The organism is Microcoleus sp. Pol11C2 (genome assembly GCF_036701505.1).
GTDB lineage: Bacteria > Cyanobacteriota > Cyanobacteriia > Cyanobacteriales > Microcoleaceae > Microcoleus.
The window spans coordinates 1-41,339 of sequence record NZ_JAUBQX010000042.1 but is presented as its reverse complement, the minus strand read 5'-3'; the positions used below and the strand labels follow the sequence as shown (position 1 = coordinate 41,339).

The following is a 41,339-nucleotide window of genomic DNA, read 5'->3' as shown; positions in this document are numbered from 1 at the left end:
GTGTAGACGGTTAATGCAGCAGTGAAATATGCGATCGCAACTTCGATATTATCAGCTTTCTCTCCCCTGATTCTGTTGTTACTGTAGGCAACTCCCAGATTATTTTGCGTCATAGCCCATTTTTCGGGAAAGGCATCGCGGGTGTAGACGGTTAATGCAGCAGTGAAATATGCGATCGCAACTTCGATATTATCAGCTTTCTCTCCCCTGATTCTGTTACGGTAGGCTTCTCCCAGATTATTTTGCGTGCCGGCCCATTTTTCGAGAAAGGCATTAGGGGTGTAGACGGTTAATGCAGCAGTGAAATATGCGATCGCCAGTTCGATATTCTCTGCTTTCTCTCCCCTGATTCTCTCAGCGTAGGCAATTGCCAGATTATTTTGCGTCGTTGCCCAATTTTCGCTTCCCGGTTCCCAATTATTTAAAAGTATTTGATAACCAGTAATGGCAATTTCAAGATTATTCGCTCTTTTCCCCAGCGGAAAGTCACGAATATGAATACTCAAGTTTCCGATGTCGCCGAGAATAGATTCAATTGCTTTGGGATGTTCGGCAATAAAATTCGGGATCACTAGCTGTAAAATCTCGGCAAAACGGTCATTGAGGAGATGTTGCCGCTCGACCAGCATGGGGTTAATTACTTGAATATCGGCCTTGCTATCTTTTTCTGCTTGCAATAATTCTCCGATAAACTCTAAATACTCTTGGCGATTTTCACCTTCAGAGTTATCGCTATCTCCCTCATCATTTCTCCACAAGAATTGCCCTAGTTGACTGGCAAGATTTCGTAAAAAATTAATTACTCCCATTTTTCTATCCTTCCCCTGCCAATTTTTCTGCTACTACCTCGCAAACTTGCAGAAACCCCGAATCTAGCAATTCTAAGTTAGCCTGTAAAATCTGCAGTTCCTCACCTTTGGCGCCATTCAGGAGTGTCTCAATCAATTGCAGATAAGCTTGGGCGCGGGTTTCTTCCATTGTGGGGAGTTGTCAGTAACACCGATGTTTATTTTACCATGATTCGATGGGTGGCCAGAAACCTTTCTAAAGTTTGTGAACCGCAGATGTCGGCGGATATACGCTGATGGACGCAGATGAATTTAGTCGATAGGGGCGGGTTTATGAGTTTGTTGGTTTGCGGCAATTATTGTGAGTAAAACCCGCCCGTACAGGATAAATGGTAAAAAACCTGGTTTCTTCTAATTTTGCGCTAATTCTGGTGGCCGGCCCATCAAGCCTGTCATCAGCCGCAAGGCTAAAAACCTCACTGGGGGAATTGTCCGCAAACACCACAATCCAAAGCGGCGAAATGCTACAATTGGCAGCCAAGTATTGGAAAATAATCTGTCTAGAAAATCGGTAAATCCTAACACGATTAAATTCTCTTTTTTGCGCCAGTTATGATACCGTTTCAATACTCGCAAGTCACCGATGTCTTCGCCTTTTTGGTGCGCTTGCTGCAAGATTTGGGCGATCGCCCCAGCGTCTCGAATGCCCATATTCAATCCCTGGCCGCCGACGGGATGGCAGCAGTGGGCGGCGTCGCCAATTAGTGCTAATCTGGGCAAAACGTAGCGATCGCTCTGCATTAACTGCACCGGAAACAAAAAGCGATCGCTCTCCAATTCCAAACGCCCCAAAAGCCCGCCAGTGCGCTGTTCCAACAAAGCTAAAAACTCTGTTTCATCCATTTGTTGCAAAGCTTTTGCTTCCGCGTGGGGTGCTGTCCAAACTACTTGACAGCGGTTCCCAGGTAAGGGTAAAACTCCCATCGGGCCGCTCGGCCAAAAGCGCTCAAAAGCGATATCATTGTGCGGTTTTTCTGCTTTAATGGTGATAGCAACGCAGGATTGCCAGTATTTCCAGCCGCGAGTGCTGATGTTGGCTTCGGTGCGGATGCGCGATCGCGAACCGTCGGCGGCGACTAATAATTTGGTGCGAATAGTCCGAGTTTCGCCGTTTTGTTTGACTTCTATTTCCGCGCAATCGGTTAAATATTTTACCTCCACTACTTCCGCCGGACAAACCCAACTAAAATTCGGGTTTTTTGCCAAAGATTCTTGCAAAGCTGACAGCATGACTCGGTGCTCGCCAACGTAACCTAAAGCTGCTTTTGGTACGGGCAATTTGCCAGTATTTCCCAAATCCGGGCGGTGGAATTCGACGACACCGGGATAGTCGCCGTCGCAGAGGCTAATTTGCTCGAAGGTGGTGATTTGCGGCAAGATTTGCTGCCACACGCCGATACCTTCTAAGATCATTCCTGATAGCAGGGTGATTGCATAGGCTTGTTTTTTGGCTGCGGCGGCTGCGGGGAGTTGGGTTTCAATTATTGCTATTTTTAAGCCGGAATCTTTTAAGGCGCTGGCTAAGGTGGCCCCGACTATGCCGCCTCCGACGATGGCTATGTCAAAGTCGAGTGTCGGTGTTTGCGTGGAGGCTGTGGTTGGAGAAAGTTGGTTTACAGGCATTTTCAAGGGATTTTGTCAAAGTTAATTGGATTGTTACTTTGTTATTGTAAAGAATTATTTCGATTTAGGGCGATCGAGCGACGGAGACGGGAGATGGGGAGACGGGGAGACGTTGAAAAATTTATGATTAATGGCAACCATCAACGATCAACTGCCAACTGTCAACTGTCAACTGTCAACTGTCTAATGACTAATGACCATTTCCTTTGTGTTTTCGGTAGCCAGCGCTGATACTTCCTGGCAAATGGGAATCTCGATGACAAACTCTGCACCTTCGCCAGGGGCAGAAATACACTGCAATTTGCCTCGGTGTTTTTCAACTATAATCTGATAGCTGATTGAGAGTCCCAAACCTGTGCCTTTGCCGACGGGTTTAGTAGTAAAAAAGGGGTCGAACAACTTGCCAATAACTTCTTGATTGATTCCCATCCCGTTATCTGCAATGCGAATTGTTACTGTGTCTGAATTGGCACTGGTGCTAATCCGAATTTGGTTGTGGCGAGAATATATTTCTTGTGAAGAATGAGTGCTGTTGTAGTCTTCGAGGGCGTCTAGCGCATTTCCTAAAAGATTCATAAATACTTGATTGAGCTGACCTACATAGCACTCGACTTTTGGAAAATTGCCGTATTCTTTGATAATCTCAATAGCGGGACGAAGTACATTAGCTTTGATCCGGTGCTGCAAAATTAGCAAAGTGCTTTCGATTCCTTCATGAATGTCTACTCGCTTCATCTGCGATTCGTCGAGTCTGGAAAAGTTGCGTAAGGATACAACTAAGTCGCGGATGCGATCGGCTCCTACTTTCATTGATTCCAAAATCTTCGTAAAGTCTTCCATTAAGTAATCAACTTCAATATCTTCGGCTGCTTCTACAATTTCCGGGACCGGATTGGGGTATTTTTCCTGGTAAAGATTGAGCAAACCGAGCAAGTCTGTGGCGTATTGGCTGGCGTGGGTGATGTTGCCGTAAATGAAGTTAATGGGATTGTTAATTTCGTGGGCGACGCCGGCGACTAGCTGCCCGAGAGAAGAGATTTTTTCGGTTTGAATTAGTTGAGTTTGTGCTTGGTGCAACTCGTGGACAGCTTTTTCGAGCTGGGCTGCTTGCACTCGATACTGTCCCTCGGACTGCTTGAGTGCTTCCAAAACTTCCACCCGCTCGCTAATATCGGTGTGAGTTCCCACCCACTCGCGAACGCTGCCGTCGGCGGCCAAAATGGGGACGGCCCGCACCCAGAAGTGTCTGTAGCTGCCGTCTGCGGCTCGCAAGCGGTGCTCGACTTCGTAGAGACTTTTTGTTTCTATGGCCCGCATCCAAGCTTGTATTGTGCGATCGCGATCTTCTGGGTGCACTGATTTTATCCAGTAGTCCTTGTCTTCAGAACTCAAGCCCGTATAAGCTATCCAATCAGGCTCAGGTTTCTCGGCGATTCCGTTAGCGTCTGTCATCCAAACCATCTGTGCGGTTGCCATTGCCAGCGATCGATATCTTTCCTCACTCAGGCGCACAAATTCTTCGGCTTGCCGGCTGGCTGTCACGTCGCGCAAAATAGCTGTGAATATGATTTCGCCTGCCACTTCGAGTTTGGAAATAGAAGCTTCGGCGGGAAATGCCATACCGTCTCGGCGACGGGCGAAAATTTCTTTGCGTTTGCCCATTGTTCGGGCTTGTTTAAGGCCACAGCCGAAATTGCTGACGAGGTGACTATGAGCCGTGGCAAAAGCTTCGGGCAACAGGAGGCTCAGGGATTGCCCGATCGCCTCAGCCGCCGTCCACCCAAAAATCCTTTCTGCACCTTGGTTGAACAAGATAATTTTTTGGTCAGCATCCACGGAAATAATCGCGTCGTCGGCAATTTCTACAATGCCGGCGAAACGAGCTTGAGACAGTTGCAGGGCTTTTTCAGCGTGTTTGCGATCGCTGATGTCACGGGCGATCGTCGAAATGTATGTGAGTTTGTCGTCCGGTGCGGAGTGGGAGATGAGGACTTGGCTGACGGGAATTTCGAGTCCCGATGTTGACAGGAAGGTGGTTTCTCCGCTCCAAAAGCCTTCGGAAACAGCGGTGGCGATCGCTTGTTTCAAAGTGCTGTAGTCTGACGCTGCCGTGAATTCTAGAACTTGTCGCTTGGATATATCTTCGTTTTCGCCTATACCCACCATTTTTCTGCCGGCTTTGTTAATGTAAATGGCGCGTCCTTCGATGTTGTAAGTACCTACAAAATCGGGGGTTGCTTCCAGAATAGCTGCCAGACTTCTGTTGGCGATTTCGGCTTTTTTGCTTTCAGTAATATCCCGCGCGATGGTAACTATACCGCTAATATTTCCTAGTCCGTCCCGGTAAGCACTTTTTGTAGAAAGAAATATCCTCAAATTTCCTTTGACTGGCAGCTCTTCTTCAATTGCTTGCGTTGTTCCCGCTGCCATAATTGGGCGATCGGTTTTTCTAATTTTGCCTGCAATTTCCGGGTGAAACAACTCGCTGTCATCTCTGCCGATAATGTCGTCTACAGACTTGCCAATTATACTGGCTCCCGCAGCATTGAGCATCAGGTAACGGCCCTGAATATCTTTGACAAATAGGGCTGCTGGCGTACTATTGATGACGGCAAGCAACAGGTTGTAGTTTTTTTGAAGTTCCTGCTTAGTTGTTTTAGTGTCGAAAATTTGCTCCTGCAAGTGCTCATTAGTGAGTTGCAGTTGGAGAGTCCGTTTCTCAACTTGAGTTTCTAAGTCTGATTTAGCTTTCCTCAGTCCCAGTTCCGCTCGATAGCGCTTCCGGTCCGCGCTGCAAAGAGTTTTGGCATTCTGCCAAATCAGAACTGTAAAAATAATCACGTTCAATACGCTTAACAGCGATATCCCTACCTCCGGTGTATAGGCTTGTAACCGCTCTCCCGATATGATGAAATAACCGACTAAAGGCGGGATAATGATTGCCCGTGGTAATAAGCGCCGCGCCATGATACCGCCCGCGCGATCACTCGTCATTACTGCTATCAATCCTCGCTCTGGACTGGCAAATAAAATGCCGAAGCTCAGCAACATAAATCCTGCGGAAGTGTGCAAAGCCATTCCTGTATTATTGCCAATTTGGTAAAATAAAGCTTTGTCGTAGAGGTAGCCTATCAAACCCATATATGCAATTAAAAATACAGAACAGCTTAAGATTTGAATCCGCAGGTATTTAGGCCGACGTTCTGACCGCAGCAGCAGCGCTGTTCCCAGCAATAAAAAAGCACCAGCAGTATTCGGTGCCATGCGTCCTGGTGTTCCGGTGATTGTCAAGGTGTAACTTTCTTTAAATAACAGTTGGTCGATGCCTAAATCTAAATTAAAGCTATATTGTACTAGGGTTAGTAGGCTAATTAATATAATTAAAGATGAGAAAATAAAAATTAATTTTTTGTATTTATTTTGACCCTTTCTTGCTGTTAATTTGGGGCGCCGGATCTGTTGGATGAATAGAGAAAAGCCACCCAAAATAAAGCAGACAGCAGTATTGGCTTTCATGGTAACGAGTCCGGGCAGAATGCTTTTTAAGATTTGCAGATCGAATATCCAACCCAAAAGGACTGTACAGCCGATCGCCATTACTGCAATACTCGCTTTTTTGGAAAAAGACTGGACAGCAGCCATTCGGGTTGAGGGCGTTTCCAGTTGTTGTGCTCGTTCAAAAACTTCCAATTTCTCGCTCCCTCAAATTATTTGGGTTTCTACGTATCTAAGGTAACAATAAACACTCTAGTGAGATTGTTGCCCGCTATACAAAGCTGCTTAAAATTTTCTCAAAGCTCTTAAGCATAAAATATTAATTATTTTATCTAACTTTAGATAGATAGTCAACAGGAGCTTGAAGGCTCTTACGTAGAAGGCATTAGGCAGAATTGAATAATTTTTCTTGCTTGTAAGTTAAAACAAAAAATTGCTTGTTGCTTGTTGCTTGTTGCTTGTTGCTTAAGCCTTCAGCCTTGTTGCTTAAAGCTTCAGCCTTTTTCCTTGGAAATTAGGGCCCGATCGCGCGGCAAGACCGAGTGTTTTTACTCAGTACATGGAGGCGTAATAGTAGCGGATTAGTCGATCGGCAACAATATCGCTCGCATTGTAAACCGATTGCTGTGGCTGTGGGAAATGCGATCGGCAGAACAGATAAGACTCGGCGGTTGAAACCGCTATTACACAAATAAAGTCCCACCAGAGAGGGACTAAAGAGGGGATATTAAAGTCGGATTTGGTAACTGTCAACTGTTAACAGTCAACAGTCAACTGACTCCCAACTTTTGAAGTGCTTCCAAAGCTTCGGTTGCTGATGGGTAACGCTGGGGGAAAGCGTACAACACCATCTGGTCTAAAACGCGAGCCAACTTCGGGGTGACAGTTGCATTTTTCTGCCAGATGAGATTGCCTAAATTATCAACTCTGAGTTGTTTTGGGCGCATCCCTGTCAAGGCCTGAATCCCGATGAGCCCGACAGCATAGATGTCGCTGCACAGTTTCGGGGAACCGATGGCTTGTTCGGGGGGAATGTAGTCTTGCTGAGTACCGCCGCGCGATTTCGTTTGACCGATGCTGTTTTGTGAAGTGTTGATTTCTTTAACTGCCCCAAAGTCGATTAATACAATCTTGCCATCTGATGTCCGCCTGATTAAGTTTTGAGGATGAACGTCGCGGTGAATTACATCTTGTTTGTGAACGAATACAAGCACTTCCAAGATATCTTTCAGCAAAGCAATAACCTGATGTTCTTCCCAGGGTTGACCTTCGATTAGTTCTTGATACAAGGGTTGCCCTTCGATGAATTGATAGACTAAATAAAAATATCCATCTTCTTCAAAGCGAGCTAACAATTCTGGTATCCGATCGTGTTGGCCCAATCGATATAAAAGCCGCGTTTCTCGATCGAATAGGTGGCAGGTTCTCTCACACTGGCTTTTCAGGCGCTTGACGAGGCACAAAGGTCGATCGGGCAAATTTTCATCTTCAGCCAGATAGGTATCGCTGTACTCGGTGCTGACCAAATGTTCTCTGATTCGGTAACGCATCCGCAGCAGCTTTTGCAACATGGGATCGACAGAATTAGCTGGTTGTGTGCCTTTTTGTACAGCTCTCATGATGCAGTCCCAAAGATTTGCTCCGACGACTCTTTCTTCTTGTCCAATAATTTCTGCTTGCTTCAATACCTTGGTGAGATCTTTCCACAAGTTGTAGCCGACATACCGCCCCAGGTAGCCCACTGTGTACCCGCGGGCGATCGGATCGTTTTGCTGAATTTCTTTGTACGTCAAACCCCCTACAACGCCTCGAATTATCGATTGTTGCAAGCGACTCAGGTGTTTTTCCGCTTGTTCGTATACCAGATTGTCCAAAAAAATTATTGCTTCTTCTACCGTCATAGTTTCATATTTTAAGTGATTTGTACAGGAGCCACGCATTTTTATATCCCTAGATTTCTGTTATATATGATTTCTCTTAAATTTGCTAGATTGTCTACTTATTGAAATATATTTTTACGAATATGACTTTTATGACTTTATGTTATGAATTTTATGAATTGACGTTTTAAGTAGTTACTGCTACTATCTCAACTACAACTTTTAACGAGAGATTACATTGCCAAATTAGGGTCTCGTAGATTCGACTTTACAACTCCAAAAATCAGAAACCACTGTTGTCAATTAATAGGTAAATTAATCATGTCTATCTTCAGTACCGCAACCAGCTTCCCTGTCGGCGAAGGGCCGAGTGACGTTGTTGTAGCAGATTTTAACAAAGACGGTAAGCCAGATATCGCCACAGCGAATCAAGTAACTAACAACATCTCCATTCTGTTGGCGACAGGCACTGGCAGCTTTGGCACTGCCAACAACTTTAAGATCGGCTTTATGCCCATAAATCTGGCATTAGGGGACTTTAACAGCGACGGCAACCTCGACATAGCTTCTGTAAAGAGGGACAGCGCAGATGTAGGTGAAGTAGCCATCCTGTTGGGAAATGGCACAGGTAGCTTTGGCACTCCCACGAGCTTTGATACGGGGGAAGCTGATGGGAAGTCAAATTTTGGCCTTGGTGTTGGTGCGGGTGACTTTAACAGCGACGGCAAGCTAGATTTAGTTACGATAGGCAATAACAATCTATCGATCCTGTTAGGAACTGGTACAGGCAGCTTTGGGGTTCCTACTAACCTTAATGTTAATGGGTCGAATTCGCGGTTTTTCGCCGTGGAAGACTTTAATGCTGACGGCAAGCTCGACTTAGCCTTCATAGACTCTTCTGATAATCTATCGCTCCTGTTGGGGACAGGGACAGGCAGCTTTGGGACTCCTACTAAATTTAAGGCGGGGAACGATCCGAAAGGGCTCGCCACAGGGGACTTCAATGGGGATAACAAGCCAGATTTAGCTGTAACAAACATCGACGAATCTAACAGCGTATCAATCCTGTTGGGGACAGGGACAGGCAGCTTTGGGGCTCCCACTAACTTTAATGCGGGGGACTTTCCCAATAGTGTTGCTGTTGGGGACTTTAACAGCGATAACAAATCAGACTTAGCTGTGACGAGCGATGGTGGTATCTCCATTTTGTTGGGAAATGGTACGGGCAGTTTTGGTGCGCCCGCCAACTTTTCGGCTGGGGAAGATCCCTTTATCATTGCTGTTGGGGACTTTAATGCTGACAGCAAGACAGACTTAACTACGACAAACAATAATGAAGAATTTTACAGCGTCTCGGTTTTACTCAACAACGATGATGTAGCGGAGGGTAGCGGAAATGAGGACAATGATACGGTTGGTGTTTCTGTTAGTCTTACCGAAACGGAAGTTACAGAAGGTGGCGCGAATGGCAGTTACCAGCTCAAATTAAAGTCGAAGCCAACAGCCCCCGTTACCATCACTCTCACAACCAATAATCAGATTCAGCCGATCGCCCCTGTGACTTTCACTCCAAATAATTGGAATGTTGCTCAAACCGTTACGGTAAAAGCTGTTGACGATACAGTGGCCCAAGGTACAGACAGCGCTAATATTACTCACACTGCAACCAGCACTGATGCTAAGTATAACGAAATTTCGGTGCCAGGGGTGATAGTGGCGATCGACGATAACGACACTACGCCGACACCGACGCCGACACCGACGCCAACGCCAACGCCAACGCCGACACCAGTCACGCCGACGCCAACGCCAACGCCAACGCCAACGCCGACACCAGTCACGCCGACGCCAACGCCGACGCCAACGCCAGTGACGCCGACACCAGTTACGCCGACACCAACGCCGACGCCAGTTACGCCGACACCAACGCCGACGCCAACGCCGACGCCAGTGACGCCGACGCCAACGCCAGTGACGCCGACACCAGTCACGCCGACACCAGAGACGCCAGAGACGCCGACACCAGTGACGCCAGTGACGCCGACACCAGTGACACCAGTGACGCCAGTGACGCCGACACCAGTGACGCCAGTGACGCCGACACCAGTGACGCCAGTGACGCCAGAGACGCCGACACTAGGGACGCCCCCACTGATACTTGAAAGTCCAGACATTATTATTAATGCACCAGCGGGATTCTTAGTCACTTCAGAAACAGGTGGCACAGACATATTCTTTGTCAAACTCAACAGCCCACCTACTGCTGATGTGAGTATTACTTTTAGTACCAATAGTGTGGGAGAAGGAGTAATTTCCAGGCCAACTGTTACCTTCAATTCTACTAATTGGAATCAAAACCAGATGGTGACGGTAGGAGGCGTTGATGATTTTGTAGTTGATGGAGAGCAAAATTACATGATTATTGCCGACCCTGCTGTTAGCGCCGATCCCAATTACTCCGGGTTAACTACATCAATTGTTTACGCTTACAATAATGACGATGACGATCCTCTTCTTGAGACGAGCGTTAGTATAGGCTGCGTTATTGATGGTTACATCTCCGGTGCAACCATCTTCCTAGATGCTAACAAAAATGGCATTAAAGATAGTAACGAACCATCAACTACTACTGACTTTAACGGTGAATATCAGCTCGATATTCCCTTGGAGACTTTCGACAAAAATAAAAATGGGAAAATCGATGCAGATGAAGGCAATTTAGTAGCTTTTGGAGGGACGGATACGGGCACGGGTTTGCCGCTGGAAACGCCTGTTGCAGCGCCTGCGGATGCCACTGTTGTTACTCTGTTAACCAGTTTGGTAACTGATTTGATGGCTGGGGGAATGACGCAGAGTGAAGCCGAGTCAAAAGTTAAATCTACTCTGTCTATTCCTGCGGGAGTTGACTTATTAGACTTAGATCCGATCGCCTCTACAGCCAAAAAGGAAGCGGGCGGCGTTGAAACTCTAGTCGCCATGACAAAAGTCCAAAACGTCATCACCCAAACCAGCAGCCTCATAGACGGGGCATCTACGGCTGATAATGGTGCGATCGTCAAAGCTGTTGTCGGGGCAATTAACAGTAAAATTCAATCCGGTGGTTCCCTGGATTTGAGCGATGCGGCGCAGGTAGAAAGCATTATCCAGCAATCAGTTGCCAAGGTAAAAGAAAGTGACACCAATCTCAACACTGAAAAACTTTCCCAAATTGCCCCGGAAGCGGCGAAGGTAATGGCTGAGGCAAATCAAAGCACGGATAAAGTTAAATCTAACTTTTTGCCTGAGTTTATTCCCTCAGAAATTGCCAAAGTCCAAAAGGTGGCATTAGGTGAAAGTTCGATCGCCCTCGAAGAAGCAGCCGCTGGCACAAAACCAATCGCACAGGTAGTTTCCGAAAATACTGGCGAATTTTTAACTGCCAAAATTCAAGGAACTCCAGCACCTTCTCAACCCGCTGTTCCAGTTGTGCAAGGTGATGTGGAACTTGTCAATACTTCTCCTGAAATTCTGGGCGCTGAGGGCAAAAATCTTGTCGGTACTGATGATAGCGATACTTTAATCGGCGACAGCGGTAACGATTTTATCAGTGGCAGAAAAGCTAGCGATTCCCTCGATGGTGGCGGCAGCAATGACACGATTTACGGTGGGCGGGGACTCGATACGCTGACAGGTGGCAGTGGCGATGATATCCTATTTGGAGGCCGCGGTGCTGACAGTTTGGACGGCGGTATCGGCAATGACAGTTTGTACGGTGGCAAGGGAGAGGATACTTTGCTTGGCGGTTTGGGAGATGATTTCCTTAGCGGCGAAAATGGCAACGATTATCTGATAGGAGGTAGCGGGAGCGATCGCTTTTTGTTAACTCCAAGTATCGGCTCGGATACGGTGGTTGATTTTGAGCTGGGTATCGATAAATTTGCCCTCGATAACGGTTTGACTTTCCAGCAGTTAGAAATTAGTCAAACTGCGGCAGGAACAGTGCTGAAAGTTATATCCACCGATCAAGTTTTGGCAACTGTGACTGGGTTGAATAGTTCGATTACTGCATCGGATTTTGTGTTGCTTTAGATTTACCTCCAGCGTAGGGGCAATCCTGTGGTTGCCCTTCTAAATGAGGTAGGCACTAAAAACGAATCATTTGTTAAATCACTTTTACCGGGAGGAGCATCATGTTTAAATTGGGAAAAATGACCCTAGTATTCATCACCGCATCTGTTGCTGTTTTGCAGCCAGCTTTTCGGGTTAGCGCACAAGAAACCGGCAGCGAATTCAGGCAGCTACAAACCTTATTAGAAGCTAAGAAATGGGACGACGCCGATCGCGAAACTGTCTCTCTACTCCGCAACAACCCCACGTCTTGTCCGAACCTCCGCGCGATCGACCAATTGTGGATGCAACACAGCAATAATAAATACGGCTTCACTCCGCAGTTAGAGATTTGGCAACAGACGGGGAAGGGTTTAAATTGTCAAACTTGCGAAGAAGAAATTAAAGAATTTAGCAAAAAGGTAGGATGGAAACTTGACTCGCGAGACACTGCTCTGCTAGGGGATTTTCCCGCTCAGTACCCAACTGTTGCTGCATTAGGTTGGCAAAGCTACGTTGGTAGAGATACAAGTTTTTTTGGCGATCGGCGTAATACATGGCAAGCGTCGAAAGTTCAAGGTTATAACTTGTTCTCTACTTTTGCTAATTGTGGCAAGTAAGTAGACAAACCTAAAAAAACAGAATACTCAGATACCCGACTTCTTTAAGAAGTCGGGTATCTAAAGCGCGAGGTCGTTTTACGTTCTTTTGCTTTCATACTTCTGCTTCTTTTAAAAAGCTGGTTTTGCTAAATACAGGTATGAATTAAAAATTCCCCAATTGCTATGGGCCAAGTATGGTGAGTTTTGTAACGTTGGAGAAAAGTTTATTCATACCGTAAATCAGCAAGGCCATTTATAGAACACAGGCAAGATGTCTGTTCCACAAATATAGAATAAGAAATAACAATCAACAGTCAACAGTCAACAGTCAACTACTTAATCTTATTTACATACCCCCACAAACTGTAATCGCGACTGAGCCAACCCCGGAAAAAAGCCATCTGAGTCGGATCTTCTTGCACCCTTTTGTAGCGGTAAATAATTCGTTCGTTAATCATTTGCAGCGCGGTATTTCTATTATTGGCCCCTTTCAGCGCTTCCTTGGTGCGCGAGTCAAAAACTCCCGTTTGCGGCAATCCTAAGGCTTGCTGAAGAAAGGTAATTGAGTTATTAATACCGAAATTAACGGCGGTGTCAAACATGACGATCGCCAAAGCCGGCTGCATCGTGCCCGAGAGGCTCGAATCCCAGTAATGTTTATAAATTTCTAGGAGCTCTGCTTCCGACATCTGCGTCACGTCGAGGGGCGGAAGCCCACGACTGTAGCGGTAGGCGTTGTATTCCGTTTGCAAAACGCCCCGATAAGTTCTGCCGCCCTTATCGGCTGGGTGATTACTGAATCCACCCTCAAAATAGAGAGTGAAATAAAGAGCAGTTTGAAATAATTTCTGCCGAAAGCTGGCTGTCTGCTGCTGCTGTGCGAAAGTCTTTTGGGCAAAGGGTAAGGGGATTGCTAAGGTTAACAAGAGTATCCCCAGCAGGAGGTTTGGTTTCCACTTGATGTTATGTTGGCGCTGTGTCGCTTGCTTCTCGCTCATAAATTCTGTGTGACGATCGCCCGTAATTCCGCTAAAACTGCTACTCTTCAAAATAATATAGATTCAACCTTTAACTTGATAGCACAGATAGGCCGCCAAATGAAGTCCGATTTTCCCAACCAATCCGAAACACCCCAATTAGAAGATGCTGCGTCGCTGACAGTCGTTGCAGAAACCTATTACTCTCAAGGCAATTTAGCAGCAGCCGTCGCTGCTTGTCGCCGAGCTCTGGAATTGCAACCGGATTGGGCGGCGGCTTACGTGACAATGGGCAATGTGCAGCAAGCAAGCGGCCAAATTGAGGAAGCGATGCGGTTTTATTCGGAGGCGATCGCTCTGAATCCCGATTTTGCGGAGGCTTATGCTAATTTGGGCAGTATGCTCTACAAACAAGGGCATGTGGTGGAGGCGATTGTCAATTACGAAAAAGCGATCGAACTTAAACCAAATTTGGCTGCTGCTTACTGGAATTTGGCAGGGGCACTGAAGCAGCAGGGGCAGCCGGATGCAGCGGTAGCATACGAGCAAAAAGCTCTCGAACTCAATCCCCAGCTTGCTGAGGTAGATTTTCACTTAAATTTAGGAGATAAATTAGCGCGGCAAGGGAAGTTAGATGAGGCGGTGGCTGCATGGCAGCAGGCGATCGCATTCAAACCCGATTTAGCCGAAGCATACTGTCAAATTGGCCGAGTTTTGCGCCACCAGGGTCAATTTAAAGACGCAATACCGAACCTTCAAAAAGCCCTAGAAATTAAACCAGATTTTATTTCTGCCCACCAACATTTGTGCGGCATCCTCAGAGATACTAGCAATTTAGCTGCCGCGCGGCAAGCCGTGCACCAATACAGCCAAATGTGTGCCGAAACAGATCCAATTATGACCGCGATTTACTTCATCAGCACCTATCAAGTGTCGGGATTAAATCAAATTGCGGGCGATCGATTTTTAGAGCTAGAGTCGTACTTGCAGCAAAACTTAGAATCCGCTAGCCCGGTGGAAATTAAATCGCTTTATGCAAACTTGTTATTCAGCACACCGTATGTGCGAGATGACTTGGCAGCCAACTCAAAACTTTACAGATTAATTGCCCAAAAGTATATCGACCAATGTATTAAACCTAATTTTTCTCAACCCGCAAATTACAGTTTCAAACCAAGTGCCCCATCCAGCAAGTTAAAAATCGGCTTTTTGTCCAATCACTTCAGCCGCCATTCTGTAGGTTGGTGCAGCGCTGACATCATTCGCGAATTGTCCGACATCACACCCAATGTGTATTTGTACGCTTCCGAAAGAATTATTCCTGACGATCGCACTCAGCAATTTGAAACTTGGGGCAAACTGACTTTTCCGACAACCTACCCGAACGGACTTGCCAATCCCGCAGAAATTATCGACAAAATTCAGCAAGATGAATTGGACGTTTTAGTTGATTTAGATTCTCTCAGCGTACCAGTTAACGCTGACATTCTCTACCAAAAACCCGCACCAGTTTGTGTTTCTTGGCTGGGATTTGACGCCCCTTACCTATCGCCGGAAAATTACTTCCTTACAGACTGGCATTCGCACCCAGCCGGGCGGGAAAAATATTATGACGAGCAGCTAATTAGGATGCCGGATTCCTTTGTAGCGGTGTCCGGTTTTCAGAGATATGGAGTCGATCCCGTTGCTTTGAGAAGGTCGAATCGGATCGGTTTGGATCAGATAGTTTACCTGTGCGTTGCACCCGGCAGAAAATTCAATCACGAGTTGGTACAAGCCCAAGTTGCGATTCTCAAACAAGTGCCCAACAGTATTTTAATTCACAAAGCTTTAGGCGATGCTGCGGTGTTTGAGGCTGCATATCACCAAGCTTGCGAAGCTGAGAAAGTGAGCAAGCACCGAATTAAGTTTTTGCCCAGGTTTGCTACTGAGGAAGAACACAGAACTATCTATTTGCTGGCCGATGTTTTGTTAGATTGTTATCCTTACAACGGAGGAACTCACACTTTAGAGGCTTTGTGGTTTAATTTGCCAGTGGTGACTCGCACAGGAGAGCAATTTTTGTCGAGAATGGGTTATTCGTTTTTGCAGGCTTTGGGAATTGAAACTGGTGTAGCTTGGTCTTGGTCGGAATATGTGGAAGTTGGTGTAAAATTGGGTAAAGAACGTGAATTGAGAAATGCAATTAAAGCACTGTTGGTGAAATCTAAAGATCCAGCCAATTTGTCCCCGCTGTGGAATCCGAAAAAGTTTGCTGGTGATATGTATGTGGTGTTTGAAAAATTAGGTAAAATAGGATAAATGCTGACTAATGACTAATGACTTCAACACAGCAAACTATTAAGTTTTTAAAACAGCCGACTTCGGAAGCTTGGGTAGAACAGGCGATCGCCCATTTGGATACAATCTTATTAGACCATTCTCATTGCGAACGGAAAGCGGCGGGAGTAGCGTTAAATTTAATGTTTCGCTACCCAGCAAGGGAAAAATTGGTGAGGATGCTAACGGCGATCGCCCGCGAAGAATTAGAGCATTTCGAGCAAGTCAACCAGCGGTTAGAAAAGCGCAGCATTGCTTTAGGCCCTTTAGCTGCACCTCCCTACGGTGCCGGTTTGTCCGCCCAAATTCGCAAGCAGGAACCCGAAAGGCTTTTGGATTCTTTGTTGGTTTCTGGTTTGATAGAAGCGCGCAGTCACGAACGGTTGGGGCTGCTGGGCGATCGCTGTCCCGACGCGGAATTAGCTAAATTTTATCGCAGTTTGATGGCTTCGGAGGCGCGCCATTACGGGGTATATTGGATTTTGGCAACAACTTATTTCGATCGGGATATTGTGATGCAGAGGTTGGAGGAATTATCATTAGTAGAGAGCGAGTTGCTGGCAAGCCTTCATCCAGAACCGAGAATTCACAGTTAAAATGTAGGTGCATTTAAAGACTGTAAGATACAAAAAATCACGAATTTTACAGGTGTTCAAGTTAAAAATTAAATACACGTTGCAACAACCAATGAAAAGCCAACATCTGGATTTTTTAATTCGTTCCTGGGAAACGCGCGATCGCGCTGAGGCGTTCTATTTAATTAGGGATGTTTTAGCAGAATACGGTTTAAAATGCGAACCTCACGGGGCAGATCGAGATGTCTATGATGTAGAACTACATTATCACAATCAAGGCGGCGAATTTTGGGTAGTTGAACGGCAGGATAAAATAGTCGGTACGGCGGCTTACTATCCAATTGAGCGCGGAAATAATGCTGTGGAAATTCGCAAAATGTATATTTTGCCCGCAGCAAGGGGACAGGGTTTGGGGAAATTTTTACTGCAAGAATTGGAAAGTAAAATTATCGCTCGCGGCTTTGATGAAATCTGGATTGAAACTGCTAGCCTTCTCAAGGAAGCTGTGAGAATGTACGAAAATAGCGGATATCTACCGACAACTGGTGTGGAGACGCCAAGGTGCGATCGGGTTTACGTAAAATCTCTAGGTAGAAAAAACCTACAATAAGGTTTGTGTAAACAATGATTAATTTACTCAGTTTCAATCAACTTTTGGCAACTTTGTTTGTTTTCGGAAGAATAGCGTTTTGGATAGGCTATCTCAAAGATCCGCTCGATCGAGCTTTTGGCCAGGGAGTTACTCTGTATCTTAACTATTGCCGTACTAATTTATGATGTTTACCGCGTACTATTTTTCAATAGCTGAGGGATTTGAGAGTTTTTTGAAATAAGACTTATGCTTTGATTAGTCCTGTGAAACCCTAAAACTCTGAGAAAAACAAATGACTATCCCCATAGAAAACTCTCCCTCTCAAAATCATGCTACCAACAAATTGCTAGACGGCCCTAAAGACGCTAGATTGGTTCAGACAGTGCGAGGACTTTTAAATCCTGTGTATTATTTAGAGAGTAATTATCAGCGCTACGGCGATTTTTTTACCAGCAAATTTAGCAACTTTCCGCCCCAAGTAATTATTAGTAATCCTCAAGCTATTCAAGAAATTTTTACATCCGATTCCAAACTCTTTGAATCCGGCACGGGAAACCAGATAACGCTACCTTTAGTAGGCTCCAATTCGTTATTGTTGTTAGATGGCGATCGACATTTGCAGCAGCGCAAACTTTTAATGCCACCTTTTCACGGTGAACGTATGAAAGCTTACGGACAAATCATTTGCAATACCACCGAAAAAGTAATTAATAATTGGACTCCTGGTAGCTCGGTAATCGCGCAACCAACTATGCAGGAAGTTTCATTAGGAGTAATTTTGCACGCGGTTTTCGGGCTGAGCGAAGGAGAACGCTACCAGCAAATTCAGCAACTAATGATTAATATGTTCAGCCTGTTTAGCAATCCATTAAGCGCTACCTTTTTGTTTATCAAGTCTTTGCAAAAAGATTTAGGTGCTTGGAGTCCTTGGGGACGATTTCTGCGACAAAGACAGCGTTTAGATGAACTGCTTTATCAAGAAATTCGCGAACGCAAAACTCAGTCTGAACCATTGGGAGAAGACATTCTGAGCTTGTTAATTTCAGCTCGTGACGAAGCTGGACAGGCGATGAGCGACGTTGAATTGCGGGATGAATTAATGACAATGTTATTCGCAGGACACGAAACTACAGCCACAGCTTTAGCCTGGGCTTTGTATTGGATTCACTACATCCCAGAAGTTCGTGAAAAACTGTTGCAAGAGCTCAATTCTATGGATGTCGAAAATTGCGAGCCGGCGGAACTAAGTAAACTCCCGTATTTGAATGCTGTTTGTTGCGAAACGCTGCGGATTTATCCGATCCTATTTTTTACATTGCCGCGCCTTCTGCAAGCTCCGATGCAGTTAATGGGTTATAATATTCCAAAAGGAATGATACTTTCTCTCTGTATTTATTTGGTTCATCACCGTCCTGATATTTACCCTGAACCTAAGCGCTTTAAACCAGAACGTTTTCTAGAACGTCAATTTTCGCCTTACGAATATTTGCCGTTTGGAGGAGGGAACCGCCGCTGTATTGGGGCGGCATTTGCAATGTTTGAAATGAAGTTAGTATTGGCGAAAGTGCTGTCACGATACTCCTTAGAACTTGCAGAAAATCGTCCGGTTTTGCCAGTACGCCGGGGTTTGACAATGGCACCCGCTGGTGGTGTCCGTTTGGTGGTAAAGGGTCGGATTTGAATCGTATCAAATCTGCTCTATCGCTCGGGCATTAGATGATACTAATGCAACGGGTTTTAATTTATTTTTTGTCGCATAGGAATTTCGATCACAAATTCGGAACCTTCTCCCACTACAGAATTGCAAGAAAGCTTGCCGCCGTGTTTTTCTACTATAATAGAGTGCGAAATTGCCAATCCTAAGCCAGTTCCTTTGCCAATGGGTTTAGTAGTGAAAAACGGGTCAAACAAGCGCTTTTGCACGTCTTCGCTCATGCCGGGGCCGCTGTCAGCTATCCATATGGCAACGCTGTTATTGTCGGTTACTTGGGTGCGAATCGTAATTGCGAGATTTTTGGCGGTGCGATCGGATTTCTTCATTTCCATTTCCAAGGCGTCTAGCGCATTGCTCAACAAATTCATAAATACTTGATTTAACTGACCGGGATAACATTCCACTAAAGGCAAATTACCGTATTCTTTAATCACATTAATTGTCGGGTGATCCGTTTTATGTTTCAGGCGGTTTTGCAAAATCAGCAACGTGCTTTCGATGCCTTCGTGAATGTCAACTTGTTTCTTTTCGGCTTCGTCAAGTCTTGAGAAAGTTCGCAGGCTCAAAACTATGTCGCGGATGCGATCGGCTCCAACTTTCATAGATGCTAAAATTTTCGGTAAATCTTCAATAAGATAATCAATTTCAAAGTCTTCCCTTGCATCTACAATTCTTGCGCTAGGCTGCGGGTATTCCTTCTGGTAAAGTCGCAGCATTTTTAGCAAGTTTTGAGTGTATTCGCTGGTGTAGCTGAGATTGCCATAAATAAAATTAACCGGGTTGTTAATTTCGTGGGCGACACCTGCTACTAACTGGCCCAAACTAGACATTTTTTCACTTTGAATTAATTGAGTTTGGGTGCGCTGGAGTTCGTGCAAAGTTTGTTCTAGCTGTTGAGTTTGAGCTTGAGCTAATCGGGCTGCTGTGCGGGTTTGGGTGTAGAGTTCGGCGTGGTCGATCGCGATCGCAATTTGAGCGACCACCGCTTGCATCAGTTCGACTTCAGAGTCGCTCCAATTTCGCACGGACATAGCCTGATAGCAGGTAATCACCCCAATATCTCCGGCAGCAGTATGAATTGGCAGCGACAGCACTGAGTTAAATTTTGAAGCCTGGAAAAGTTCGCGCAATTCTACATCTTCAAAAGTGCTGACATCATCAATTCGCAGAATTTCTCGTCGCAAAATCTGTCGCACAGCAAAAGAAGATTTGTCGTCTATAAGATAAGTGCCGAGAATACTCGGCAAATCTGCATTCTTGGCTTCAAAAGTTACGTCCCAAACCGGAGGATTGTTGTTGGGGCGATACCAAGTGAAAATGCACCAATCTAGGTACATCAGATTGCGAATTTCTTGAACTGCGGTTGCTAAAATTGTATCTAAATCTAAAGAAGTGCGGATTTGGTTGGCAATTTGATTGAGCAGTTGTTCTCGCTGAGCTTGCTGTCTGAGGGCTTGTTCCGATCGCACTAAAGTTTCTTCTGCAAGTTTGCGATCCGTTAAATCTTGGATAACTGCTTGGATGATTTTTTCATTTCCAACCTCGATGATTGTCAGCACGACTTCTGCGGGAAAATCAGTAGCGTCTAAGCGCTGATGAACCCAATCAAAACGGTGGTTTCCCCGCTCAAAGGCGAGATCCATCATTTCGTTAACCAAGCTCACAGAATCTCTGCCGTTGGGTTGAAAAGGAGGCGACATTTGGCCGGGGTTTTTACCGTACAACTGTTGCGCGGTAGTACAGCCAAATAGTTTTAGGGTGGCTGTATTGGCATCGGTGATGCCATTCTCATATAACATCAAAACAGGCAAACTGGTTAATTCGTAGAGCGATCGAAATTTGGCTTCCGACTGCTGCAATGCGGCTTCTGTTTGCTTGCGATCGGTAATGTCGGCAACCATTGCCAAAGCGCCCATATAGCGTCCCTGTTTGTCTGCCAAGGAATTAGTAGAAACCATCGCCCACAAGTCGCTGCCGTCTCGGCGAAGGAACTTAAAATCGAGCTGTTCGCGAATTCCTTCACGGCGGCGTTCGAGACTTACTTGTGCGAGCGCCATGCCTTCTGCATCCATGAAAGCAAATAGCGACTCCCCGATCATTTCCTCTGGAGTGCAGCCGAGCATATCGGCCATTTTTTGGTTGACAAAAGTAGTTTTACCCTCCGTATCTACGATCCAAATTCCTTCGTCTGCTGTCTCGACGATGCACCTGTATTTTTCCTCGCTTTCCCTGAGCGCTTCTTCTGCTAATTGGCGAGCGGTAATGTTTTGAGTCATTAGCAATCCGCCGATGATTTCTTGCCGTTCGTTTCTGACGGGCAAAGCATAACCGAGGTAAACGCGATCGCTGTAAAAAAATTCTGTAACAACTGTTTCTCCTGCCAGTGCTGCCCGATAAGTTGGTTCGAGATCAGCGCAAACATCTGGCTCGAATACTTCCCAGATTGTCTTGCCTTCCATCAATTCTTTGGAAAGCCCCACTGCTGCTAATTCTGTACCTTCTACCAGCGTGTAGCGCAGTTCTGGATCGAACAACATTACCGCACCGTTAGGAAAGTTGCTTGCCATAGTGCGGTAAAGCTGTTCGCTTTTTTGCAGCGCAGCTTCTGCTTGTTTGCGATCGCTAATGTCAACTACAACTGCACCGATGCCGAGAGCCTCGCCCTCTTTGTCGAGCAAGGGAAAATAAGAGCCTGTCAGGTGTCGGACAAACCCAGGCTTTCTGGGATTGTCACCACTCATCTCGATATTAATTAAGGGTTGTTTTGTCCTCAAAATTTGTTCGTACAAAGGCTCTATTCTGGAAGCCATATTCGGCAATATTTCACGGACCTTTTTGCCGATGTGTGCTGCTGGAGTCAGGCAATTTATTTCTGCTAAAAAATGATTAATTTGCACGTACCGCAATTGGGAATCCCAAATGCAAATTCCTGCAGGTGCCTCCTTCAAAAAGGTATCAAATAGTGCTTGTCTCTGTGCTAATTCTTGTTCTAAAGCTTTGCAAATGCTGAGATCGGTTAAAGAGCCAATCATGCCCACAACTTCTCCCGTTTGGTCTTTCAATAGCGACAGCATCAGGTGCGAGGAAAATTTTTCTCCAGATTTATGGCGTGTGATAACTTCTATTTCATGCTCGCCTTTTTTTTGTAGCGGTTTTATAATTTTCTCTAACAAAAACTCGTGCTGTTCAGGCGGGTAAAGTAGAGAAATGTGCTGTCCGATAGCCTCAGTTTTTTCATAGCCGTATAACTTTTGGCAGGCTTGATTCCAAATGGTTATCGAGCCGTCGATATCTGTAGAAATTACCGCCTCGGGAATTTGGTCGATAATTTGACTTTGGAGACGCAATTTTTCTTGAGTCTGTTCCAGTTCGGCGATTTTTTCTTCGAGTAGTTTCTGAGTTTTTTCCAGTTCGGCAGTCTGCTTTGTCAGCAATTTTTCTAGATGTGAATTGCTGTGCGGGGGCGCTAATCTCAGCGGATCGCTATTTTCGGGCCCAGGATTAAAAATTTCTTCAGCGCTCAGCCAAATCGCGCACTCTCCCCCTGTTTCAATAGCCCGCTCAGAAACTCGCACGGGTACGAGATGGTTATTTTTATGTTTGTATGCTGCTTCGCACAGGTGCGTATGGCTATTTTTTACTTGACATTCTAGATATTTTTCTGGGGGCACGCACTGTGTTTGCTGAATTTCCCAGTAGTTGAGGTGAAGAGTTTCTGCCACTGTGCGGCCGATAATACTTGCAAAAGCTGGATTTACGTCGAGAAAAGTCCCGTCCGTTCGGCACAATGCCAGCCCTATCGGGCTGAGTTCTAACAATTGGCGGCGGGAGCGATCGCGCTTGGCTTTTCCTAACTGGCTTTGCATCTGACCTAGCTGGACTTGGTTTATTTATTTATTTAATTATATCTTTTTACGTTGTTTATTGCTGTGACTTTTATCCTTCATTAAGCAAGAGAGAAGAAGGAAGTTCGGCAACGGATTGTATAACGGATTTAAGGAATGTAACGGATGGATGCTGAGGTTCGAGGGAAGAAGGAAGAGGTTGGATGTTGGAGGTTCGAGGGAAGTTCGGCAACGCTCCCTGTACTGGATTTAACGGATGGATGTTGAGGAAAAAGACAGGATGGGGAAACAAAAATGAGTAAGAATCAACGGGGAGGAGGAAAGAGGGAATGAGAAGAAACCAGAAAAATCACAAAAGAAGAAGTACAAAACTGGTACAAAGACCATTAATTTATACATGGTATCTTCCCTCCAACCTTCTTCCTTCTTCCTTCTTCCTTCTTCCTTCTTCCTTCTTCCTTCGATTAATCGCGGGCAATACCTTCGGATCTGGCGGCCAACTGCACTGCACCGGCGACAGCAATGGCAACTCTTTCATCAAAAACAGACGGTATAATGTGCTCTTTGTCAAGCTGGGAAGGACTGACTAAAGAGGCGATCGCATACGCTGCTTCCAAATACATAGTGGTCGTAATTGTGGCAGCTTTGCAGTCCAAAGCACCTCGAAATATCCCCGGAAATGCCAAAACATTGTTAATTTGATTTGGGTAATCGCTGCGTCCGGTTGCGATAATCGCCGCATCCTCCATAATTAATTCTGGCTGAATTTCGGGAATGGGATTTGCCATTGCAAAAACAATGGGATTCTCGGCCATCGAACGCACCATCGATCGGGTAACGACGCCGGGGGCGCTGACGCCTAAAAATACATCGGCACCGGCGATCGCATCTTCCAAAGTACCGCTCGAAGCGACGGCAAATTCTAGTTTTTCTGGGTTCATATCCGTGCGGTCTTCGGAGAGAACGCCTTTAGAGTCGCACATGATGATGTTTTGGGCACCTGCTTTACGCAGCAACCGGGCGATCGCGACTCCGGCCGCACCGGCTCCGTTAATCACGATACACACTTCTTCTATTGTTTTTTTCACGAGTTTCAAGGCATTAATTAATGCTGCCAAACTCACAATTGCAGTGCCGTGCTGGTCGTCGTGAAAAATTGGAATATCTAAGGTTTCCCGCAATCTTGCTTCGATTTCAAAGCAGCGAGGAGAAGAAATATCTTCAAGGTTAACGCCACCAAAAACTGGGGCGATATTCTGCACTGTGCGAATAATTTCCTCGGTATCTTGGGTGTTCAAACAGATAGGAAAGGCGTCAATACCTGCAAATTCTTTAAATAGCATGGCTTTGCCTTCCATGACTGGCAGTGCGGCGGCAGCGCCAAGGTTTCCCAGTCCCAACACTGCGCTACCGTCGGTAACAATGGCAACAGTATTGTTTTTGATTGTGAGGTTGTAAACTTGTTGGGGGTCATTGGCGATCGCAGTGCAGATGCGGCCCACTCCTGGAGTGTATGCCATTGCCAAATCTGACTGGCGTTTGAGGGAAATTTTGCTAACTACGCTGATTTTTCCGCCGCGGTGCAAGTTGAAAGTGCGATCGTACACGTCGATCACTCTGATATCTGGCAGCGCTTTCACTGCTTGCACTATTTCTTCATTGTGCTCGGTGCTGGAGGCATCGACGGTGATATCGCGAACTGTAGTGGCGCGGGTTTGCTCGATCAAATCGATTTGGCCGAAGTTGCCGCCAACAGATGCGATCGCACTGGTGATTCTTGCCAGCATTCCCGGTCGGTTCGGCAGAGCAACCCGAATTGTTAAACTAAAGCTGGGGTTTGGTGTCAGTTTTACCATGATGCCTTGATTTCAGATTTGAGAATTTCAATCTTAGATTTTATCGCCAATGTTAGGCATAAAATTTAATAATTCAAATTTTCAACTGAAATTTTTAACAAATTCTATGAGCCTGCGATCCGATCGCTCTGCCAAGGGTGGCGCTGGGAAACTCATCTTTTTTTGAGTAGACCTTTGCTTTGTGTATAGCTTGTGACGCGCCCACAAACAACTTATTTTCTGTCAATTTACCGGCCAACCGCGAATATGAAGCACGGGGATAGAAACCCGGTTTTTGAGGTAAATCTGGGCAAGTGTTATCTATTTTTGAGAATATTTCTGCTTGTTCTGAACATGAGCCAATATTTCGCAAAAATGTATTTTCCAGCAATAACGCCTAATTCCTGCTGCTGTCTTTTGAAACGCGACACCCCGAAGGGTTAATGCGGCTTTTTGGTGGCCGACTTTGGGGGAACAAGAGTAGATGCACGGCTGTTTAAGCCGACAGGTAAAAATCAGTTCGAGTGACAAGCGGCCATTGGATATATATATTGGCTGCTTGTTTAACACTTGCCAACGATTGCGAGTGCAACCTTGCAAACGATCTAATTACCTGCACCTTTTGCCCGAGAATTCCAGGGAATGTAACTAACAGACAATCTACCCCGCGCCGACACAGGGACAAATTCAGCCCAGCCGTGCACAGTTGCTGGTTGCTAACTGTCACTTTTATCGATCGCTCGCAGCATCGGCACATATAATAGTAAAGAATTTGCAAGCCAGACAATCTGGGGGAACTTTTTCTAAGTCTTGCAGATCTACCGGTTGCTCTGCCTCGTTGCCGGGGGGAACTATGCACAGGGCAACCTGTCCGACTCCTGCCATGAGTTCGGCAACTCGCTCCAAAATACTGTCCATTTTGTCAATTAGTTGCTCTGCTGCATCCAGACTCGGCGCGATGATGAAAAAGGTTTTGACTCCATCGGGACAAGGGGCGAAGCCGAGGGTAGACTCTCGCAATAGTGCTTGGGTGGAGAGACTGAAACCGTCGTAGAAGCGATCGATTACTGCTTGATAAAAGGCTTGGGTCAGAGAGCGATCGCCAAAAATAGGTTGAGATAACATAACTACTTCCTTTCGTAGGATTTTTGGGTGCATTGAAAAAATTTTAACATACCTTAATGTAAGCGATTTAACTAAATGATCTAGCGATCGAGATCATTGGCTAGATGTGATAATTTTTAATTTGTGTAGCGATCGCAACTGTGATAAAATGTACTCTGTGCTATTACGGTCAGCAATTTTGATCGCATCACCAGCTCAAAGCTAAGTACCAAATTTCCTAGTAGGTGAGGAGAGGGGCAGAGGGGCAGAGGGAGAGAACCAGAGGGAAATTACGTAAGTAGTAAGAGTATTATTGGTAAAAAGTGCTTAATCTAGAGTTTAAAATAAACATCCAATCAAAATATTCAAGATGAACTCGATCGCCCAACAGTTAAAAGCAAAATTTGAAAAAGCATTCACCGCTGCATTCGGCGAAAGTTATGCAGGTGCAGATCCGATGCTAGCGGCCGCCAGCAATCCCAACTTTGGGGACTTTCAGTGCAACGCGGCGATGAGTTTGGGGAAAAAGTTAGGAAAGCCGCCGCGGGCGATCGCCTCGACAATCATCGAAAATCTAGATATTAGCGACATCTGCGAAACCCCAGAAATCGCCGGACCCGGTTTTATCAATCTGAAGCTGAAACCGGCTTATTTGGAAGCGCAAATTAGTGCGATCGCCGGCGACTCGCGTTTGGGGATTGAACCGGCGAAAACGCCTCAGACAATCGCGATCGACTTTTCGAGTCCGAATATAGCCAAAGAAATGCACGTCGGACACTTGCGATCGACAATCATCGGAGATGCGATCGCCCGCATCCTCGAATTTCAAGGCCACGACGTACTCAGAATCAACCACATCGGCGACTGGGGCACCCAATTCGGAATGCTGATCGCATACTTGCGCGAAGTTCACCCCGAAGCCCTCACAACCGCTGACGCCCTAGACTTAGGAGATTTAGTCGCATTTTACCGTCAAGCAAAACAGCGCTTTGACACAGACGAAACCTTCAAAGAAACCGCCCGCCAAGAAGTAGTAAAACTGCAAGCCGGCGCCGAAGACACCCGCCGCGCTTGGAAATTGCTGTGCGATCAATCGCGCCGCGAATTTCAAGTAATATACGACTTGCTCGATATCAAATTAACCGAACGCGGCGAATCGTTTTACAATCCATTATTGCCCGCAGTAGTCGAAGATTTAAGCAACTTAGGTTTGCTAGTAGAAAGTGACGGCGCCAAATGCGTTTTTGTAGAGGGTTTTACCAACAAAGAAGGCGAACCATTACCGCTAATCGTCCAGAAAACCGATGGCGGCTATAACTATGCGACAACAGATTTAGCAGCAGTGCGCTACCGCATCCACAAAGACAATGCAAAGCGCATAATTTATGTCACCGATTCAGGGCAAGCAAACCACTTTGCCCAAGTATTTGCAGTAGCGAGAAAAGCCGGTTGGATTCCTGAAGATGTCGAAATTGTCCACATTCCCTTCGGTTTGGTACTGGGAGAAGATGGCAAAAAATTAAAAACTCGTTCTGGGGAAACGGTCCGGTTGCAGGATTTGTTAGATGAGGCGATCGTCCGAGCCACCAAAGATTTGGAAGACAGATTAGTCACAGAAGAAAGACAGGAAACTAAAGAGTTTATAGCTAACGTAGGTCGCGTAGTGGGTTTGAGTGCGGTTAAGTATGCCGATTTAAGTCAAAATCGCGCCAGCAACTATGTATTTAGTTACGACAAGATGCTCGCATTGCAAGGAAATACCGCTCCTTATATGCTGTATGCTTACGCGCGCGTGCAGGGAATTCGCCGCAAAGGTGAGATTGATTTCGAGAATTTAGATGCGGGTGCGAAAGTAATCTTGCAGTCTGATGCAGAGTTGGTTTTAGCCAAACATTTATTGCAGTTGAGTGAAGCGATCAATGCGGTTGAGGGCGATTTATTGCCGAATCGAATTTGTCAGTATTTGTTTGAATTGAGTCAAAAATACAATCAATTTTTTGAGCAGTGTCAGGTGTTAAAATCTGAGGAACCGTTGCGGACTTCGCGGTTAATTTTGTGCGATTTGACGGCGAGGACTTTGAAACTGGGGTTAGGACTGTTGGGGATTAAAGTCTTGGAGAGGATGTGATATAAAGTTTGTAGCTGTAGGGTGCGTGAGAGCAATCAATATTTGAATCTAGATGATGAGACTGTTTGCACCCACGTACCGCCCCAAGTCTTGAACAATACCGATGCAACCGGAAATAAGATAATTTTAACCGCTGATAAACGCTGATAAACGCTAATGAAAGAGGATGGAATAGGGCGAGAATTTATTCCCAAGTTTCCTCTACTTCTAACATTTCTGATGTCATGGCTTTTACTTTTTGTGAGATTGGGATTTAGTTAATTGTAGCGCCTCTCTAAAATCCAGCACTTACGCCTTTTTGTTGACAATCAAGCTCTCCAGAATGTCTTTAAACATTGTTACGACAATTTGGCGATCGTTATCTCTCACAAATATATCGTAGTTGGGACTTGAGTTAATTTCAATTAACCAATATGCTCCGTTTTTATCTAACGCGATGTCAAGCCCAGCATAATTAATCGCAATTTCTGCAAAAACAGGTTTAACAAAATATTCAATCTCAGACATGAGATTGGGGTTAATTATACGTTTGGCTTTTGCACCTTCCCAGTGCAGCGGGCTTAAATTTCCCGCAAATTCAGCCTGAGATTTGTCTTTTTCGTACAGCAAAACTAGCTTTTCTTTGCAGAATACAGCCCGATATTCGTGGGCAATTTCGATATATTCTTGAGCTAGCGCCACATAGTCATAATCTTTGCTGTTGACGTTAAATATAATTTCTAGGGCTGCTTTAATTTGCTCTCTACTTTCACACAAAAAAACATTGTTGCCACCAGCACCGCGATTTCTTTTGAGAATCACCGGAAAAGCGAATTTTTTGTTTACTTCTAAAACTATTGATTCAATATCGGGGAAACTCAAATACTTTTTATACTTCTCCTCGCAGTGAGGCGAGACAAAAGCGAGAGTTCGGGGGGTATTTATTTTGCTGTTTAATAGTTGATAAGTATATTCTTTGTCTTTAAAAATATCTGCTACTGACGCGCTGTTAAATGGCGTCATGTAATTGACAAAATAATATTCTTCGCCGCCCTGTTTGAGTCTAATCAAGTTTTGGGAAGGATGCAGGATTTCGTAAGGAATATTTAATTCCTCACAAGCAGCCAGCAGGATTTCAATATTGGTTAGCATAAAATGTAACTTAATTAGAAATTAATTTTAAAGATTTGAGATTAGAGAATCGCTTCCCAATCTCAAACCTCAAATTAGCTCGCACTTTTATCCAAACAACCGCTGCTGCCCGTTTGCCGCATCTTTCCCGGCATAAATCTCGCGAGTTCCCTTGGGAATGTAAATCCAATCGAATTCTTGCAAGCGATTTGTCAAATTGGAAATGCTCACTCCCAACTCATCTCTCATTTTGTATAAATGCGACCACTTAGTTAAATCGCGTCCCTGTCTTTTTTCCTCCAAAATACACCGAGGCATTAACAAACAGCTTGCAAAATATTGCGCTTGCCATTCGATCGACAAAACCTTATTATCAGCACTCGCACCCCGACAAACAAACGGTTCCTCGACATCAGACGCCGTTTTTCCTTCATTGCCTAAGTTTAATTCCAACTGTTCCACAGTGCCGTCTGCTTCGTCTTGATTGACGTGTAGCACCCAGTGGCCGATTTCGTGGGCGATTGTCGATTCGATGAAACCCGGCGGTTTTTCCAGAATCTGTTCGTTGATTTCGATTAACCGCTGCTGCGGCAAAATCCTCGCCGCGATCGCACCTTCTTCATCCGGCTCAATGCACTCCCAAACTACGCCCAAATCCAGAAAATCAGCAACCGTTGTCGCATCAAAAGGCCATCTCGGAGCAAAATTTTGGGTTTTCTGCATCTGCATCAAGATGTCATTTGCCAAACGCTCGATCGTTTCTTTGGGATAGAAGCAATACGGCTTAAAAATACTCACTATGAGGGGCCTCTCTTACGCTTCAAAAGACTGTTTGAGCCAATCTGGATTTTCTTGCATCCGGCGGAAAAGAGCCTGCATTTCCTTCGGATTCTGCTTCAGCAGCGCTTCGTACTGCTGCGGCAGCCTCCCCGCCAAGAAAATCAATTCCTCTTCGTTTATGTCTAGATTTCGCGCTAATGCTCGGATTACGTCCTCTTTTGGCGCATAATCCGCTCGATCGTTCTCCAACTTAGACAAATAAGTAAAATCCACACTTAGCATAGCAGCTAGCTCACGTTGTGAGTAAGCTTTGTCCTTGCGAGCTTGACGGATCAGTCTTCCAAATGTTTGTTCCACGGTTTTTCGCCTCCTGACAAGCATTCTAGCCTGTTTTGATGAAAAGTTCAACAAAATACTTGACGGGAAAATCAACCCGCGCTACCATGAGGTTAGTTGACGGTTTAATCAACCCGCTAAGCCTGACTGGTAGGGTTAAGGGTGCAAACTAGCCTAGCTCATACGCTACATATAGCGTCGTCAACTTTAGAGGAGTGAGAAGCGCTGGGCGTCAAAACGCTTGTACGCAGCAAATAAGGAGGAGCAGATCGCAAATGCTGAGAACCTGGACAGACACGCATTACAAGCTCGAAGACGAGGACTGGCTATACATCGCCACCCACGAAGAACAAAGCTCAGCCTCACTGGTTTGTCCCGGCTACGCGCGGGATGGCGAAGGCTTCAGCATCCACTTCACCCCAGCGCACCTAGAAACGTTAGAGCATTTGCTCGCCGCGCTGCGGATTATTAAAGCTCAACAAGAGGCGGTGCTTGAGTATACCTATCCAGAACCAAAAGCGACAACACATCTGATTAGGTAATCGAAGTTCGGCCACCAGCAATGTACGAGATTTAACGGATTACCAACTACCAATTTCCCGTAAAGCAGCAATAAATAACTAAGGAAAAACGAACAATGACTACTAAAACACAAGAAAGACCTACATTTTCAGTATTTGGTGCCAAACCGAGCAATGCTTTGCTAGTACCCGAAATTCCGATCGCAGTACGTAACAATTGCCAGGCCGGCCAGTGGACAATTGGCGACACCGACTACGGTTCCAAGTGTTCCATGACAATCCTCAAATTCTCCAAATTCTTCGGTTCCCTCGGTCAAACTTCCCACACACTGTGGGGTCAACTGTGGTTTGTCGCAGAAAGCGGCGAATTGCCGCAAGGAGTTGTCATGGTGACCTACATCAAAAACCGCAGCTTGAACGATTTTAACCGCTTGGTAGCATCAGTTCAATCTCGCGGCGTAGAACCTGCAACAGGGATTTTTATTCCCGAATTTGTCAAACATTCCGGCCAGAAACCAGACGACAGCGGAGTAGTAAAACCGATAAACTACTACAGCTTGAAATGGTCTTGGAACGAGCGGAAAGATTGGGCGGTTATCGACCAAGCCGCAGCAGTTTTGTCAGATTCTAGCAATCAATCGCGGATGATTGACTTAGAAGGAACAAAAGCTATGGTGTGTTTAGATAACCTGCCGGCGCATCAAGTGGCCTCCTTGATGGCTGCTCACGCTGGCGGTGAAAGCGATGCTATTGCTTTGAATTCCGCTGGCGGTATGTCGCTACCGCCAGCGGAAGACAAATCAACTGCTGACTTGTTCTAATTCTGTCGTAAAGGCGCGATTTAATCGCGCCTTTACCATAACTGTTACAACGCATAGTGAAATGAAGAAATTAACGAATCTGAAAACCCAACCAAACCTGCAAGAAAGCCATTTGAAAGAGAATCTTGAGCTGCTCGACCAAATTCGGGCAGACGCAGTTAATGACATCGAAAGTCTCACCGAAGACTTCCAGCACATGACTTTAGTTGCCGAATCTGTCCAGCGGAATTACCGAGCTTTGTTAGCCGAAAATCAATTGCTAAAAGGCACACTCTTAAGTATAATTGATGAGTGCGGCTGCAGGCAAGGAAATCGGTGCGATCGCTGCTGGAAAATTCTCAAAATTCTAGGTATTGCCAATCCCGAAGAAAAACCCGACGCAGCCAGAAAGTACCGTTCCCTTCTCAGCCAACTCCGCAACTTAGAATAACTGAAAACGTTTCAGTCACAAGTGTCGAAAAGTTATAATCAGGAGAAGCAAACATTATGACAATAGCAAATGCCAAGGATAGCAAAGCCCAAATTTTGCAAAACTTTCAGCAGATTTTAGCAGACAAAAAAAAGATCGAATCTAAAGTCGAAACAAAAGAACAGTCAGCCGAAAAAGCCAAAAACAAACAACTCCTCGAAGTCGCATCTACCTACACAATTGACAGCATCGTCAAAGGCTTAGCAGACTTACAATTAGATTTTGGCAGCATCACCAGCGGACTTTCTGAAAAACTGAAGGCGGAATCTTCAAAATTAGACGAATTAAAACGCGCCATCGAAATTGAAGCGGCACAATTGCAAGAGTTGCAGCAAATCAGAGTTGTAGCAGACGCCCTCCACATTTTAACTCAAGAGCACCGAGAAAAATTGACCCTGCTGGAACAAAACGCTGCTAACCAACGCGAACTTATCGAAAAAGACACGACCCAAAAACGCAAACTTTGGGAAAAAGAACAGCAAGAATTTGATGCAGCAGTTCAAGAAGAGACTGCACTCCTAACTAAAAAGCGCCAGGAAGAAACAGCGGATTATCAATACGAATTAGAACGCACCCGCAAAATCGAAACCGACGAATACGAAGAAACGAAGCGCAAACTAGAACGGGACTTGCAAGAATATACCCGCGAAAAAGAAAAAAATTGGGTGGAACGGGAAAAAGTCCTCAGCGACAATCAAGCGGAGTTTGAAGAGAATCAAAGAAAAGTCGCCGGATTTGAAGAAGAACTCAAACAGGCTTATGTCAAAGCCAAAGAAGAAGCAATTCAAGAAGTTTCCCGCGAAGCTAAAGTCAAGGCAGATTTAGTGGATAAAGAATGGGAAGGAAGCAAGCAGGGATATGAATTGAAAGTGCAATCTCTACAGCAGATAATTGAGCGACAAACCGAACAAATCGCCGAAATCTCTGCACAATTGCAAGCCACGATGAAGCAAGCGCAAGACTTGGCACTGAAAGCTTTTGCTACCAAAGCTTAAGGTTTGTAGCTCAATTTTTGATAATAATCGGCGGTTGAAACCGCTCCTTGTCCAACAAAGTCGGCCGATGCGGACTAACAAAGTTAGGAGATGAAAGCGATGGCGAGAATGAATGACAAAAATACGAAGGCTGAAATATTAGAAGCTTATAAACAGTTGGAACAAGAAAAAAATGCACTGGATTCGCAACTGAAGCAGCTTAATAACGATAAATCTGCCAATATTTCTCAATCAGAAATCGCAGTCAAAGAACTAGCAATAGCGGAAGCAAGAAAAGCAATGGCTTTAACTGAAAGCAAACAAAAAATGCAGGGGACGATCGACAATTTAATCTTACTGCAATTTGGCTTCGGTGCTGCTGTCAGCGAACTGTCGGAAAAACTGACAACAGAAGCGTCTAAACTGGGGGAATTGCAGCGAACTGTCGGCGACGAAATCCAACAACTGCAAGAGTTGCATAGTTTAGAAGATGTTGCAGAAGATACGCTGGACAATTTAATCCAACAATACGAAGAAAGCGCCAAAACATTTAGTGCGGAACTCAGCGAACAGCGCGAAACTGTTGAACAGGAATTGTTGGAACGCCGGCAAGCTTGGGAAAAAGAGCAGGAACTGCAAAAGTTGGCTGTTAAAGAACGCAATGAGAATCACCAAAAAGCTCGCGATCGGGATGAAGAGTTGTATGATTATGATTTGAATCTTCAGCGAAATCTGGACATCGAAGAATACGAACAGCGCCAGAAAAGGCTGTATCAAGAAATCGAAGAGTTTCAGCAAGAACAGGAGAAACAGTGGGCGGAACGCGAAAAATCTATTTCGGAACGGGAAAAACTTTATGCTGAGGTTAAAGCTAAGATAGAAGCTTTCCCGAAAGAACTGGAAGCTAATATCAAGAACGGGAAAGATAACGGCCGCAATATTGGCAATTACCAAGCTAAAGTTAAGGCTGATTTGTCTGCTAAAGATATCGAAGGGCAAAAGCAAAATTATGAGCTGCAAATTCAAGGGATGTTGCAGACAATTCAAAATCAAGATGCGCGCCTTGCTAGCTTGTCGAAACAGCTTGATTCTGCTTTGAAACAGGTTCAAGATTTGGCGGTGAAGGCGATTGAGGGCTCATCGAATTTGAGTTCTTTGCAAGCAGTGAGGGAAATTGCGATCGAACAAGCGAAGACTCAGCAGAAAAATAAGTAGATCGGACTCGGCGGTTGAAACTGGGGCTACACCAACGAAGTAGATAAGAGTCGGCGGTTGAAACCGCTGCATAGAGTCAAATTCTCGTTAGTGGAGGCGGACTGGGAGAAGTAGGGTGCGCCGAGGTGCTCGTTACGCTATTTTGAGAAAAAACTAGCTTTCCTTAGTGGAGTTTCCAAACTGTCCACTCGCTGCGAGTCTTCTTTGAGGCTCAAACCATATCTACAGCGTTGAAATATTTAGTAAAAAGCCCGATCGCACTGTTCACTTATCGAAACTGTCCCTTCCTCTCCTGACCGCTTCACTCACGCTATCTATTCTTTAAGTTAATCAACCAAAAGATATATTTGACTTAGAGGCACTATGCAGAAACAAATCATACGCCAAAAAGATACTAATGCTTGGATACTTCAGTGCTGGGTTTCTTTTATTCTTGCCCTTTCCGCCACTACTGTAGGTATCATTTATTTACAGGTAGACCCCTGGCAAAAAGCTTTTATGGGTATGGGTTTAACTTTTTCAGTCGGCTCGTCTTTTACTTTAGCAAAAACCATTCGCGATAACAACGAGGCAACAACATTAACTGCCAGAATCGATGAAGCTAGAGTTGAAAAAATTCTCGCTGAGCACCATCCTCTCAAATAAATTTGACTATACAATGTATACAAAAAACAGCCCGCGCGGGCTGTTTTGGTTGTTTGAACCACAGGTTTCAAGCTGCGGATGGGAATTGGGGATTTCAATGGCTACCTTTGAACTTGCGATCGCGCAACTTATTCTTTTGTCGCTGGCGAATACCGGCCTTAACTGTCGCCATATCCACCGGAAAACCAACGACAGGCATCACCTGATCCTTGCGTTCTTCTTCCAGATTCTTGAGTTCGGTGTAATCAACCCAGTGAATGCAATTCACCGGACAAGTGTCGATCGCCTCAGCAATCAACTCTTCAGAATCCCCGTCTTGTCGAACCACGCGCGATCGACCGTAATCCGGTTCAATATAAAAAGTATTGCGAGCAACGTGAGCGCAGTGCTTGCAGCCAATGCAGGTAATCTCATCAACATAGACCCCTTTTTGGCGCAACACGCCGCCCAATTCCGGTTCCAAACCAGAGCGATCGGGCGCATCCCGCAAAAAACCTCCCAACTCCGGCTCTAAACCAGAGCGATCGCTTGCTGTATCTATTCCGAGTCCAGAAAGCTCAGACATTTAGACCCCCACAATAGTAAATAAGTCCGCGAAAGCGGACTTTGATGAGACCAGATTGCAAAAATCTCGAAAAATTATTAAGCGCACCAGCGTTGCACTACCAAGCGGAGTGAACCGTCTTGATTTTGCTTTTGCTCAGAAATTTGGAAACCCTGCTTAGCGCTTTCATTCACCACAGTATGGTAAGCGTAGCGCTGAGTCACCTTATTCAGAAAACGGTCTACAGACCAAGCTTGCTGCCAAAACTGCAAGTCAGCCACTAATTCATACTCAGTCCCGTTCCAGCTAAAACCTACGTCGTAGCCGTTTTTTTGCTCAATCACGACCTCAGCGGTGCTGGTTAGGCCGCGATAGCCGCGCACCTCAGTCGGGCCCGACTTCCAGTCGATACCCAAGTCAGTTAAAGCAGCTTCCAAAGAATTCAAATTGCGGATCTGGGTCTTAATTTGGCTAAAATGTGACATGGTGGTTCCAAAAAAACTTAAGTGAACTCAACAAAAAAATTACCAATCGCTAAAAGCCACTTGGGCCGTCGCTTCGGCTGACTGATGCAGCGCTTGCGTGAAATATTCAGATGTTGACTCTTGGTGAAGCACCACGCCGAGCTGAGCTTCAATTGCAGCCGTTACCTCAGCACAGGAAGCACCGACAATGCCGGTGACTTTTTCCTGTACGCGGCCATCTGGATAGATCACAAACTCTAGTGTTTCCATAATTCGGGCTGACTGAATAGGAATATTGAGAACAGACACCGACACCAGCAAGCCAGGGACGATGCCTCCTGAAGTAGCTTCTTGAGAGTTGGCTGACTGACAAAGCGCTATATCAATTTTGACGAATTGATAGGTTTTGAGTCACAACTTAACAGAACTTATTAATAGGTAGAAGCAATACATCAGTTGTATGTAAAGTTTCGCGTAGATCGTGACAGCAGTCAAGTCAGTCTATTTGATGAGATTTGAGATTTTAGACTGAGGAAGAAGGAAGAGGGGATGAACCGCAGAGGGCGCAGAGGACGCAGAGGGAAGAAGGCAGAAGGTAAAAGGCAGAAGGCAAAACGCAAAAGTATAAATTCCCCCAATCCCCCTTTAATTCCCTCTGGGATCTAAAACGTCTCGTAGGCCATCGCCCAAAAGGTTGAAACCCAAAACAGTCAAAGTAATCAGCAAACCTGGAAACACGATCGTCCAAGGAGAAGAAAGAGCGTATCCGCCCTTAAAAGCATCAGAAAGCATCGTCCCCAACTCAGGAACCGGCGGCTGTGCGCCCAAACCCAAAAAACCCAAACCGGCAGCTTCTAGTGTCGCCGTACCAGTCGAAAGAGTTGCTTGTACAACTAGAGGCGCCAGACTTCCCGGCAAAATGTGGCGAAAAATAATCCGCAAGTCGCTGGCGCCCAAGGCCTTGACAGCCAAAACAAATTCTTGTTCCCGCAGAGACAGCACCATACTGCGAGTTAAGCGGATGTAAATCGGAATTTGCACGAGGCTGACAGCGATAATTACGCTTTGCAGGCTCGGCCCGGTGACGGTAACAACGCCGATCGCCAGTAAAATCGAAGGAAAAGCTAACAAAATATCCGCCAAAGTGCCGATCGCCATTTCCAGCAACCCCCGAAAATACCCGGCCACGAGCCCCAAAAGCGCTCCCACAATTAAACCCGCACCCACAGAAACCAGGCTAACAAGTAAAGAAATCCCCAATCCGTGCCACACCCGCACCAACAAATCTCGCCCCAAACCGTCGGTGCCAAACCAATGTTTAGCGCTAGGAGCCACTAAGCGCAACAAATAATCTCGATCGACCGCCGGATCGTAAGGAGAAAGTAGGGGGGCCAACAGTGCCGAGAGCATCAGCGCTAAAGTCAAAATTAAGCCGATTTTCCCCGAAGTCGATCGCCAAAATCGTTGAAAAGCTGGTTGTGGAAATACTAAGTTTTTATTCAATCTTCGATTTTCCATCGAATGGTGTCACCAAAAAACAGAGGACTTGGGCAACTATTAGGATAAATTAACGATCGCGATCGCAGAAATACGTTAACAGGACTTGCTCCAGGGAAACCAAAAACTCGGTGCGTGCATTACCGTCCATATCCATTGCATTTTTCACCCCAAATGCCCAATGCCTGAGCTCTTCCTTAAAGACCCTTTAAGATATAGAGAACAAGATAAATTTAAAAGCACAATGACATCAACCCTACTCAAAACCTCAGCTCGATCGCCCCTCAACGCCCCAACAATCCGCCATTTCCCCAACGGCCTCACCGTTATAGCCGAACACTTGCCGGTCGATGCTGTTAACCTCAGCGTGTGGCTCAATTTAGGCTCAGCCGTCGAACCAGACGACATTAACGGCATGGCTCACTTTTTAGAACACATGATTTTTAAGGGAACTCCCAGCATTCCCAGTGGCGAATTTGAGCGCGCGATCGAGCAACGCGGCGCTGTCACCAATGCTGCCACCAGCCAAGACTACACTAACTATTACATCACCACAGCTCCTAAAGATTTTGCCGAACTAGCGCCGCTGCAAGTCGATGTGTTGCTCAACGCCAGCATTCCCGACGACGCCTTCGATCGCGAACGGCTGGTAGTCTTAGAAGAAATTAGACGATCGGAAGACAATCCCCGCCGCCGCACCTATCAGCGATCGATGGAATTAGCCTTTGAAGTCCTGCCCTACAAGCGACCGGTACTCGGCCCGACTGCGGTAATCGAACAGTTGACCGCCCAACAAATGCGGGATTTCCACAGCAGCAGATATCAGCCCGGGGCCATGACAGCCGTAGCTGTCGGCAATTTGCCAGTCGAGCAACTAATAGAAATTGTCGCAGACAGTTTTGCAGCAAAAAGCACAGCACAACACAACAAAATAAATGTGCCTGCTGTCGGCAACTTTCACCCAGAATCCCCAATCCTGAACTACGGCCAAGAATCGCCGTTTACAGAAACAGTCCGCCGCGAATTTGTAGACTCTGCCCTTCAGCAAGCCCGACTGATCGTGATGTGGCGAGTGCCAGGTTTCATGGAAATGTCCGAAACTTATGCCCTAGACGTTTTGGCGACAATATTGGGTCACGGCCGCACCACTCGCTTGGTTCAGGATTTGCGCGAAGAAAAAGGGCTAGTTTCGTCAATTTCGGTCAGCAACATGACTCAGCGACTTGGCGGTGTATTCTCGATTTCGGCTCAACTACCGACAGAAAACTTGGCAGCAGTGGAAGCTGCGATCGTCCAACACATCCGCACTCTCCAAACCGAACTGGTGACAGATGCCGAAATTTCCCGCATCCGCACTCAAGTAGCAAATCGGTTTATCTTTGGTAACGAAACTCCGAGCGATCGAGCAAGTTTGTACGGTTACTATCAGTCGATGGTAGGAGATATCGCTCCCGCCCTCAACTATGCCGCCTGTATCCAAGCTCAGACTGCCGAGGATCTCCGAGAAGCCGCCGTCAAATATCTCTCTCCCGACGCGATGGGTGTTGTGGTAATTCGTCCCGACGAAGCATAAATCTGACTTCGCCTCAACAGGGAAATTCTCCCATTCCTCTGCTTTTGAGCCATCCAACGGCATTCGGCATTCGGCAGAAACAATGTCAACGCGCACCAGGGATTTTTAGTCAATAGTGCGTGAAATTCGATCGCCCCGCGCCTTGAAGGTTTTGTATCAAATAATTAATATGAAGCCTTTAAGGTACGGACGATCGGCAAAATTACCGTAATTTTATGAGACGAGAAACTGGGAATTATTGACGAGTCAGCAATTTAGTCTAGGGAAACCGGATCGATCGGCGATCGTAATTCTAAAATCTAAAATCTAAAATCTAAAATCGATTGCTCGGCAAAATTACCGTAATTTTATGAGACGATAAACTGGGAATTATGGACGAGCAAGCAATTTAGTCTAGGGAAACCGGATTTATCGGCGATCGTAATTCTAAAATCTAAAATCTAAAATCTAGAATCTAAAATCGATTGACAGGGGCACGCAAGCATGAAATTACAAAACTTTCTCAACTCAAAAATTAGGTACGATGCCAAAGCAATTGCTGCAGACGACGAACTCAGTGGTCAAATTCAAAGCCGCCTCATTGACCTGGGTTTACTGAAGCCTCCCGTAGACGGAATTTTTGGCCCTCTCTCTACTGCCACCCTCCACCGATTTCAAACTCTGATGAAGTGTGGCGAACCGGGTTTTTTGGGAGCAGTCACAGCAAAAAAGCTGATTGAAACCAAACCAGAGGAGATTCCCACACATCCCCTGATCCTGAAAACGCTCAGAGACACCATTTTTAAATCAAAACCGCTGGCGTCTTCTCAACTTCACGACTCGGAAAAACAAGTAATACCAGCCGGAAAAGAGTTTGAGATCCTGGCTTTTGCTCCGGCTCGCGGTCACATCAGAGTTGCTCTCCGCAACGAGTCTTTCAAAGGTTCAGGAATTTGGTATGTTTTTGGAGCACACGCTCAAATTACTCAAGAGAGCGTTCTGTTTTATCCCAAACCGAATCCCCCAACTGTCAGGCTCGGCATTCCTTACCGATCGCAACTGGATAACTTGAACAATCCTACAGGTTCTTGCAATGTAACTTCATTAGCGATGTGTATGGACTTTTTGAAAGTGCCACGGCGCAAACAAAGCGGGCAATATGAAGACGAACTCTACGAATATGCGATCGCCAAAGGTTACAGTCGCTGGGACCCCTACGATTTAGCAAAGATTGTTAGAGATTACGGCGCTCAAGATTTCTTTACCGAGAATGCAACTATTGATGACGTTCAAGATTGGCTAGCCAGCGGAAATCCTGCTGTCATCCACGGATACTTCACGTCTTTCGGTCACATTATAGTTGCATCAGGCTACGACAGCGAGGGATTCTTCGTTCACGATCCCTATGGTGAGTGGTTCCGAAGTGGCTACGATACAAGTATCAGCGGTGCTTATTTGCACTATACTTACCGCTTAATCCGCAGCCTCTGTATGCCTGACGGGAATTTTTGGGTTCATTTTATCTCAAATCATTGTTAAAAGTCATTAGTCATTAGTCATTAGCTAAGAGATAAGTTGCCTCGGCAATTCTTCGGCGATTAAAATCGCTTAATAGTCAAACGAAGTCGGAGCAGAGGGAGACTAAAGAATAAAGAGGCTATTAAAGCTTGATTTGGTATTGGCCATATTTTCTATCACTAATGACTGCTGACTAATGACTAATGATTCTGAATTTTCATGCTCAAATCCAGCCAAGTCGATCGCGTAATCGGAGCACTGGTAGAAATATAGTCAACTCCGGTTTCTGCAACACTCCTAATTGTTTCTAAAGTAACATTGCCGGAAGCTTCAATTTTTACCCGATCGCTCTTTTCGCGAATTATTGCCACAGCCTGCCGCATCAAATCAAAGGACATATTATCTAACATGATAATATCGGCTTTGTGCTGCAAAGCTGTCTCTACTTCGGCGAGAGTTTCGGTTTCGACTTCGATCGTCAGCGGATAGGGGATAGAATTGCGAATTAGGGCGATCGCCTCTGCAATTCCCCCAGCCGCCGCAATGTGATTATCTTTAATCATCACCGCGTCATCTAATCCCATCCGGTGATTGCAAGCACCGCCGACTTGAGTTGCGTATTTTTCCAACAATCTCAATCCCGGCGTCGTCTTGCGCGTATCCACCAATTGCACGGGCAAATCGGCAATTTTGTCAACATATTTCTGAGTTAAAGTAGCGATGCCGCTCAAACGCATTGCCAAGTTTAATGCTACTCTTTCTCCGGTTAGCAGCGCATCGAAATTGCCGGAAATCTCGGCGATTACTTCTCCTTTTTGGCACAGTTTCCCTTCTGGTACTTGGGGGATGAAACTGAGGCCGCTGTCTAAAAGTTTAAATGTGCGATCGGCAATTGGCAATCCGGCAATGACTCCAGCTTCTTTGACAATCCATTTAGCCGTACCCTGGATGCTGTTTGCGGGAAATAAGGCCGATGTTGTGCGATCGCCCCTACCGATATCTTCTAGTAGCCAGTTGTGCAATAGGGATTCTAAAACTATCCAAGGCGGTAATATTGCTGTCATGTTTTCTTTGTTGTTATATCAAGATGATATCTACTAGGAAGAATAGTCGATCGGGTAATTTTAAGCAAGTTGCACAATTATGATGGTGTTAGTGCGATCGCAATTTGGGTAGAGCGAGGGCGATCGTACTATAGCGATCGCAAATGGTTTGTAAATCATAAATCCTGTATTATGAGGTATGTGAATCTAAGTAGGAGTTGAAATGA

The 41,339-nt window shown here is 45.6% G+C and carries 31 protein-coding genes and 1 pseudogene; 15 read left to right on the top strand and 17 right to left on the bottom strand.

Features of this window, described 5'->3' with window-relative positions:
* From QUA42_RS20885 to QUA42_RS20865, 5 genes and pseudogenes are all read right to left on the bottom strand, one after another.
* Positions 1–809 (bottom strand): annotated as a pseudogene (locus tag QUA42_RS20885) (hypothetical protein); the annotation flags it as partial.
* Between the two features lie 4 nt (positions 810–813).
* Positions 814–978: a hypothetical protein gene (locus QUA42_RS20880; RefSeq protein WP_333139704.1), complete on the bottom strand. Its 165-nt coding sequence runs from the start codon at positions 976–978 to the stop codon at positions 814–816.
* 221 nt (positions 979–1,199) lie between these two features.
* Positions 1,200–2,471, bottom strand: coding sequence for an FAD-dependent hydroxylase (locus QUA42_RS20875; protein WP_333139702.1), 1,272 nt, complete (start codon positions 2,469–2,471; stop codon positions 1,200–1,202).
* 183 nt (positions 2,472–2,654) lie between these two features.
* Complete coding sequence (locus tag QUA42_RS20870; protein ID WP_333139700.1) at positions 2,655–6,161, bottom strand: PAS domain S-box protein; 3,507 nt, start codon at positions 6,159–6,161, stop codon at positions 2,655–2,657.
* 575 nt (positions 6,162–6,736) lie between these two features.
* Positions 6,737–7,867 (bottom strand): serine/threonine-protein kinase, encoded by a 1,131-nt coding sequence (locus QUA42_RS20865; RefSeq protein WP_333139698.1) that lies wholly within the window; start codon positions 7,865–7,867, stop codon positions 6,737–6,739.
* A gap of 300 nt (positions 7,868–8,167) precedes the next feature.
* Between QUA42_RS20865 and QUA42_RS20860 the strand changes: the two genes are divergently transcribed.
* Both QUA42_RS20860 and QUA42_RS20855 read left to right on the top strand, forming a co-directional pair.
* On the top strand, positions 8,168–11,914 hold the full coding sequence (locus QUA42_RS20860; RefSeq protein WP_333139696.1) for an FG-GAP-like repeat-containing protein: 3,747 nt from the start codon (positions 8,168–8,170) through the stop codon (positions 11,912–11,914).
* Between the two features lie 101 nt (positions 11,915–12,015).
* The gene (locus QUA42_RS20855; protein ID WP_333139693.1) at positions 12,016–12,552 is read left to right on the top strand and encodes a GUN4 domain-containing protein; all 537 of its coding nucleotides are present in this window, start codon (positions 12,016–12,018) and stop codon (positions 12,550–12,552) included.
* 314 nt (positions 12,553–12,866) lie between these two features.
* On the opposite strand, the gene QUA42_RS20850 is transcribed toward QUA42_RS20855, so the two are convergent.
* Positions 12,867–13,532 (bottom strand): glycosyl hydrolase 108 family protein, encoded by a 666-nt coding sequence (locus QUA42_RS20850; protein WP_333139725.1) that lies wholly within the window; start codon positions 13,530–13,532, stop codon positions 12,867–12,869.
* Positions 13,533–13,631: 99 nt separating this feature from the next.
* Here QUA42_RS20850 and QUA42_RS20845 point away from each other — a divergent pair, with 99 nt between their 5' ends.
* The 4 genes from QUA42_RS20845 to QUA42_RS20830 all read left to right on the top strand — a co-directional run bounded on the left by QUA42_RS20845 (position 13,632) and on the right by QUA42_RS20830 (position 18,678).
* Positions 13,632–15,812 carry a tetratricopeptide repeat protein gene (locus QUA42_RS20845; RefSeq protein ID WP_333139691.1) on the top strand — a complete coding sequence of 727 codons (2,181 nt, stop codon included), beginning with the start codon at positions 13,632–13,634 and terminating at the stop codon, positions 15,810–15,812.
* A 17-nt stretch (positions 15,813–15,829) separates the two neighbouring features.
* Positions 15,830–16,426, top strand: coding sequence for a tRNA isopentenyl-2-thiomethyl-A-37 hydroxylase MiaE (locus tag QUA42_RS20840; protein ID WP_333139689.1), 597 nt, complete (start codon positions 15,830–15,832; stop codon positions 16,424–16,426).
* Between the two features lie 91 nt (positions 16,427–16,517).
* Positions 16,518–17,015 (top strand): GNAT family N-acetyltransferase, encoded by a 498-nt coding sequence (locus QUA42_RS20835; protein ID WP_333139687.1) that lies wholly within the window; start codon positions 16,518–16,520, stop codon positions 17,013–17,015.
* 274 nt (positions 17,016–17,289) lie between these two features.
* Positions 17,290–18,678: a cytochrome P450 gene (locus QUA42_RS20830; RefSeq protein WP_333139685.1), complete on the top strand. Its 1,389-nt coding sequence runs from the start codon at positions 17,290–17,292 to the stop codon at positions 18,676–18,678.
* Between the two features lie 56 nt (positions 18,679–18,734).
* Here the strand turns inward: QUA42_RS20830 and QUA42_RS20825 are convergent, their stop codons facing one another.
* From QUA42_RS20825 to QUA42_RS20815, 3 genes are all read right to left on the bottom strand, one after another.
* Entirely contained in the window at positions 18,735–22,577 is a 3,843-nt protein-coding gene (locus QUA42_RS20825; RefSeq protein ID WP_333139683.1) for a PAS domain S-box protein, read from the bottom strand.
* A gap of 443 nt (positions 22,578–23,020) precedes the next feature.
* Complete coding sequence (locus QUA42_RS20820; protein WP_333139681.1) at positions 23,021–24,412, bottom strand: malic enzyme-like NAD(P)-binding protein; 1,392 nt, start codon at positions 24,410–24,412, stop codon at positions 23,021–23,023.
* 708 nt (positions 24,413–25,120) lie between these two features.
* On the bottom strand, positions 25,121–25,516 hold the full coding sequence (locus QUA42_RS20815) for a hypothetical protein (RefSeq protein WP_333139679.1): 396 nt from the start codon (positions 25,514–25,516) through the stop codon (positions 25,121–25,123).
* Between the two features lie 349 nt (positions 25,517–25,865).
* Here QUA42_RS20815 and argS point away from each other — a divergent pair, with 349 nt between their 5' ends.
* Complete coding sequence (argS, locus tag QUA42_RS20810; RefSeq protein ID WP_333139677.1) at positions 25,866–27,623, top strand: arginine--tRNA ligase; 1,758 nt, start codon at positions 25,866–25,868, stop codon at positions 27,621–27,623.
* A gap of 288 nt (positions 27,624–27,911) precedes the next feature.
* On the opposite strand, the gene QUA42_RS20805 is transcribed toward argS, so the two are convergent.
* The 3 genes from QUA42_RS20805 to QUA42_RS20795 form a co-directional block, all read right to left on the bottom strand.
* A complete protein-coding gene (locus tag QUA42_RS20805; protein ID WP_333139675.1) occupies positions 27,912–28,754 on the bottom strand; it encodes a YheC/YheD family protein in 843 nt (280 codons plus the stop codon).
* An 87-nt stretch (positions 28,755–28,841) separates the two neighbouring features.
* Entirely contained in the window at positions 28,842–29,531 is a 690-nt protein-coding gene (locus tag QUA42_RS20800; protein WP_333139673.1) for an ImmA/IrrE family metallo-endopeptidase, read from the bottom strand.
* A gap of 15 nt (positions 29,532–29,546) precedes the next feature.
* Positions 29,547–29,870, bottom strand: coding sequence for a helix-turn-helix domain-containing protein (locus QUA42_RS20795; RefSeq protein WP_172189318.1), 324 nt, complete (start codon positions 29,868–29,870; stop codon positions 29,547–29,549).
* A gap of 254 nt (positions 29,871–30,124) precedes the next feature.
* Between QUA42_RS20795 and QUA42_RS20790 the strand changes: the two genes are divergently transcribed.
* The 6 genes from QUA42_RS20790 to QUA42_RS20765 all read left to right on the top strand — a co-directional run bounded on the left by QUA42_RS20790 (position 30,125) and on the right by QUA42_RS20765 (position 34,494).
* Complete coding sequence (locus tag QUA42_RS20790; protein ID WP_333139671.1) at positions 30,125–30,391, top strand: hypothetical protein; 267 nt, start codon at positions 30,125–30,127, stop codon at positions 30,389–30,391.
* Positions 30,392–30,486: 95 nt separating this feature from the next.
* Positions 30,487–31,191, top strand: coding sequence for a hypothetical protein (locus QUA42_RS20785; protein WP_333139669.1), 705 nt, complete (start codon positions 30,487–30,489; stop codon positions 31,189–31,191).
* A 61-nt stretch (positions 31,192–31,252) separates the two neighbouring features.
* A complete protein-coding gene (locus QUA42_RS20780) occupies positions 31,253–31,621 on the top strand; it encodes a hypothetical protein (protein ID WP_333139667.1) in 369 nt (122 codons plus the stop codon).
* A 56-nt stretch (positions 31,622–31,677) separates the two neighbouring features.
* Positions 31,678–32,655, top strand: coding sequence for a hypothetical protein (locus tag QUA42_RS20775; protein WP_333139665.1), 978 nt, complete (start codon positions 31,678–31,680; stop codon positions 32,653–32,655).
* 99 nt (positions 32,656–32,754) lie between these two features.
* Positions 32,755–33,849, top strand: a complete 1,095-nt coding sequence (locus tag QUA42_RS20770) for a hypothetical protein (protein ID WP_333139663.1) — start codon at positions 32,755–32,757, stop codon at positions 33,847–33,849.
* Between the two features lie 363 nt (positions 33,850–34,212).
* A complete protein-coding gene (locus QUA42_RS20765) occupies positions 34,213–34,494 on the top strand; it encodes a YiaA/YiaB family inner membrane protein (protein ID WP_333036187.1) in 282 nt (93 codons plus the stop codon).
* Between the two features lie 94 nt (positions 34,495–34,588).
* Here the strand turns inward: QUA42_RS20765 and QUA42_RS20760 are convergent, their stop codons facing one another.
* The 4 genes from QUA42_RS20760 to QUA42_RS20745 all read right to left on the bottom strand — a co-directional run bounded on the left by QUA42_RS20760 (position 34,589) and on the right by QUA42_RS20745 (position 37,005).
* Positions 34,589–35,059 (bottom strand): ferredoxin, encoded by a 471-nt coding sequence (locus QUA42_RS20760; protein WP_006634894.1) that lies wholly within the window; start codon positions 35,057–35,059, stop codon positions 34,589–34,591.
* A 77-nt stretch (positions 35,060–35,136) separates the two neighbouring features.
* On the bottom strand, positions 35,137–35,523 hold the full coding sequence (locus tag QUA42_RS20755; RefSeq protein ID WP_242716193.1) for a DUF1257 domain-containing protein: 387 nt from the start codon (positions 35,521–35,523) through the stop codon (positions 35,137–35,139).
* Positions 35,524–35,562: 39 nt separating this feature from the next.
* Positions 35,563–35,772: a DUF2997 domain-containing protein gene (locus QUA42_RS20750; RefSeq protein ID WP_333139661.1), complete on the bottom strand. Its 210-nt coding sequence runs from the start codon at positions 35,770–35,772 to the stop codon at positions 35,563–35,565.
* Positions 35,773–36,147: 375 nt separating this feature from the next.
* Positions 36,148–37,005 (bottom strand): ABC transporter permease, encoded by an 858-nt coding sequence (locus tag QUA42_RS20745; protein ID WP_333139659.1) that lies wholly within the window; start codon positions 37,003–37,005, stop codon positions 36,148–36,150.
* Between the two features lie 238 nt (positions 37,006–37,243).
* Between QUA42_RS20745 and QUA42_RS20740 the strand changes: the two genes are divergently transcribed.
* Both QUA42_RS20740 and QUA42_RS20735 read left to right on the top strand, forming a co-directional pair.
* On the top strand, positions 37,244–38,572 hold the full coding sequence (locus QUA42_RS20740; protein WP_333139657.1) for a pitrilysin family protein: 1,329 nt from the start codon (positions 37,244–37,246) through the stop codon (positions 38,570–38,572).
* A gap of 483 nt (positions 38,573–39,055) precedes the next feature.
* The gene (locus tag QUA42_RS20735) at positions 39,056–40,090 is read left to right on the top strand and encodes a C39 family peptidase (protein ID WP_333139655.1); all 1,035 of its coding nucleotides are present in this window, start codon (positions 39,056–39,058) and stop codon (positions 40,088–40,090) included.
* A 179-nt stretch (positions 40,091–40,269) separates the two neighbouring features.
* Here QUA42_RS20735 and nadC read toward each other — a convergent pair whose 3' ends face one another.
* Entirely contained in the window at positions 40,270–41,133 is an 864-nt protein-coding gene (gene nadC / locus QUA42_RS20730) for a carboxylating nicotinate-nucleotide diphosphorylase (RefSeq protein WP_333139653.1), read from the bottom strand.
* Positions 41,134–41,339: the final 206 nt, after the last annotated feature.

Excerpts from the sequence above, each read along its gene's own strand:
- QUA42_RS20860 (WP_333139696.1), top strand. The coding sequence starts at position 8,168 with ATGTCTATCTTCAGTACCGCAACCAGCTTCCCTGTCGGCGAAGGGCCG.
- nadC (WP_333139653.1), bottom strand. The coding sequence starts at position 41,133 with ATGACAGCAATATTACCGCCTTGGATAGTTTTAGAATCCCTATTGCAC.
- QUA42_RS20840 (WP_333139689.1), top strand. The coding sequence starts at position 15,830 with ATGACTTCAACACAGCAAACTATTAAGTTTTTAAAACAGCCGACTTCG.
- QUA42_RS20805 (WP_333139675.1), bottom strand. The coding sequence starts at position 28,754 with ATGCTAACCAATATTGAAATCCTGCTGGCTGCTTGTGAGGAATTAAAT.
- QUA42_RS20835 (WP_333139687.1), top strand. The coding sequence starts at position 16,518 with ATGAAAAGCCAACATCTGGATTTTTTAATTCGTTCCTGGGAAACGCGC.
- QUA42_RS20780 (WP_333139667.1), top strand. The coding sequence starts at position 31,253 with ATGAAGAAATTAACGAATCTGAAAACCCAACCAAACCTGCAAGAAAGC.
- QUA42_RS20765 (WP_333036187.1), top strand. The coding sequence starts at position 34,213 with ATGCAGAAACAAATCATACGCCAAAAAGATACTAATGCTTGGATACTT.
- QUA42_RS20830 (WP_333139685.1), top strand. The coding sequence starts at position 17,290 with ATGACTATCCCCATAGAAAACTCTCCCTCTCAAAATCATGCTACCAAC.
- QUA42_RS20740 (WP_333139657.1), top strand. The coding sequence starts at position 37,244 with ATGACATCAACCCTACTCAAAACCTCAGCTCGATCGCCCCTCAACGCC.
- QUA42_RS20880 (WP_333139704.1), bottom strand. The coding sequence starts at position 978 with ATGGAAGAAACCCGCGCCCAAGCTTATCTGCAATTGATTGAGACACTC.
- QUA42_RS20865 (WP_333139698.1), bottom strand. The coding sequence starts at position 7,867 with ATGACGGTAGAAGAAGCAATAATTTTTTTGGACAATCTGGTATACGAA.
- QUA42_RS20855 (WP_333139693.1), top strand. The coding sequence starts at position 12,016 with ATGTTTAAATTGGGAAAAATGACCCTAGTATTCATCACCGCATCTGTT.
- QUA42_RS20820 (WP_333139681.1), bottom strand. The coding sequence starts at position 24,412 with ATGGTAAAACTGACACCAAACCCCAGCTTTAGTTTAACAATTCGGGTT.
- QUA42_RS20735 (WP_333139655.1), top strand. The coding sequence starts at position 39,056 with ATGAAATTACAAAACTTTCTCAACTCAAAAATTAGGTACGATGCCAAA.
- QUA42_RS20845 (WP_333139691.1), top strand. The coding sequence starts at position 13,632 with ATGAAGTCCGATTTTCCCAACCAATCCGAAACACCCCAATTAGAAGAT.
- QUA42_RS20785 (WP_333139669.1), top strand. The coding sequence starts at position 30,487 with ATGACTACTAAAACACAAGAAAGACCTACATTTTCAGTATTTGGTGCC.
- QUA42_RS20790 (WP_333139671.1), top strand. The coding sequence starts at position 30,125 with ATGCTGAGAACCTGGACAGACACGCATTACAAGCTCGAAGACGAGGAC.
- QUA42_RS20875 (WP_333139702.1), bottom strand. The coding sequence starts at position 2,471 with ATGCCTGTAAACCAACTTTCTCCAACCACAGCCTCCACGCAAACACCG.
- QUA42_RS20770 (WP_333139663.1), top strand. The coding sequence starts at position 32,755 with ATGGCGAGAATGAATGACAAAAATACGAAGGCTGAAATATTAGAAGCT.
- argS (WP_333139677.1), top strand. The coding sequence starts at position 25,866 with ATGAACTCGATCGCCCAACAGTTAAAAGCAAAATTTGAAAAAGCATTC.
- QUA42_RS20850 (WP_333139725.1), bottom strand. The coding sequence starts at position 13,532 with ATGAGCGAGAAGCAAGCGACACAGCGCCAACATAACATCAAGTGGAAA.
- QUA42_RS20760 (WP_006634894.1), bottom strand. The coding sequence starts at position 35,059 with ATGTCTGAGCTTTCTGGACTCGGAATAGATACAGCAAGCGATCGCTCT.
- QUA42_RS20750 (WP_333139661.1), bottom strand. The coding sequence starts at position 35,772 with ATGGAAACACTAGAGTTTGTGATCTATCCAGATGGCCGCGTACAGGAA.
- QUA42_RS20775 (WP_333139665.1), top strand. The coding sequence starts at position 31,678 with ATGACAATAGCAAATGCCAAGGATAGCAAAGCCCAAATTTTGCAAAAC.
- QUA42_RS20815 (WP_333139679.1), bottom strand. The coding sequence starts at position 25,516 with ATGTTATCTCAACCTATTTTTGGCGATCGCTCTCTGACCCAAGCCTTT.
- QUA42_RS20755 (WP_242716193.1), bottom strand. The coding sequence starts at position 35,523 with ATGTCACATTTTAGCCAAATTAAGACCCAGATCCGCAATTTGAATTCT.
- QUA42_RS20825 (WP_333139683.1), bottom strand. The coding sequence starts at position 22,577 with ATGCAAAGCCAGTTAGGAAAAGCCAAGCGCGATCGCTCCCGCCGCCAA.